This is a genomic window from Streptomyces sp. NPDC053431 (genome assembly GCF_044544925.1).
Classification (GTDB): Bacteria; Actinomycetota; Actinomycetes; order Streptomycetales; family Streptomycetaceae; genus Streptomyces.
On sequence record NZ_JBITXX010000001.1, the window covers coordinates 1,028,933 to 1,084,420 of the forward strand.

At 74.0% G+C, this 55,488-nt stretch carries 50 protein-coding genes (1 of these 50 running past the window's edge); 24 read left to right on the forward strand and 26 right to left on the reverse strand.

The annotated features are described in order from the left end of the window. Window positions 1-171: 171 nt before the first annotated feature. The 7 genes from ACIGXE_RS04570 to ACIGXE_RS04600 are packed head-to-tail and all read right to left on the reverse strand — an operon-like array spanning window position 172 to window position 7,994. On the reverse strand, window positions 172-978 hold the full coding sequence (locus ACIGXE_RS04570) for an HpcH/HpaI aldolase/citrate lyase family protein (protein ID WP_399742904.1): 807 nt from the start codon (window positions 976-978) through the stop codon (window positions 172-174). Next, window positions 975-2,195 carry a CaiB/BaiF CoA transferase family protein gene (locus ACIGXE_RS04575; RefSeq protein ID WP_399742907.1) on the reverse strand — a complete coding sequence of 407 codons (1,221 nt, stop codon included), beginning with the start codon at window positions 2,193-2,195 and terminating at the stop codon, window positions 975-977. Before ACIGXE_RS04575 ends, ACIGXE_RS04570 begins: the two co-directional genes overlap by 4 nt. Continuing rightward, window positions 2,192-3,094 carry a ribokinase gene (rbsK, locus tag ACIGXE_RS04580; RefSeq protein WP_399742909.1) on the reverse strand — a complete coding sequence of 301 codons (903 nt, stop codon included), beginning with the start codon at window positions 3,092-3,094 and terminating at the stop codon, window positions 2,192-2,194. The genes ACIGXE_RS04575 and rbsK overlap by 4 nt, the downstream gene beginning before the upstream one ends. After that, entirely contained in the window at window positions 3,091-4,485 is a 1,395-nt protein-coding gene (locus ACIGXE_RS04585; RefSeq protein ID WP_399742912.1) for an ADP-ribosylglycohydrolase family protein, read from the reverse strand. Before ACIGXE_RS04585 ends, rbsK begins: the two co-directional genes overlap by 4 nt. Then, a complete protein-coding gene (locus ACIGXE_RS04590; protein ID WP_399742915.1) occupies window positions 4,482-5,633 on the reverse strand; it encodes an ADP-ribosylglycohydrolase family protein in 1,152 nt (383 codons plus the stop codon). The genes ACIGXE_RS04585 and ACIGXE_RS04590 overlap by 4 nt, the downstream gene beginning before the upstream one ends. Then, window positions 5,614-7,023, reverse strand: coding sequence for an ADP-ribosylglycohydrolase family protein (locus ACIGXE_RS04595; RefSeq protein WP_399742918.1), 1,410 nt, complete (start codon window positions 7,021-7,023; stop codon window positions 5,614-5,616). Before ACIGXE_RS04595 ends, ACIGXE_RS04590 begins: the two co-directional genes overlap by 20 nt. Continuing rightward, a complete protein-coding gene (locus ACIGXE_RS04600) occupies window positions 7,020-7,994 on the reverse strand; it encodes an ADP-ribosylglycohydrolase family protein (RefSeq protein WP_399743769.1) in 975 nt (324 codons plus the stop codon). The genes ACIGXE_RS04595 and ACIGXE_RS04600 overlap by 4 nt, the downstream gene beginning before the upstream one ends. Window positions 7,995-8,401: 407 nt before the next feature. Here ACIGXE_RS04600 and ACIGXE_RS04605 point away from each other — a divergent pair, with 407 nt between their 5' ends. The 3 genes from ACIGXE_RS04605 to ACIGXE_RS04615 all read left to right on the forward strand — a co-directional run bounded on the left by ACIGXE_RS04605 (window position 8,402) and on the right by ACIGXE_RS04615 (window position 15,809). Continuing rightward, a complete protein-coding gene (locus tag ACIGXE_RS04605) occupies window positions 8,402-9,130 on the forward strand; it encodes a VIT1/CCC1 transporter family protein (protein WP_399742920.1) in 729 nt (242 codons plus the stop codon). Between the two features lie 666 nt (window positions 9,131-9,796). Then, entirely contained in the window at window positions 9,797-14,356 is a 4,560-nt protein-coding gene (gene gltB / locus ACIGXE_RS04610; protein ID WP_399742922.1) for a glutamate synthase large subunit, read from the forward strand. After that, window positions 14,349-15,809 carry a glutamate synthase subunit beta gene (locus ACIGXE_RS04615; protein WP_399742924.1) on the forward strand — a complete coding sequence of 487 codons (1,461 nt, stop codon included), beginning with the start codon at window positions 14,349-14,351 and terminating at the stop codon, window positions 15,807-15,809. Before gltB ends, ACIGXE_RS04615 begins: the two co-directional genes overlap by 8 nt. Before the next feature lie 236 nt (window positions 15,810-16,045). Here the strand turns inward: ACIGXE_RS04615 and ACIGXE_RS04620 are convergent, their stop codons facing one another. From ACIGXE_RS04620 to ACIGXE_RS04630, 3 genes are read right to left on the reverse strand one after another with little or no spacing between them, the layout of a single operon-like run. Next, on the reverse strand, window positions 16,046-16,921 hold the full coding sequence (locus tag ACIGXE_RS04620) for an alpha/beta hydrolase (protein WP_399742927.1): 876 nt from the start codon (window positions 16,919-16,921) through the stop codon (window positions 16,046-16,048). Then, entirely contained in the window at window positions 16,918-17,640 is a 723-nt protein-coding gene (locus ACIGXE_RS04625; protein WP_399742930.1) for a glucose 1-dehydrogenase, read from the reverse strand. The genes ACIGXE_RS04620 and ACIGXE_RS04625 overlap by 4 nt, the downstream gene beginning before the upstream one ends. Continuing rightward, window positions 17,637-18,764 carry an LLM class flavin-dependent oxidoreductase gene (locus ACIGXE_RS04630; RefSeq protein WP_399742933.1) on the reverse strand — a complete coding sequence of 376 codons (1,128 nt, stop codon included), beginning with the start codon at window positions 18,762-18,764 and terminating at the stop codon, window positions 17,637-17,639. Before ACIGXE_RS04630 ends, ACIGXE_RS04625 begins: the two co-directional genes overlap by 4 nt. Before the next feature lie 89 nt (window positions 18,765-18,853). Between ACIGXE_RS04630 and ACIGXE_RS04635 the strand changes: the two genes are divergently transcribed. Beyond that, window positions 18,854-19,495, forward strand: a complete 642-nt coding sequence (locus tag ACIGXE_RS04635) for a PadR family transcriptional regulator (RefSeq protein ID WP_399742936.1) — start codon at window positions 18,854-18,856, stop codon at window positions 19,493-19,495. Here the strand turns inward: ACIGXE_RS04635 and ACIGXE_RS04640 are convergent. Next, the gene (locus ACIGXE_RS04640; RefSeq protein WP_399742938.1) at window positions 19,384-19,953 is read right to left on the reverse strand and encodes a flavin reductase family protein; all 570 of its coding nucleotides are present in this window, start codon (window positions 19,951-19,953) and stop codon (window positions 19,384-19,386) included. The two genes, ACIGXE_RS04635 and ACIGXE_RS04640, sit on opposite strands and share 112 nt — an antisense overlap. Window positions 19,954-20,055: 102 nt before the next feature. On the opposite strand from ACIGXE_RS04640, the gene ACIGXE_RS04645 reads away from it, so the two are divergent. From ACIGXE_RS04645 to ACIGXE_RS04665, 5 genes are all read left to right on the forward strand, one after another. Next, window positions 20,056-21,630, forward strand: coding sequence for a FadD3 family acyl-CoA ligase (locus tag ACIGXE_RS04645; RefSeq protein WP_399742940.1), 1,575 nt, complete (start codon window positions 20,056-20,058; stop codon window positions 21,628-21,630). Further along, window positions 21,627-22,808: an acyl-CoA dehydrogenase family protein gene (locus ACIGXE_RS04650; protein ID WP_399742943.1), complete on the forward strand. Its 1,182-nt coding sequence runs from the start codon at window positions 21,627-21,629 to the stop codon at window positions 22,806-22,808. The genes ACIGXE_RS04645 and ACIGXE_RS04650 overlap by 4 nt, the downstream gene beginning before the upstream one ends. A 16-nt stretch (window positions 22,809-22,824) precedes the next feature. Beyond that, window positions 22,825-23,544: a VWA domain-containing protein gene (locus ACIGXE_RS04655; protein ID WP_399742946.1), complete on the forward strand. Its 720-nt coding sequence runs from the start codon at window positions 22,825-22,827 to the stop codon at window positions 23,542-23,544. A gap of 79 nt (window positions 23,545-23,623) precedes the next feature. Continuing rightward, window positions 23,624-23,998 (forward strand): VOC family protein, encoded by a 375-nt coding sequence (locus ACIGXE_RS04660; protein WP_399742949.1) that lies wholly within the window; start codon window positions 23,624-23,626, stop codon window positions 23,996-23,998. Between the two features lie 41 nt (window positions 23,999-24,039). Next, window positions 24,040-24,549, forward strand: a complete 510-nt coding sequence (locus ACIGXE_RS04665) for a pyridoxamine 5'-phosphate oxidase family protein (protein ID WP_399742952.1) — start codon at window positions 24,040-24,042, stop codon at window positions 24,547-24,549. Window positions 24,550-24,555: 6 nt separating this feature from the next. On the opposite strand, the gene ACIGXE_RS04670 is transcribed toward ACIGXE_RS04665, so the two are convergent. From ACIGXE_RS04670 to ACIGXE_RS04680, 3 genes are read right to left on the reverse strand one after another with little or no spacing between them, the layout of a single operon-like run. Next, complete coding sequence (locus tag ACIGXE_RS04670) at window positions 24,556-25,542, reverse strand: acyl-CoA dehydrogenase family protein (RefSeq protein ID WP_399742955.1); 987 nt, start codon at window positions 25,540-25,542, stop codon at window positions 24,556-24,558. Continuing rightward, window positions 25,542-26,696, reverse strand: coding sequence for an acyl-CoA dehydrogenase family protein (locus ACIGXE_RS04675; RefSeq protein WP_399742958.1), 1,155 nt, complete (start codon window positions 26,694-26,696; stop codon window positions 25,542-25,544). The genes ACIGXE_RS04670 and ACIGXE_RS04675 overlap by 1 nt, the downstream gene beginning before the upstream one ends. After that, window positions 26,696-27,535: an enoyl-CoA hydratase gene (locus tag ACIGXE_RS04680; RefSeq protein WP_399742961.1), complete on the reverse strand. Its 840-nt coding sequence runs from the start codon at window positions 27,533-27,535 to the stop codon at window positions 26,696-26,698. Before ACIGXE_RS04680 ends, ACIGXE_RS04675 begins: the two co-directional genes overlap by 1 nt. Window positions 27,536-27,582: 47 nt before the next feature. Between ACIGXE_RS04680 and ACIGXE_RS04685 the strand changes: the two genes are divergently transcribed. From ACIGXE_RS04685 to ACIGXE_RS04700, 4 genes are read left to right on the forward strand one after another with little or no spacing between them, the layout of a single operon-like run. Further along, window positions 27,583-28,740: an acyl-CoA dehydrogenase family protein gene (locus tag ACIGXE_RS04685; RefSeq protein ID WP_399742964.1), complete on the forward strand. Its 1,158-nt coding sequence runs from the start codon at window positions 27,583-27,585 to the stop codon at window positions 28,738-28,740. Then, a complete protein-coding gene (locus ACIGXE_RS04690; RefSeq protein ID WP_399742967.1) occupies window positions 28,737-29,522 on the forward strand; it encodes an SDR family oxidoreductase in 786 nt (261 codons plus the stop codon). The genes ACIGXE_RS04685 and ACIGXE_RS04690 overlap by 4 nt, the downstream gene beginning before the upstream one ends. A gap of 15 nt (window positions 29,523-29,537) precedes the next feature. After that, on the forward strand, window positions 29,538-30,155 hold the full coding sequence (locus ACIGXE_RS04695; RefSeq protein ID WP_399742970.1) for a TetR/AcrR family transcriptional regulator: 618 nt from the start codon (window positions 29,538-29,540) through the stop codon (window positions 30,153-30,155). A 32-nt stretch (window positions 30,156-30,187) separates the two neighbouring features. Continuing rightward, window positions 30,188-31,345, forward strand: a complete 1,158-nt coding sequence (locus tag ACIGXE_RS04700) for an acetyl-CoA C-acetyltransferase (protein WP_399742973.1) — start codon at window positions 30,188-30,190, stop codon at window positions 31,343-31,345. Between the two features lie 42 nt (window positions 31,346-31,387). Here ACIGXE_RS04700 and ACIGXE_RS04705 read toward each other — a convergent pair whose 3' ends face one another. The 10 genes from ACIGXE_RS04705 to ACIGXE_RS04750 all read right to left on the reverse strand — a co-directional run bounded on the left by ACIGXE_RS04705 (window position 31,388) and on the right by ACIGXE_RS04750 (window position 40,884). Continuing rightward, on the reverse strand, window positions 31,388-32,179 hold the full coding sequence (locus ACIGXE_RS04705) for an inositol monophosphatase family protein (protein ID WP_399742976.1): 792 nt from the start codon (window positions 32,177-32,179) through the stop codon (window positions 31,388-31,390). Beyond that, entirely contained in the window at window positions 32,176-32,802 is a 627-nt protein-coding gene (locus ACIGXE_RS04710; RefSeq protein WP_399742979.1) for a 2'-5' RNA ligase family protein, read from the reverse strand. The genes ACIGXE_RS04705 and ACIGXE_RS04710 overlap by 4 nt, the downstream gene beginning before the upstream one ends. Continuing rightward, a complete protein-coding gene (locus tag ACIGXE_RS04715; RefSeq protein ID WP_399742982.1) occupies window positions 32,799-33,656 on the reverse strand; it encodes a carbohydrate kinase family protein in 858 nt (285 codons plus the stop codon). Before ACIGXE_RS04715 ends, ACIGXE_RS04710 begins: the two co-directional genes overlap by 4 nt. Further along, window positions 33,653-34,918 carry a DUF4145 domain-containing protein gene (locus ACIGXE_RS04720; RefSeq protein WP_399742985.1) on the reverse strand — a complete coding sequence of 422 codons (1,266 nt, stop codon included), beginning with the start codon at window positions 34,916-34,918 and terminating at the stop codon, window positions 33,653-33,655. The genes ACIGXE_RS04715 and ACIGXE_RS04720 overlap by 4 nt, the downstream gene beginning before the upstream one ends. Window positions 34,919-35,002: 84 nt before the next feature. After that, window positions 35,003-36,262: a hypothetical protein gene (locus ACIGXE_RS04725; protein WP_399742988.1), complete on the reverse strand. Its 1,260-nt coding sequence runs from the start codon at window positions 36,260-36,262 to the stop codon at window positions 35,003-35,005. 282 nt (window positions 36,263-36,544) lie between these two features. Next, entirely contained in the window at window positions 36,545-37,441 is an 897-nt protein-coding gene (locus tag ACIGXE_RS04730) for a tyrosine-protein phosphatase (RefSeq protein WP_399742991.1), read from the reverse strand. Between the two features lie 11 nt (window positions 37,442-37,452). Further along, a complete protein-coding gene (locus ACIGXE_RS04735; RefSeq protein WP_399743772.1) occupies window positions 37,453-38,499 on the reverse strand; it encodes an NAD(P)H-dependent flavin oxidoreductase in 1,047 nt (348 codons plus the stop codon). A gap of 29 nt (window positions 38,500-38,528) precedes the next feature. After that, window positions 38,529-39,251, reverse strand: coding sequence for a CoA-transferase subunit beta (locus tag ACIGXE_RS04740; protein WP_399742994.1), 723 nt, complete (start codon window positions 39,249-39,251; stop codon window positions 38,529-38,531). Then, complete coding sequence (locus ACIGXE_RS04745; RefSeq protein WP_399742997.1) at window positions 39,248-40,123, reverse strand: CoA transferase subunit A; 876 nt, start codon at window positions 40,121-40,123, stop codon at window positions 39,248-39,250. The genes ACIGXE_RS04740 and ACIGXE_RS04745 overlap by 4 nt, the downstream gene beginning before the upstream one ends. Then, entirely contained in the window at window positions 40,120-40,884 is a 765-nt protein-coding gene (locus ACIGXE_RS04750; protein WP_399742999.1) for an enoyl-CoA hydratase family protein, read from the reverse strand. The genes ACIGXE_RS04745 and ACIGXE_RS04750 overlap by 4 nt, the downstream gene beginning before the upstream one ends. A 64-nt stretch (window positions 40,885-40,948) precedes the next feature. Here ACIGXE_RS04750 and ACIGXE_RS04755 point away from each other — a divergent pair, with 64 nt between their 5' ends. Beyond that, entirely contained in the window at window positions 40,949-41,872 is a 924-nt protein-coding gene (locus tag ACIGXE_RS04755; protein WP_399743001.1) for an SDR family oxidoreductase, read from the forward strand. An 11-nt stretch (window positions 41,873-41,883) separates the two neighbouring features. Next, window positions 41,884-42,759, forward strand: a complete 876-nt coding sequence (locus ACIGXE_RS04760) for an SDR family oxidoreductase (protein WP_399743004.1) — start codon at window positions 41,884-41,886, stop codon at window positions 42,757-42,759. A 29-nt stretch (window positions 42,760-42,788) separates the two neighbouring features. On the opposite strand, the gene ACIGXE_RS04765 is transcribed toward ACIGXE_RS04760, so the two are convergent. Continuing rightward, window positions 42,789-46,076: a trypsin-like peptidase domain-containing protein gene (locus ACIGXE_RS04765; protein WP_399743007.1), complete on the reverse strand. Its 3,288-nt coding sequence runs from the start codon at window positions 46,074-46,076 to the stop codon at window positions 42,789-42,791. A 238-nt stretch (window positions 46,077-46,314) separates the two neighbouring features. Between ACIGXE_RS04765 and ACIGXE_RS04770 the strand changes: the two genes are divergently transcribed. The 6 genes from ACIGXE_RS04770 (at window position 46,315) to ACIGXE_RS04795 (ending at window position 51,494) form a co-directional block, all read left to right on the forward strand. Then, window positions 46,315-47,097 (forward strand): 2-keto-4-pentenoate hydratase, encoded by a 783-nt coding sequence (locus ACIGXE_RS04770; RefSeq protein ID WP_399743010.1) that lies wholly within the window; start codon window positions 46,315-46,317, stop codon window positions 47,095-47,097. A gap of 25 nt (window positions 47,098-47,122) precedes the next feature. Next, on the forward strand, window positions 47,123-48,016 hold the full coding sequence (locus ACIGXE_RS04775; RefSeq protein WP_399743013.1) for an acetaldehyde dehydrogenase (acetylating): 894 nt from the start codon (window positions 47,123-47,125) through the stop codon (window positions 48,014-48,016). A gap of 95 nt (window positions 48,017-48,111) precedes the next feature. After that, window positions 48,112-49,134, forward strand: coding sequence for a 4-hydroxy-2-oxovalerate aldolase (gene dmpG / locus ACIGXE_RS04780; protein WP_399743776.1), 1,023 nt, complete (start codon window positions 48,112-48,114; stop codon window positions 49,132-49,134). Next, the gene (locus ACIGXE_RS04785) at window positions 49,134-50,276 is read left to right on the forward strand and encodes a Rieske 2Fe-2S domain-containing protein (protein ID WP_399743015.1); all 1,143 of its coding nucleotides are present in this window, start codon (window positions 49,134-49,136) and stop codon (window positions 50,274-50,276) included. Before dmpG ends, ACIGXE_RS04785 begins: the two co-directional genes overlap by 1 nt. Beyond that, window positions 50,276-50,506, forward strand: a complete 231-nt coding sequence (locus ACIGXE_RS04790; RefSeq protein WP_399743018.1) for a hypothetical protein — start codon at window positions 50,276-50,278, stop codon at window positions 50,504-50,506. Before ACIGXE_RS04785 ends, ACIGXE_RS04790 begins: the two co-directional genes overlap by 1 nt. Then, on the forward strand, window positions 50,496-51,494 hold the full coding sequence (locus ACIGXE_RS04795; protein ID WP_399743021.1) for a 2Fe-2S iron-sulfur cluster-binding protein: 999 nt from the start codon (window positions 50,496-50,498) through the stop codon (window positions 51,492-51,494). Before ACIGXE_RS04790 ends, ACIGXE_RS04795 begins: the two co-directional genes overlap by 11 nt. A gap of 81 nt (window positions 51,495-51,575) precedes the next feature. Here the strand turns inward: ACIGXE_RS04795 and ACIGXE_RS04800 are convergent, their stop codons facing one another. Next, window positions 51,576-52,466: an IclR family transcriptional regulator gene (locus ACIGXE_RS04800; RefSeq protein ID WP_399743024.1), complete on the reverse strand. Its 891-nt coding sequence runs from the start codon at window positions 52,464-52,466 to the stop codon at window positions 51,576-51,578. A 230-nt stretch (window positions 52,467-52,696) separates the two neighbouring features. Here ACIGXE_RS04800 and hsaA point away from each other — a divergent pair, with 230 nt between their 5' ends. The 3 genes in view from hsaA to ACIGXE_RS04815 are tightly spaced (at most 10 nt apart) and all read left to right on the forward strand, a layout consistent with a single transcriptional unit that may run on beyond the window. Then, on the forward strand, window positions 52,697-53,872 hold the full coding sequence (hsaA, locus tag ACIGXE_RS04805) for a 3-hydroxy-9,10-secoandrosta-1,3,5(10)-triene-9,17-dione monooxygenase oxygenase subunit (protein WP_399743027.1): 1,176 nt from the start codon (window positions 52,697-52,699) through the stop codon (window positions 53,870-53,872). Continuing rightward, window positions 53,869-54,723, forward strand: a complete 855-nt coding sequence (gene hsaD, locus ACIGXE_RS04810; RefSeq protein ID WP_399743030.1) for a 4,5:9,10-diseco-3-hydroxy-5,9,17-trioxoandrosta-1(10),2-diene-4-oate hydrolase — start codon at window positions 53,869-53,871, stop codon at window positions 54,721-54,723. The genes hsaA and hsaD overlap by 4 nt, the downstream gene beginning before the upstream one ends. Window positions 54,724-54,733: 10 nt before the next feature. After that, window positions 54,734-55,488, forward strand: the 5' portion of a protein-coding gene (locus tag ACIGXE_RS04815) for a VOC family protein (RefSeq protein ID WP_399743032.1). The gene runs 142 nt beyond the window's last position; the window shows 755 of its 897 coding nt (coding positions 1-755); it begins with the start codon at window positions 54,734-54,736; the stop codon falls past the right edge of the window.

The following is a 55,488-nucleotide window of genomic DNA, read 5'->3' on the forward strand; positions in this document are numbered from 1 at the left end:
ACGGCCCCGGCGGCCCCCGGCGCGGGCGGGGGGGGGGGCTTAGCCGGTCGCCCACCGGGGGGGGGCCGCGGGGCCAGTAGGGGCCCGGGGGCCCCTCCGCCGTTCCCGCGCGCGAGGGCTCCCTGGCGCGGGTCCGGGCAGTCCCGCCCGGCTCGCGGCGTCCGGCGCGCACTAGGCCCGGCGCGCGGCGAGGGCCAGGACGCGGCGGGCGCCCGTGACGACGGCCGCGTCCACGAAGCGCCCGTCGGGCAGGGCGAGCGCGCCCTCCTGGGTCTCGGCCGCCTTGACCACCTCCTCCGCTGCGGCGATCTCCTCGGCGGTGGGGAGATAGGCCCGCTCGATGACCGGGAGCTGACGGGGATGGATGGCGGTCCGGCCGAGGAAGCCCATCGCCCGGCCGCGGGCGCAGCCCGCGGCGAGCGCGTCGAGGTCGCCGACGTCCGGGTGGACGGACTGGACCGGCGGCGGCAGGGCGGCCGCGCGGGCGGCGACCACGACTCGGCTGCGCGGCCAGTCCAGCCCGCTGTCCTCCCGTACGCCCAGGTCGGCGCGGAGGTCCGCCTCGCCGAGCGCGATGCCGTGGACCGAGGGGTGGGCGGTGGCGATGGCGTACGCGTGCTCCACCGCCATCGCGTTCTCCAGCAGCGGGTAGAGCGGAAGGCCCCGCGAGAGCTCGACGATCCGGGCGATGTCAGTGGCGTGTGTCACCTTGGGAACACGGAGAGCGACGAGTCCGGGGAGGGAAGCGAGACATGGGATGTCGCGGGGCGCGTGGATGCGGACGTGGACCGGTACGGGCTGGGGGTCGGCGAGCAGTTCGGCGGTGGCGGCCAGGGCGTAGGCCCGGCGGTCCGGGGCCACCGCGTCCTCCAGGTCGACGATGACGACATCCGCGCCCGAGGCGAGTGCCTTCTGGACGACGGAGGGGCGGTCGCCGGGGGCGTAGAGCCAGGTGAGGGGAGGGGCGGCGGTGCTCATACGGCTCCTTCGGCGCGCAGGGCGGCGATCTCGGCGGCGGTGAGGCCGAGTTCGGTGAGGAGGTCGGCGGTGTCGGCGCCGTGCGGGCGGCCGGCCCAGCGGATCGCGCCGGGCGTCTCGGAGAGCCGGAAGAGCACGTTCTGCATCCGGATCGGGCCGAGTTCGGGGTCCGGGACCTCGGTGACGGTGCCGAGGGCCTGGAACTGCGGGTCTTCGAGGACGTCGCGGACGTCGTAGACCGGGGCGATGGCCGCCTCCGCCTTCTCGAACGCCGCCATCGCCTCGTCGCGGGTGTGGCGGGCGATCCAGGAGCCGACCGCCTCGTCGAGCACGTCCGCGTGCGCGGCCCGGCCGGTGCCGTCGGCGAACCAGGGTTCGTCGACGAGCTCCGGACGGCCGACCAGCCGCAGCACGCGTTCGGCGATCGACTGGGCGGAGGTGGAGACGGCGACCCAGGAGCCGTCGGAGGTCCGGTACGTGTTGCGCGGGGCGTTGTTGCGGGAGCGGTTGCCGGTGCGGGGCTGGACGTAGCCGAGCTGGTCGTACCAGAGGGGGTGGGGTCCGATGACGGAGAGCATCGGTTCGATGATGGCCATGTCGACGACCTGGCCGTGGCCGGTGGTGTTCCTCGCGGTGAGCGCGGTCATCACGGCGTACGCGGTGGCCAGGGCGGCGATGGAGTCGGCGAGGCCGAAGGGCGGGAGGGTCGGCGGGCCGTCCGGCTCGCCGGTGATGGCGGCGAAGCCGCTCATCGCCTCGGCCAGGGTGCCGAAGCCGGGGCGGTGGGCGTACGGGCCGAACTGGCCGAAGCCGGTGACGCGGGCGAGCACCAGACGCGGGTTGACGGTGGAGAGCTCCTCCCAGCCGAGCCCCCAGCGCTCCAGGGTGCCGGGCCGGAAGTTCTCCACGACCACGTCGGCGTCGGCGGCGAGCCGCAGCAGGGTGTCACGCCCGCCGGGCGTGGACAGATCCAGCGTCATCGTGCGCTTGTTGCGCCCGAGGACCTTCCACCACAGTCCGACCCCGTCCTTGGCGGGGCCGTGCCCGCGGGACGGGTCGGGCTTGCGGGGGTGCTCGACCTTGACGACGTCGGCGCCGAAGTCGCCGAGCAGGGTCGCGGCGAGCGGACCGGCGAAGAGGGTGGCGAGATCCAGGACGCGCAGTCCGCGCAGCGGAGCGGTGGCGCCCGGGGCGGCGGAGGCGGTGGTGGCGGTCATGCGAGGGCCGCCTCGATCGCGACGCGGTACGGCATCGAGGTGGAGGCGCCCTCGTGCTGGACGGAGAGCGCGGCCGCCGCCGAGGCCCAGGACAGCGCCTCCGGCATGGGCCGGCCCTCGGTGAGGGCGACGGTCAGGACGCCGACGAAGGTGTCGCCCGCGGCCGTGGTGTCGACGGCGCGGATGCGGGGCGCGGGCACGGTGAGCGCTTCGGCGCTGTCGCGCGTGACGTACAGGGAGCCGGCGGCGCCGAGGGTGACGACCACCTCGGGCACGAGGTCGAGCAGCGCCCGGGCGGCCTCGTGCGGGTCGGTGAGACCGGTGAGGGCGGTGGCCTCGTGCTCGTTGGGTACCAACAGGTCCGTCGAGCCGAGGAGTTCCGGCGGGAGGGCGCGCGCGGGAGCGGGGGTGAGGACGGTGCGGACGCCGCGCTCGCGGGCGGCGCCGGCGCCCTCTACGACCACGGAGAGCGGGAGTTCGAGCTGGAGGAGCAGGGCGTCGGCGGTGTCGATCAGGGCCTCGTCGCCGTGGGTGAGGGAGGTGACGGTGCCGTTGGCGCCGGGGACGACGACGATCGCGTTGCCGCCCTCGTCGTCGACGACGATGTGCGCGGTGCCGGAGGGGCCCTCGACGGTGCGCAGCAGATCGGTGTCGACGCCGCTGTGGTCGAGCGCGGCGCGCAGCCGCAGGCCGAAGTCGTCGGCGCCGACCGCGCCGATCATCGCGACCTCGGCGCCGGCCCGGGCGGCGGCGACGGCCTGGTTGGCGCCCTTGCCGCCGGGCACGGTGCGGAACTCGCGGCCGGTGACGGTCTCGCCGCGGGCGGGGGCCTTGGCCACGTAGGCCACGAGGTCCATGTTCGTGCTGCCGAGCACGACGATGCTGGTCGGGCTGGTCATGGGCGTACTGCCTCCGAGTGCGTCAGGGCGGCCAGGGTGTCGAAGCCGGTGCCGTCGAAGGACGCCACCGAGGTCGAGAGCCGGTTCTTGAGGGGGGAGGTCCACCGGTCGGGCAGCCGGTCGGGATGCCCGGCGAGCAGCCCGGCGACCGAACCGGCCGTGGCGCCGTTGGAGTCGGTGTCCCAGCCGCCGGACACGGCCGCGCAGACGGACCGCGTGAAGTCGCCGTCGGCGTGGGTGAGCGCGGCGGCGAGGAGGGCGGCGTTGGGGACGGCATGGACCCAGTGATACCCGCCGAGCTCGGCGTGGAGCCGGTCCACGACGCCGTCGAAGTCGCTGTCCGCGCGGGCGGCGGCGATCCCGAGGCGCACGCCCGCGGCCAGCCGCGACCGGGGCGGCACGACGGAGAGCCCGGCCGCCAGCGCCTGGTGGACGTCGGCGCCGCCGCTCGCGGCGGCGGCGAGGGTGGCGGCGACGAACAGGGCGCCGTACACCCCGTTCCCGGTGTGCGTGAGCACCGCGTCCCGGTACGCCTGCCGGGCGGCGCCGGCCGGGTCCCCCGGGTGGGTCCAGCCGTGCACGTCGGCGCGGATCTGGGCGCCGATCCACTCGCGGAAGGGGTTGCGGCGGACGGCGGTGAGCGGGGGCTCCACCCCGTCGAGCAGATTGCGGTAGGCGATCCGCTCGGCGGTGAACGTCCGTCCGGCGGGGAGCTCGTCGAGCCACAGCCGGGCGACGTCGGCGGTGGTGAAGGCGCGCCCGTGGCGTTGGAGCAGGAGCAGATTGAGGAGGGGGTAGTTGAGGTCGTCGTCCTCGGGCATCCCGTCGATGTTCTCGGCGAGGGAGGTGGCGGCGGACCGCCGGTTCCACGGGTAGGCGGCGAGCAGCGCCGCCGGGACGCCGCGGGCGGTGAACCAGTCGTTCAGCGGCCAGTTGCCGGTGGCGCGGGCGAGGGCGCGGATGCCCTCCAGCGGCAGCTTCTCGACGGGCTTGCCGAGCAGACAGCCGACGGCCCGCCCGAGCCAGGCGGCGTGCAGCCGCTCCCGCAGGCCGTCGCCGTCCGCTGCCGCGGCCGGCGCGCCCGTGACCGCGCCCGGCCAGTCGGGGCAGGCGGCGGTGAGCGCGTCCAGGGCCGTGGGCTCGTGGGCGGCCAGGGGGGAGGGGAGGTCGGCGAGGGCGTCCAGGAGGCGTTCGGCCAGGGGCCGCAGCGCGGGGCGGGGGGTGGCGGAGGCGCCCGCGGCCGGCGGGGCCGGCGGGCCGCCGGCGGCGTGCCACCGGGCGGCGGGTCCGGCGGCGTCGCGGCCGTCCTCCGCGGCCTGGCGGAGCTCGTGTCCCACCAGGTCCTCGGGTTGCACCCAGGTGAGCCGCAAGGGCTCGGCGGCGGGGGTCATCGGGAGGTGCCCGTCAGGGTCGCGTAGGCCGATTCGTGGGAGCGGCGGCGGGCCTTGTCGCGGGTGAAGATCTCGTGGGTCACGGCGGTCAGGGCCGCCGCCGGGACGTGCAGGTCCAGACGGCTGGCCTCCGAGACCTGCTTGGACCACTCGGCGGGGACGGCCGACTCGCCGTGGAGGGCGCCGGCCAGCGCGCCCGCCATCGTGGCGATCGAGTCGCAGTCCCGGCCGTAGTTGACCGCCCCCAGGACGGTGCGCCGGTAGTCGCCCTCGCCGACGAGGAACATGCCGAGCGCGATCGGGAGTTCCTCGATCGCGTGGATCCGGGAGGGGCGGCGGGCGTCCAGGGAAGGGGCGCGGTAGTCAGGACCGACCGAGTCGAAGGGGGCGACGGCCGCGCGCAGCGGGGCCAGGGCCGTCTCGAAGTCCCGGTGGGCCTCGGCGACTTCGACGACCGCCTCGATCGCGGCACGGGTGCCGTCCTTGGCCAGGGAGAGGGCCGTTTCGACGATCGAGCGCGGGGTCGCGCCGGGCGCGCAGGCGGCCGCCACGGCCGCCGCGAAGACGCCCGCCGCCTCGCGGCCGTACGAGGACTGGTGGGCGCCCGCGATGTCGAGGGCCTCGGCGTAGGCGGCCGTCGGGTGGGCCGCGTTGACCAGGCCGACGGGGGCCATGTACATGGCCGCACCGCAGTTGACGATGTTTCCGGTGCCGGCCTCCCGCGGGTCGGCGTGTCCGTAGTGGAGTCGCGTGACGATCCACTTCTCGGCCAGGAAGACGCGCTGGAGCGGCAGTGCCTCCGCCTCCAGTTCCGGGATCCAGACCGTACGGGCCATCAGTTCGGGGACCAGGTGCTCGGCCACCGCGTAGGCGTCGAGGTGGTCGCGGACCTTCTCGTACACCCTGACGAGGGCGTGCGTCATCAAGGTGTCGTCGGTGACGTGCCCGTCGCCCTTGTGGTACGGGGCGATGGGGCGCGCGGTGCGCCAGGCGTCGCCGTTCCAGGGACCGACGACGCCGGTGACGCGGCCGCCGTGGCGCTCCAGGATCTGCTCGGGGGTGTAGCCCTCGACGGGGCCGCCGAGGGCGTCGCCCACGGCCGCCCCGACGAGACTGCCGGTGATGCGGTCATCCAGATTGGGGGTCATGTCGGAATTGTCCACCCGGCGTGGTCAGTTCCGTGGCTGCGAGCAACTCGGCGAGTTCGACCAGGTCCGTGCCGGCGAGGCGGGGCAACGCGCAGCCCGCGAGCGTGCGGCACGCCTCGCGCCAGGTCGCCGGCACCGACCCCCCGCCGCCCAGCGCTCCGGTGAGCGCGCCGGCGAGTGCGGGGGCCGAGTCCGCGACCCGGGACAGGCAGGCCGCGGCCGGTACCGCCGCGGCCACCTGGCCCTGGGACGCGAGGGTCAGCGCGAGCGCGACCGGGACGGTCTCGGCGGCGGCGATGCCGTAGCTGTAGACGTGGTCCACGATCTGGTGCTCCAGGAGCGGGACCAGTTCGAAGGAGGAGCCGGCGGTGCCGGCCAGTTTCACGGCGTAGCGGGCGTTCCGGCCGATCTCCGTCGCGGGCGGGAGCTGGCCGAGCGCCGCCTCCACGGCCTCGTCCGCCGCCGCCCCGCCCAGCGCCGCGGCGGTCGCCGCCGCCACCGCGCGGGCGCCGTGGACGCCGTCGCCGTCCTGCGTGTACCGCGCGTCGAACTCGGCGAGTTCGGCCGCCGCGGCCGGATCACCGGGGTGGACGAGGGCGAGGACGGCGGCGCGGACGCAGGCGGCGTCGTCGAAGTAGTGGGGGTTGTCGTGGCCGGTGGCGGGCGGACGCAGACCGGTGGCGAGGTTGCCGAGCCCGGCCCGTACGGAGATCCGGGCGCGGAGCGGGAGGACCGCGGACTCGACCTCGGGGGCGCGGTCCGCCGCGGCGGCGACCTGGCCGGCGAGGGCGTTCCAGGCGAGGTCGACGGCCGCGCGGAGGCGGCGCTCGGGGGCGAGGGTGCGGAAGAGGGGACCGGCGGAGGAGAGCAGGGCCTCGGCGGTGAACACCGCCCACTCGGCGTCGTCGGAGGGGCCGAGGCGCAGGGGCTCCGGGGGCTGGTTGAGGGCGATGGGGACGGGGAGGGTGGTCGTCGCGTTCTGCTCGGCGAAGGTGTCGAGTTCGCGGGTGAGGCGGCGGGTCCATTCGGGCATGCGGGCGGCGCGGTGGCGGGCCGCGGGCCAGCCGGCGGCGTCGCCGGCGGCGAGGCCGAGGAGGAGGCCCTCGGTCTTGTCGCGGGGAGTGGCGGCGGGTGCGGGGGGCTTGACCGCACCGGCGCGGGCGGTGGTGCCCAGGACCGGGGCGCGGCGGGTGGTGGCGGCCCGCACGGGATGGTCGTGGGCGCGGTCCCGTGGGGCGGTGCCCGCCGTCGTGGGCGGTGCCCACTCTCCCGTGGCCTCCGTCTGGGGCGACCCCCATCGCCCCGCGGAACGATCGCCCACGGCCGGTGCGGACGGGGCGCCCCCGGCGAGGGGCGGTGGGGTGGTCGTCGTGCCGATGTCCGCGCTCATGGGGTTTCCTCCTCCGGGGTCAGCAGGTCCGCGATGTCCAGGACGTGGTAGCCGCGCATCGAGGGGAGGCAGCTGCCGGCGACCGGGGGGACGGCCGAGGACCAGGCCTCGGGGATCGCGGTGGTGCCGCCGAGCGCGCCGGCCAGGGCGCCGGCGACGGCCGCCGTCGTGTCGGCGTCGCGGCCCATGTTGACGGCGGTCAGGACCGAGGTGCGGAAGTCGCCGCGGGCCGCGGCGAAGGCGCCGAAGGCGAGGCCGACGGCCTCCGGGGCCAGGTCCGTCCAGGGGTAGCCGCCGATGACCACCGCCGAGCGGACCGCGCGTTCGCGTTCCAGGGGGTCGGGCTCGGCCCGTTGCGCGGCCACCACCGCGCGGCGCAGCGAGCGGGCGGTCCAGGAGTCCATCGGGATCACCGACAGGGCCGCCGCGATGACGGACGTGACCGACGCGCCGGCCATGGCCGCCGCCACGCCCGCCGCCACCGCCTGGCCGCCGTAGATGCCCTCGCCCTCGTGGCTGACGCTGCCGTCGATCGCGACCAGCCGCGCCGCCTCGGCCGGGCGGCCCGCCGCGAAGACGCCGAAGGGGGCGGCCCGCATGGCGAGGCCGTCGCTCCAGGCGTGCCGGTGCTGGGCGGAGATGGGCGCGGCCAGGCCCCGGCGCAGGTTCTCCAGGGTGCCGCGCTCGGAGAAGCCGGCGCCCCGGAACGGGCCCTCGTCCAGGTCGGCGATCCAGTGGTGCCAGGCCCGTTCGACGTGGGCCACGGTGAGGGCCGAGCCGTGCCGGGCCAGGAGGAGGCCGGAGAAGATGGCGTACTCGGTGTCGTCCGTCCCCGCCGGACGGTCCGTCACGAAACCCTCGATCCTGCCCCACCGGGCCCGGATCTCCGAGGGCCGCAGGTTCTCGGCCGGCGCGCCCAGCGCGTCGCCCACCGCCAGGCCGAGAAGTGCACCCCTCGCGCGGTCCTTCACCTTCCCCGCGTCCCGCGCCGCCCCGGCGTCCCCTACGTCCGCCGCATCCGCGGCGACCCCTGCGTCGGCGGCGACCCCCGCAGTCCCCACGGCCCCCGCACTCCCCACGTCCCCCGCATTCCCCGCGTCCGCTCCCTCCCCTGCGTCCCTCACCTCGGCTTGCTTCGTGCCGGCCATCTCTTCTCCCCTTTCGCGCTCTGCAGATGCCTGCCACGCGACCGGGCCCAAACCCTCACAGAAACGTTTCTGTCACCCGGGTGACAGCACGTCAGACAGGGTCACCTCAGTAAAGCGAGCCTTACTAAGTACGGCCTACCTTGCTGGCGCGCCCCTTACATCGGGCGTATTTTCGATGTGTCGAGGGGAGGGCGGGCGCGCCGAACCCGCAGGGAAGACAGGGGAGAAGCATGTCCATCATCGAAGCCGTCGCACCGCTCCACGAGGCCCATCGCGACAACCACACGCACCGCGACGTCAACGGCGGCTGGCTGCGCCCCGCCGTGTTCGGCGCGATGGACGGACTCGTCTCCAACCTCGCCCTCATGACCGGCGTGGCGGGCGGCGCGGTCTCCACGCAGACCGTCGTCATCACCGGTCTCGCCGGTCTCGCGGCCGGCGCCTTCTCGATGGCCGCCGGCGAATACACCTCCGTCGCCTCGCAGCGCGAGCTCGTCCAGGCCGAACTGGACGTGGAGCGGATCCAGTTGCGCAAGCACCCGGTCGACGAGATGGAGGAGCTCGCCGCGCTCTACGTCTCCCGCGGCGTCGAGCCCGCGCTCGCCCGCGAGGTCGCCATGCAGCTGTCCCGCGACCCCGAGCAGGCGCTGGAGATCCACGCCCGCGAGGAGCTGGGCATCGACCCCGACGACCTGCCGTCGCCGATGGTCGCCGCCGTGTCGTCCTTCGGCTCCTTCGCGCTCGGCGCCCTGCTGCCCGTGCTGCCGTACCTGCTCGGCGCGACCGCGCTGTGGCCCGCCGTGCTGCTCGCGCTCTTCGGGCTCTTCGCCTGCGGCGCGCTCGTGGCCCGCGTGACCGCCCGCAGCTGGTGGTTCAGCGGACTCCGTCAGCTCGTCCTCGGCGGTGCCGCCGCGGCCGTCACGTACGGGCTCGGCATGCTCTTCGGAGCCGCGCTGTAGCGGCCGCCGGGAGCTGCTGTTCCTGCCGGCCATCCGTATCCGGCGATCCCCCTGCCGGGTATCCGTACCCCCGGGCTCCCTGCCGGGTATCCGTACCCCACGCCCCGGCCGGTCTCCGTACCGGGCCCCGCGCCCGGCGCGCTCCCGCGAGGCCCCGGTTCTCCCGACGCGATCCGTCACGCCCCTGGTCACCCCGGCCGGGGGCTTTCGCGTGCCGGCGGGCGCCGCCGCACCGGGGCGACCCAGTGCCCGCGTCGTGCGCGCGGCACAGGCCCCCGGGCGCTGTCTCTGTGACGTATATCCCTGAGCGGATCCGCCGTAGCGGTGCGACACTATGCGCAGCGCCACATATCTAGCCGGTTACCGGCCGGTTTCGAATCCTCGCCCACCGGGCATGAGGCACAAGCGCCGCGGGCAATGAGGCCCGCTCTGCGACGGGTCGCCGGAGACCCCGGAATCCCTGATCCGTCCCCCCACGGGAACGCCGCAGTTCCCGTGTCTCACAGCAGAACGACCCGCCACCGCCCGTATCGGCGGTGTCCGCATGTTGGAATGAGCTATCCACTTCGCGAGAAGCCAGCCATCATGTAGCCTGCACGAACTTTCGCGGAGGGCCAACGTCGTCCCTCGGCTGCTGCATATGCCACGACGACGACGGGAGAGCCGATGCGTTCCGACGCCTGGTCGCCCATGGACGGTCGCCCCGCCCCGCAGGGGCTGTACGACCCCCGTAACGAACACGACGCCTGTGGTGTCGGGTTCGTGGCCACCCTGACCGGTGTTGCCAGCCACGCGCTGGTCGAGCAGGCGCTGACCGTACTGCGCAATCTCGAGCACCGCGGCGCCACCGGCTCCGAGCCCGACTCCGGTGACGGCGCCGGCATCCTGCTCCAGGTGCCCGACGCCTTCCTGCGCGAGGTCACCGACTTCGCCCTTCCCGCGGCCGGCTCCTACGCCGTCGGCATCGCCTTCCTTCCCGCCGACGGCTCCGCACAGGCCGTCTCGCGGATCGAGACGATCGCCGCCGAAGAGGGCCTGGACGTGCTCGGCTGGCGCGAGGTCCCCGTCGCCCCCGAGCTGCTCGGCGCCTCCGCCCGGGCCACCATGCCGGTCTTCCGCCAGCTCTTCGTCGCCGACGGCGAGAACAGCGGCATCGCGCTCGACCGCAAGGCCTTCGTCCTGCGCAAGCGCGCCGAGCGGGAGGCCGGGACCTACTTCCCGTCGCTCTCCGCCCGCACCATCGTCTACAAGGGCATGCTGACCACCGGCCAGCTCGAGCCCTTCTTCCCGGACCTGTCGGACCGCCGCTGCGCCACCGCCGTGGCCCTGGTCCACTCCCGGTTCTCCACGAACACCTTCCCGAGCTGGCCGCTCGCCCACCCGTACCGCTTCGTCGCCCACAACGGCGAGATCAACACGGTCAAGGGCAACCGCAACTGGATGACCGCCCGTGAGGCCCAGCTCGAGTCCACCGTCTTCGGTGAGGGCTCCCTGGAGCGGATCTTCCCGGTCTGCACCCCGGACGCCTCCGACTCCGCCTCCTTCGACGAGGTCCTGGAGCTGCTCCACCTCGGCGGCCGGTCGCTGCCGCACGCGGTCCTGATGATGGTCCCCGAGGCGTGGGAGAACCACGACTCCATGGACCCGGCCCGCCGTGCCTTCTACCAGTACCACTCCACCCTGATGGAGCCCTGGGACGGCCCCGCCTGCGTCACCTTCACCGACGGCGTCCAGGTCGGCGCGGTCCTCGACCGCAACGGTCTGCGCCCCGGCCGCTACTGGGTCACCGACGAGGGCCTCGTCGTGCTCTCCTCCGAGGTCGGCGTCCTCGACATCGACCCGGCCAAGGTCGTCCGCAAGGGCCGCCTGCAGCCCGGCAAGATGTTCCTCGTCGACACCGCCGAGCACCGCATCATCGAGGACGACGAGATCAAGGCCGCCCTCGCCGCCGAGAACCCGTACGCGGAGTGGCTCGAGACCGGCGAGATCGAGCTCTCCGACCTCCCCGAGCGCGAGCACATCGTGCACACCCACGCCTCGGTCACCCGCCGCCAGCAGACCTTCGGCTACACCGAGGAAGAGCTCCGCGTCATCCTCGCCCCGATGGCCCGCACCGGCGCCGAGCCGATCGGCTCCATGGGCACGGACTCGCCGATCGCGGCCCTGTCCGAGCGCCCCCGGCTGCTCTTCGACTACTTCACCCAGCTGTTCGCGCAGGTCACCAACCCGCCGCTGGACGCCATCCGCGAGGAGCTCGTGACGAGCCTCCGCTCCTCGCTCGGCCCCGGCAGCAACCTGCTCGACCCGACCGCCGCGTCGTGCCGCAGCGTCACGCTGCCCTTCCCGGTGATCGACAACGACGAGCTGGCCAAGCTCATCCACATCAACGCCGACGGCGACATGCCCGGCATGAAGGCCGTGACCCTGTCCGGCCTGTACCGGGTCTCCGGCGCCGGCGACGCGCTCGCCGCCCGCATCGAGGAGATCTGCGCCGAGGCCGACGCGGCGATCGAGGGCGGCGCCCGCCTGATCGTCCTGTCCGACCGGCACTCCGACGCCGAGCACGCGCCGATCCCGTCGCTGCTGCTCACCGCGGCCGTCCACCACCACCTCATCCGCACCAAGCAGCGCACCAAGGTGGGTCTGCTGGTCGAGGCCGGTGACGTCCGCGAGGTCCACCACGTCGCGCTGCTCATCGGCTACGGCGCCGCCGCGGTCAACCCGTACCTGGCCATGGAGACCGTCGAGGACCTGGTCCGGGCCGGCACCTTCATCACGGACATCGAGCCCGAGCAGGCCATCCGCAACCTGATCTACGCCCTCGGCAAGGGCGTCCTCAAGGTCATGTCGAAGATGGGCATCTCCACCGTCGCCTCCTACCGCGGCGCCCAGGTCTTCGAGGCCGTCGGTCTCGACACCGCCTTCGTCGAGAAGTACTTCAACGGCACCGCCACCAAGATCGGCGGCGCCGGCCTCGACGTCATCGCCAAGGAGGTCGCCGCCCGGCACGCCAAGGCGTACCCCGCCACCGGCGTCCCCTCGGCGCACCGCGCCCTGGACATCGGCGGCGAGTACCAGTGGCGCCGCGAGGGCGAGCCGCACCTCTTCGACCCGGAGACCGTCTTCCGCCTGCAGCACGCCACGCGCTCCAAGCGGTACGACATCTTCAAGAAGTACACGGAGCGGGTGAACGAGCAGTCCGAGCGCCTCATGACGCTCCGCGGCCTGTTCGGCTTCACCTCCGACCGCCCGTCGATCTCCGTCGACGAGGTCGAGCCGGTCTCCGAGATCGTCAAGCGCTTCTCCACCGGCGCCATGTCGTACGGCTCCATCTCGCGCGAGGCCCACGAGACCCTCGCCATCGCCATGAACCAGCTGGGCGGCAAGTCCAACACCGGTGAGGGCGGCGAGGACCCGGACCGTCTCTACGACCCGGCGCGCCGCTCCGCGATCAAGCAGGTCGCCTCCGGCCGCTTCGGCGTCACCAGCGAGTACCTGGTCAACGCGGACGACATCCAGATCAAGATGGCCCAGGGCGCCAAGCCCGGCGAGGGCGGCCAGCTGCCCGGCCACAAGGTCTACCCGTGGGTCGCCAAGACGCGTCACTCGACGCCGGGCGTGGGCCTGATCTCCCCGCCGCCGCACCACGACATCTACTCCATCGAGGACCTGGCTCAGCTGATCCACGACCTCAAGAACGCCAACCCGGCCGCGCGCATCCACGTGAAGCTGGTGTCCGAGGTCGGTGTCGGCACGGTCGCCGCGGGTGTCTCCAAGGCCCACGCGGACGTCGTCCTGATCTCCGGCCACGACGGCGGCACGGGCGCCTCCCCGCTCACCTCGCTGAAGCACGCGGGCGGCCCCTGGGAGCTCGGCCTCGCCGAGACCCAGCAGACCCTGCTGCTCAACGGCCTGCGCGACCGGATCGTCGTCCAGACCGACGGTCAGCTCAAGACCGGCCGTGACGTCGTCATCGCCGCGCTGCTCGGCGCCGAGGAGTTCGGTTTCGCGACCGCGCCGCTCGTCGTCTCCGGCTGCGTCATGATGCGCGTCTGCCACCTGGACACCTGCCCGGTCGGCATCGCCACCCAGAACCCGGTCCTGCGCGACCGCTTCTCCGGCAAGGCCGAGTACGTCGTCAACTTCTTCGAGTTCATCGCTCAGGAGGTGCGCGAGCTCCTCGCCGAGCTGGGCTTCCGCTCCATCGAGGAGGCCGTCGGTCACGCCGAGCTCCTCGACACCAGCCGTGCCGTCACCCACTGGAAGGCGCAGGGCCTCGACCTGGAGCCGCTGTTCCACGTGCCGGCGCTGCCCGAGGGCGCGGTCCGCCACGCCCTGATCGAGCAGGACCACGGCCTCGAGAAGGCCCTCGACAACGAGCTGATCCAGCTCGCCGCCGAGGCGCTGGGCGCCGACTCCGCCGAGACCGCCCAGCCGGTCCGCGCGCAGGTCGCCATCCGCAACATCAACCGCACCGTCGGCACCATGCTCGGCCACCAGGTGACGAAGAAGTTCGGTGGCGCGGGCCTGCCCGCCGACACCATCGACATCACGTTCACCGGTTCCGCGGGCCAGTCCTTCGGCGCCTTCCTGCCGGCCGGTGTCACCCTCCGCCTGGAGGGCGACGCCAACGACTACGTCGGCAAGGGCCTGTCCGGCGGCCGGGTGATCGTCCGTCCCGACCGGGGCGCCGACCACCTGGCCGAGTACTCCACCATCGCGGGCAACACCATCGCCTACGGCGCGACCGGCGGCGAGCTGTTCCTGCGCGGCCGCACCGGCGAGCGCTTCTGCGTCCGCAACTCCGGCGCGCTGGTCGTCTCCGAGGGCGTGGGCGACCACGGCTGCGAGTACATGACCGGCGGCACGGCGGTCGTCCTCGGCGAGACGGGCCGCAACTTCGCGGCCGGCATGTCCGGCGGCGTGGCCTACGTGATCGACCTCGACCGGGACAACGTCAACTCCGGCAACCTGGAGGCGATCGAGGCCCTGTCGGACACCGACGCGGCGTGGCTGCACGATGTCGTGCGCCGCCACCAGGAGGAGACCGGCTCGACGGTCGCCGAGAAGCTGCTCGCCGACTGGGACGCCGCCGCGGCCCGGTTCAGCAAGATCATCCCCACCACGTACAAGGCAGTGCTCGCCGCCAAGGACGCCGCTGAGCTCGCCGGTCTCTCCGAGGCCGAGACCACCGAGAAGATGATGGAGGCGGCGACCCATGGCTGACCCGAAGGGCTTCCTGACCACCGGGCGTGAGGTCGCCAAGACCCGGCCCGTGGGCGAGCGCGTCAAGGACTGGAACGAGGTCTACGTCCCCGGCTCCCTGCTGCCGATCATCAGCAAGCAGGCCGGCCGCTGCATGGACTGCGGCATCCCGTTCTGCCACAACGGCTGTCCGCTGGGGAACCTCATCCCCGAGTGGAACGACTACGCCTACCGCGAGGACTGGTCGGCCGCGTCCGAGCGCCTCCACGCCACGAACAACTTCCCGGAGTTCACCGGCCGCCTGTGCCCGGCTCCGTGCGAGGCGGCGTGCGTGCTCGGCATCAACCAGCCGGCCGTCACCATCAAGAACGTCGAGGTCTCGATCATCGACAAGGCGTGGGACGCCAACGACGTCAGGCCGCAGGCGCCCGAGCGCCTGTCCGGCAAGACCGTCGCGGTGATCGGCTCGGGCCCGGCGGGTCTCGCCGCCGCCCAGCAGCTGACCCGGGCCGGCCACACCGTGGTCGTGTACGAGCGCGCCGACCGCATCGGCGGCCTGCTGCGCTACGGCATCCCCGAGTTCAAGATGGAGAAGCGGCACATCAACCGCCGCATCGAGCAGATGCGCGCGGAGGGCACCAAGTTCCGCACCGGCATCGAGATCGGCCGCGACCTCACCTCGACGGACCTGCGCAAGCGGTTCGACGCGGTCGTCGTCGCCGCCGGTGCCACCACCGCCCGCGACCTGCCCGTCCCGGGCCGGGAGCTCAAGGGCATCCACCAGGCGATGGAGTACCTGCCGCTCGCCAACAAGGTCGTCGAGGGCGACTTCGTGGCCTCGCCGATCACCGCCGAGGGCAAGCACGTCGTGGTCATCGGCGGCGGCGACACCGGCGCGGACTGCGTCGGTACGGCGCACCGCCAGGGCGCGGCCTCGGTCACGCAGCTGGAGATCATGCCCCGCCCGGGCGAGGAGCGGAACGCCGGCCAGCCCTGGCCGACCTTCCCGATGCTGTACAAGGTCACCTCGGCGCACGAGGAGGGCGGCGAGCGGGTCTACTCCGTCTCCACCACCCACTTCGAGGGCGACGAGGACGGCAACGTCCAGTTCCTGCACCTGGTCGAGGTCGAGTTCGTCGACGGCAAGCTGACCCAGAAGCCGGGCACCGAGCGCCGGATCCCCGCCCAGCTGGTCACGCTCGCCATGGGCTTCACCGGCACGGACGTGGAGAACGGCCTGGTCGCCCAGTTCGGTCTGGACCTCGACGAGCGGGGTAACATCGCGCGTGACGCGGACTTCGCCACCAACGTCGACGGCGTCTTCGTCGCCGGTGACGCCGGCCGCGGTCAGTCGCTGATCGTGTGGGCCATCGCGGAAGGCCGCTCGGCCGCCCGCGGCGTGGACCGCTACCTCACGGGTGCCAGCTCCCTGCCGGCCCCGATCCGCCCGACGGACCGTGCCCTGACGGTCTGATCCGACGGATCACCCCTCATCCGTCCCGTACAACGACGTGCGGAACTGAGCGCGGCGCTTGCCCCCCTGTCCCCGACCGGACGACTGGGCGAGCGCCGCGGCGCGTCATGCGGATGTCCGCGAACCTCCGTGCTGGGCCGGGGCGGTGGCCGCTGACCCGCGTACGGTCTCCGTCGCGATCCGGTGCGGCACGGTGGGGCCGGTGGCTGTCGGAGGTGCGGGAGGCGTCCAGGTCCTCAGCCGGTCAGCCCGCTCAGCCAGGCCGCCGCGCCGGCCAGCGCGTCGTCCGCCTCCGGCAGCAGGCCGAGGCCGCCCAGGAAGCCGTGGAAGACGCCCGGGTGGAGCTGGACGCGGGCCACGACCCCGGACGCCGAGAGGCGGCGGGCGTAGGCGAGGCCCTCGTCGCGGAGGGGGTCGCAGTCGGCGAGGACGACCAGGGCCGGCGGGAGGCCGGAGACGTCGTCCGCCAGGCCGGGGGAGGCCGCGACCGGATCGCCGTCCGGGCCCAGGTACTGCTCCCAGTACCAGCGCATGTGGGCGGTGGTGTGGAAGAAGCCCTCCGCGTACGCCTCCGCCGAGACCCCGTCCAGGCGGTGGTCGAGGACCGGGTAGAGGAGGAGCTGGCCCGCCAGGGGAGGGCCGCCGTGGTCGCGGGCGCGCAGCGCGGTCGCCGCGGCGAGGTTGCCGCCGGCGGAGTCGCCGGCCACGACCAGCGGGCGCCCGGGATACTTCGCCGCCGCCCACTCCAGCGCCGTGTACACGTCGTCCCCGGCCGCCGGGAAGCGGTGCTCGGGGGCGCGCCGGTAGTCGACCGAGACGACCGTCGCGCCGGTGGCGGCGCCCAGCGCTCGGCACAGGCGGTCGTGGGTGTCGAGGTCGCACAGGACCCAGCCGCCGCCGTGCGCGAGGACGAGGACCAGCTCGCCCTCCCCTTCGTACACGCGGACCGGGACACCGTTCGCCTCCGTGTCCGCGGAGCCCGGCGGCAGCTCGCCCAGATGCGCCCGCGCCGCCACCCGCAGCGCCGCGGCGCCGTCCTCGGGGCGCGGGAATCCCGCGGACATCGCGTCGCACAGGGCGCGCGCGGCCGGGCTCAGGGGGTCCGTCGTCATGCGGTGAGCCCTCCGTCCACGGTGAACTCGGCGCCCGTCACGTAGGAGGCCGCGTCCGAGAGCAGGAACGCGACGAGTTCGCCGACCTCCCGCGGCCGGCCCATCCGGCCGAGCGGCACGTGCGACCAGTCCTTGTCCGCGACCGCCGCGGTCATCGGGGTGTCGACGGCGCCCGGATGGACCGTGTTCACGCGGACGCCGTACGGGGCGAGGTCGCGCGCCGCCGAGCGGCTGAGCCCGCGCAGCCCGAACTTGCCCGCCCCGTAGGCCGCGTGCCCCGGGATGCCGACCAGCCCGGCCGTCGACGACACGTTCACGACCGAGCCCCCGCCCGCCTCGCGGAGCGCCGGCAGCACCGCCCGCATTCCGAGGAAGGGGCCCAGCAGGTTGACCCGGAGGAGGAGCTCGAAGTTCGCGTACGTCTCCGACTCCACCGGCGCGGTCCGCCACAGGGCCGCGTTGTTGACCAGGCCGTCCAGCCGGCCGTACGCGCTCAGCGCCGCGTCCACGACGGCGTCCCAGTCCTCCGGGGACGTCACGTCATGGCGTACGAACACCCCTGCCGGCCCCAGCCCGGCCGCGACCGCCCGGCCCTCCTCCTCCCGCACGTCGGTCAGGACCACCCGCGCCCCGGCGTCCGCCAGGAGCCGCGCCTCCGCGGCCCCCTGACCCCGGGCCGCGCCCGTCACGATCACGACCTTGTCCAGGAGCGCGCTCACGCGGACGCCTCCGACGCGCGGAAGTGCGGGATGACCCTCTCGCCCCACTGGCGGATGGTCTCCAGACAGACGTCCTGCGGCACCGTGCCCATCTGGATCAGGCACATCACCTCGTCGACGCCGATCTCGCGCAGCCGCTCGACATAGGCGATGGCGGTGTCCGCGTCCCCGTAGGCGTGGTCGGTGTTGTACGTGCCGGTGTCGACGGGCCGGGCCGGGATGTTCGCCTCGTGCAGCCGGGCCACCAGCTCGTCGCGCTCGCGGGCGAGCGCGCCGACGTGGTCCTCGTCCTCGGCGTAGCCGGTGGGCGCGGGCGCGTTGCCGTACCAGTGGGCGATGGACTCGGCGAAGAAGCGCTGGCCGCGGGTGCCGAGCCGCAGGGCGCGGGCCCGGTCGTCCAGGACGATCGTCGGGCAGAGCGCCGAGAAGTGGTCGTTGACCTCGGTGGAGACGAGCCGCGAGCCGTCCCGTACGGCGATGGCCTCGTCGTACACCTTGCGCATCGCGCGCACGTCGTCGGCGCCCGCGAAGCCCATCACCAGCGCGCCGATGCCGAGTTCGGCGGCGAGCTTGAGGGTATCGTGCTTGGAGCAGGCCATGAAGAGCGGCGGGTGCGGGTCCTGCACGGGGCGGGGGAGGACCGCGCCGGGGCCGATGTCGAGCGAGCCGTGCCACTCGAACTCCGGCTCGCGCCACGCCGCGGCGAAGATCCGCAGGGCCTCCTCCATCTGCGGGTACGTGTCCTCGGGCCGCACCCCGAACATCCGCATCTCCTGCTTCGTCGCGCCGCGTCCGGCGCCGATGTCGACCCGGCCGCCGGACAGCACGTCGAGCATGGCGGCGCGTTCGGCGACCCGGACCGGGTGCTGGTAGCCGAAGGGCATGGTGACGACGCCGTGTCCGATGCGGATGGTCCTCGTGCGGGCGGCGACCCAGGTCAGGAAGATCTCGGAGGCGCTCATGTGGGCGTACTGGGTGAGGGAGTGGTGCTCGACCGCCCAGATCCGGTCGAAGCCCATCTCCTCGGCGAACACGGCCTGTTCGACGCAGTCGTGGATGACCTGGCGCTCGCGCTCGGGGGTGGGGTCGACCAGTTGGGCCTCGAAGATCATCGAGAACTTCATGCTCAGCTCTCCTTCGTTCCACTATTTCGAATAGGAATACTTCTAGCAGGCATAGGTGGGGTCGGGAAGGGGGTCGTAGACTTCGGTCCGTGGCGGACGACAAGGACGACAAGACCCGGGAACCGGCGGAGCTGCCCGGGCTGCCCGCGACCAGCTGGGCGGTGCTCGGACTGCTCTCCTTCGGGCGGGAGCTGTCCGGTTACGACCTGAAGAAGTGGTCGGACTGGTCGCTGCGCTTCTTCTACTGGAGCCCGTCGTTCAGTCAGATCTACAGCGAGCTCAAGCGCCTGGAGAAGGCCGGCTACGCGACCTCGCGGCTGGTGGCGCCGGAGGTCGGCACGCGCGACAAGCGGGTCTACCGCATCACCGACGAGGGCATGGCTGCCGTCCGGACCTGGGCCCGCACCGCGCCCCTCGACCCGCCCGTCCTCAAGCACGGGCCGATGCTGCGGCTCTGGCTCGGCCACCTGCTCGAACCCCGGCAGATGCGGGAGATCCTGGCCGGTCACCGGGAGCACGCCGAGGGCATGCGGCTGCGCGCCGAGGCGGACATCGAGGGCGCCAAGGCGGACGAGGCCTGGGCCTATCCCTCGCTCACCCTCAAGTGGGCCGAGCGGTACTACGCCTCCGAGCGCGACCTCGCCGACGCCATGCTGGCCGACATCGAGGAGCTGGAGGCGGAGCGGGAGCGGCGGCGGGGCGACGAGGGCCTCGGCGACAAGCGGCCGTAGCCGCGGCGGAAGTAGAGCAGCGGGCCGGCCTCGGGCCGGTGCGCGGTCAGGGCGGTGACCCGGCCGAGGGCGATGGCGTGGTCGCCGCCGTCCAGGACGTCGGTCAGCGCGCACTCCACGGTGGCGAGCGCGCCCTCGATCAGCGGGGCGCCGTCGGTGCCCGGGCGCCAGGCGGTGCCGGCGAACTTGTCGCCGCCCGTCACCGCGAAGCGCCGGCACAGGTCCTCCTGGTCGGCGGCGAGGACGTTGACGGCGAAGGCGCCGGCCGCCCGGACGCGCGGCCAGGTCGTCGAGGTGTGCGCCGGGCAGAAGCAGACCAGTGGCGGGTCGAGCGAGACGGTCGAGAACGACTGCACCGCCATGCCCACCGGCCGGCCGTCCGCCGGATCGAGCGCGGTGACGACGGCGACGCCCGTGCAGTAGCGGGCGAGCGCGTCCTTCAGGGTGCTGGGGTCCATCGGAAGACCTCCCGAGAATATTCCTACTAGGTATATGCCTAACCGAAACACGTGTGATTGGATACCGGCCACGCTCGTACGTCAAGTAGGGAGGCAGCTTCCTTGCAAGGCCGTACATCACATCAACTCCCCACCACCCTCGCCGAGTTGGCCGAGCGGGCGGCCACCGCCCACCCCGGCCGCGAGGCCCTCGCCGACGGCGAGGTCCGGTGGACCTTTCCCCGGCTCCGCGACGAGATCCACACCGCCGCGCGCGCCGCGATCGCGCACGGCGTCCGCCCCGGCGACCGGGTCGCGATCTGGGCCCCCAACAGCCGCCACTGGATCGCCGCCGCCCTCGGCGCCGTCACCGTCGGCGCCGTCCTCGTCCCCGTCAACACCCGCTACAAGCCCGCCGAGGCCGCCGACATCCTGCGCCGCAGCGGGGCCCGGCTCCTCTTCACCGAACACGACTTCCTCGGCACCGACTACGCCGCCGCCCTGCGCGCCAGCGGTGAGGACCTCGGCGCCCTGCGCGCGACCGTCGCCCTGCACGGACCCGGCTGGGACGCCTACCTCGCCGCCGCGGCCCGCGTCCCCGAGGCCGAACGGGCCGACCGCGCCGCCGCCGTACGCCCCGACGACCTCGCCGACGTCCTCTACACGTCGGGGACCACCGGCCGCTCCAAGGGCGTCATGACCACCCACGCCCAGACCCTCAGCCTGTACTCCACGTGGTCCCGGCTCGTCGGACTGCGGCCCGGCGACCGCTATCTGCTCGTCAACCCGTTCTTCCACACCTTCGGCTACAAGGCCGGCGTCCTCGCCTGCCTCCTCAACGGCGTCACCATGCTCCCCGAACCGGTCTACGACCCCGACCGGATCCTCGCCAGGATGGCCGCCGAGCGCGTCACCTGCCTCATGGGGCCGCCCACCGTCTTCCACGGGCTGCTCCACCATCCGCGGCGCGCCGCGCACGACCTGTCCGCGCTGCGGCTCGCCGGCACGGGCGCCGCCGCCGTGCCCACCGCGCTCGTCGAGGAGATCCGCGGGACCCTCGGGGCGCCCCACGTCTTCACCGCGTACGGGCTCACCGAGTCGGGCGGCGTGGTCTCCGTCTGCCCGCCCGACGCCGACGCCGACACGGTCGCGCACACGGTCGGACCGGCGCTGCCCGGCACCGAGATACGCGTCGTCGCCCCGGACGGGCGGGTCCTCGAGGCCGGCGAGCCCGGCGAGATCCAGGTACGCGGTCCCCATGTCATGCGCGGATACCTGGACGACCCCGCCGCCACGGCGGAGGCCGTCGTCGACGGCGGCTGGCTGCGCACCGGTGACATCGGCGCGCTCGACGGGCGCGGCTACCTCACCGTCACCGACCGGCTCAAGGACATGTACGTCGTCGGCGGCTTCAACGCGTACCCGGCCGAGATCGAGAACGTGCTCCTGCGTCACGAGGCCGTCCTCGACGCGGCCGTCGTGGGCGCGCCCGACGAACGGCTCGGCGAGGTCGGCGTCGCCTTCCTCGTCACCCGCGGGCCCGTCGACGAGGCCGAACTCACCGCCTGGGCACGGGAACGACTCGCCAACTTCAAGGTCCCACGGCGCTATGTCACCGTGCCCGAGCTGCCCCGCAACGCCGGCGGGAAGCTCCTCAAGGGCGAACTGCGGCGCCGGGTGAGGGGAGAGGGCGCGTGAACGCGTTCGCCGACGGGCCGGCGGAACACGGGCGGGAGCGGGGCCGGGAGCACGGTGGGGAGCGGGGCCGGGAGCACGAGCGGGAGCTCGCGGAACTGCGCGCCGCGGTACGGGCGGTCCTCGCCCGTCATGAGGGCGCGCAGGCCTGGGACGCGCTGACCGGGCAGGTGGGCGCGGCGGGGCTCCTGGTGCCCGAGCGGTACGGGGGGCTGGGGTGCGGGCCGGCCGAAGTCGCGGTGGTCGGCGCCGAGCTGGGCCGGTCGCTGAGTCCGCTGCCGTACCTCGGATCGGCCGTGCTGGCCGTCACCGCGCTGATCGCCTCGGGGGACGAGGAGGGCCGCGACCGGCTGCTCCCGGCGCTCGCGGACGGGTCCGCCGTCGGCGCGCTCGCCTGGGCGGAGGAGCGGGACGACGGGGGCGACCCCTGGTCGCCGGGGGCGATCCGCACCGTCGCCGAGCCCGGGGACGCGGCCGGCTCCGCCGGGCCGTGGCTGCTCACCGGGCGCAAGGAGTACGTCCTGGTCGGGGACGGACGCCCCGACGTCCTGCTCGCCTTCGCCCGCGAGCGCGGCGACGGCCGGCTCGGCGTCTACGAACTCACGGGAGCGGAAGCCGGGTTCGGCATCGTGCCCACCCTCGACCGGACCCGGCCGCTGGGACGGGTCGTGCTGAGGCGGGCGCCCGCCCGGCGGCTCGGCGACGTGGACGGGGAGACCGTGCTCGGGCGGGTACGGGACGCCGGGGCCGTCGCCCTCGCCGCCGAGCAGGTGGGCGGGGCCGAGCAGGCGCTCGCCGAGACCGTCGCCCACGTCCGGCAACGGGTGCAGTTCGGCCGGGTCATCGGGTCCTTCCAGGCGGTCCGGCACCGGCTCGCCGACCTGTACGCGGCGGTGGCCTCCGCCCGCGCGCTGACCTCGGAGGCCGCCCGCGCCGAACCGCACGAGCTGTCCCTGCTCGCCGCCGCCGCCCGGTCGGCCGCCTCCGAGGCGTACCAGGAGGTCGCGGCCGAGACGGTCCAGCTGCACGGCGGGATCGGCATCACCTGGGAGCACGTGGCCCACGACCACCTCAAGCGGGCGCATGGCGCCGCGTGGCTGCTGGGGGCGCCGGCCGGGTACCGCGGCCGTATCGCGGCCGGGCTCGGCCTTCCCGTACCCTCGGCAGCCGGTACGCGATGAGGGAGGGGAGCTGTCCGTGGCCCTGAGTCTGCGCAAGGTCGAGGAGTCCGCGCCCGGGCTGGTCAACCTCTTCAAGACCGCCGGGGATTCGCTCCGCCGACAGGGGATCGACGGGCAGCGGGTCGCCGTGTACCTCGTCGTCGACTACTCGGGCTCGATGAAGCCGTACTACGCGAACGGCACCGTCCAGGCCCTGGCCGACCGGGTGCTCGGGCTCTCCGCGCAGCTCGACGACGACGGCCGGGTGCCGGTCGTCTTCTTCTCCACGGACGTGGACGCCGAGACGGACATCGTGCTCGGCGAGCACGAGGGACGGATCGACCGGATCGTCGCCGGGCTGGGCCACATGGGGAAGACCAGCTACCACCTGGCCATGGACGCGGTCATCGACCACTACCTCGACAGCGGAACGGACGCGCCCGCCCTCGTCGTCTTCCAGACCGACGGCGGGCCGATCAACAAGCTCGCCGCCGAGCGGTACGTGTGCAAGGCGGCCCGGCTGCCGCTCTTCTGGCAGTTCGTCGGCTTCGGCGACCCGGGCAGCCGGCAGTTCGAGTTCCTGCGCCGGCTGGACGAGCTGGCGGTGCCGGCGAGGCGGCCGGTCGACAACTCCGGCTTCTTCCACGCCGGGCAGGACCCGCGGCGGGTGCCGGACGCGGAGCTGTACGACCGGCTCGTGGCCGACTTCCCCGCCTGGCTCGCCGCCGCCCGGGCCCAGGGCATCGTCCGCACCTGACCGCCCGGGCCGGCGCGGCGGCCCGAGAGCCGTGGGAAACCGGTGGTGACGGGTGTGCGATGCGGGCGATAGTGACGGCATGACTTCTCTTGTGCGCCACGTCACCATCGACTGCTCCGACGCCTACCGCCTCGCCACCTTCTGGGCCCAGGTCCTGGACTCCCGGGTCTCCGACGACGACAAGCCCGGTGACCCGGAGGCGCTGGTCGAGTCGGCGGGCGCGTGCCTGCTCTTCATCCAGGTCCCGGAGAAGAAGTCGGTGAAGAACCGCGTCCACCTCGACCTCCAGCCGCAGGACCGCACGCGCGACGAGGAGGTCGAGCGGATCCTCGCGCTCGGCGCCTCCCTCTTCGACGACCAGCGCCGGCCGGACGGCACGGGCTGGGTGACGCTCGCCGACCCCGAGGGCAACGAGTTCTGCGTCGAGCGCAGCAAGGCCGAGCGCGCGGAGTAATCCGGACGGAGGTTGTCGGGTATCCGGTGTCTCCTGGAACCATGGCAGACACCGGAACCACCCCCTGGGCCGCCTTCGAGGCCGCCGAGCCCGATTTCGCCGCCACCGTGCGCGAACGCTTCGGGCAGTACACCCACCACGCCCTCGCCACCCTCCGCAAGGACGGCTCGCCGCGGCTCAGCGGCATCGAGGCGGACTTCCGGTCCGGCGAACTGTGGCTCGGCATGATGCCGAACTCGCTCAAGGCCCGGGACGTCCGCCGCGACCCCCGCTTCGCGCTGCTCGCCAACCCCGGCGAGGGCACCGGCATGGGCGGCGGCGACGTCCGGGTCTCCGGGCACGCGGTCGAGATCACCGATCCGGAGACCCTCTCCTGGTACGCGGGGGAGGCCGGCGAGCCCCAGCCCTTCCATCTCTTCCGGGTCGAACTGACCGAGGTGGTGCGGACCGCGGTGGAGGGCGAGGAGCTCGTCCTGCGGACCTGGGTCCCCGGCCGGCCGGTGCGGACCCTCCGGCGCGGCAACGACGAGGCGCCGCCCCGGGAGTCCTGACCGGGCTCACCCCGTCGGGTCGAGCACCCGCGCCCGGCACCAGGACGGGCTGCCCCAGGCGTCGCGCAGCGGGCGGGCCTTGCGGAGCCAGAGCGAGAGGTCCAGTTCCTCGGTGTAGCCGACGGCACCGTGGATCTGCAGGGCGGTGGCCGCCGCCGCGTGGGCCGCCTCGCCGGCGGTGACCTTGGCGGCCGCGAGATCGCCGCTCTCGAGGGTGAGCGCCGCTCCGAAGAGCAGGGGCCGGGCGAACTCCAGGCCGATCAGCGTGTCCGCGAGGCGGTGCTTGACCGCCTGGAAGGAGCCGATCGGCGCGCCGAACTGCGTGCGCTGCCTGGCGTACGCCACCGTCCGGTCGAGGAGCGCGCGCCCCACGCCGAGCGCCTGCGCGGCGGTCGCGAGGAGGGCCCAGTGCCGGGCCACCCGTGCGGCGGCGGTCACGGCCGGGCCGGCCGCCAGGAGCTCCCCGCCCAGGGCCGGGCGGGCCAGCCGGCGAGCCGGGTCGGCGGACCCGCGCACCTCCCCGTGCCCGGGGGCCAGGCGCAGCTCCTCGCCCTCGACGGCGAACACGAGGTCGGCGGTGTCGGCGTCCAGGGCGTACGGGGAGACCTCGGCCAGCGCCAGGGTCGCCGGCGTCACGCCCGCGACCATGCCCGGCAGGAAGCGTTCGGCCGGCGCGGTCTCGCCGCGGGCGGCCAGCTCGGAGAGCAGGGCCGTCGCCGCCACCGTCTCCACCAGGGGGCCGGGGACGGCATGGCGGCCCGACTCGACGAAGGCGTGGGCGAGTTCGACGGGCAGCGGGCCCACCCCCTGGTACGCCTCGGGGGCCGCGAGCGCGAACACCCCGGCCTCCCCGAGCCGGGTCCACAGGGCGCGCCCGGGGCCGGGGTCGCCCGCGGCCCACGCCCGTGCCGCCGCCGGGGTGCCGGCGGCGGTCAGCATGGCGTCCAGGGAGCGCGCGAAGGCGCGTTGCTCGTCGGTGGGCAGGAAACGCATCAGCGGCGGCCCTTCGGGAGGCCGAGCAGACGCTCGGCGATGATGTCGCGCTGGATCTCGTTGGTGCCCGCGTAGATCGGCCCGGCGAGCGAGAAGACATGGCCCTCGGCCCATTCGGTGTCGGCCAGCTCGCCGTCGGCGCCGAGCAGGTCGAGCGCCGTCTCGTGCAGCGCGATGTCGTACGTCGACCAGAACACCTTGTTGAGGCTGGACTCGGCCCCCACGGTCTCCCCGGCCGCGAAGCGGGCGGCCCCGGCGGCCGTGAACAGCTGGTAGGCGCGCGCCCCGGTCACCGCGTCGGCCACCCGGTCGCGCAGCGCCGTGTCCGACGGGTCCGCGTGCTCCCGCCACTGCCGTACGAGGCGGTCGGCGGCGGCCAGGAAGCGGCCGGGGGAGCGGAGGGTGAGCCCCCGCTCGTTGCCGGTGGTGGACATGGCGATCCGCCAGCCCTGCCCGGGCTCGCCGATGACGTCCTCGTCCGGCACGAAGACCTCGTCGAGGAACAGCTCGGCGAAGGCCGGCTTCCCGTCCAGCCGCCCGACGGGCCGGACGGTCACGCCGGGTGCGCGGAGGTCGAACATCAGGTACGTCAGGCCCCGGTGCGGCCGCCCCTCCGCCGCCGGGGCCGGGTCGGTGCGGAAGATGCCGAAGGCCCGGTCGGCGAAGGCCGCCCGCGAGGACCAGGTCTTCTGCCCGGACAGCAGCCAGCCGCCCTCGGTGCGCACGGCCCGCGAGGTGAGCGAGGCGAGGTCGGAGCCGGCCTCCGGCTCGGACCAGGCCTGCGCCCAGATCGTCTCGCCGGTCGCCATCGACGGCAGGACGCGGGCCCGCTGCTCCTCGGTGGCGTGGTCGAAGAGGGTGGGGGCCAGCAGGTTGATGCCGTTCTGCGAGACCCGGCCGGGCGCCCCGGCCGCGTAGTACTCCTCCTCGAAGACCAGCCAGCGGAAGATGTCGACGCCCCGGCCGCCGTACGGCTCGGGCCAGGACACCACCGACCAGCGGTCGGCGGCGAGTTCGGCCTCCCAGGCGCGGTGGGCGGCGAAGCCCTTCTCGGTCTCCAGGGAGGGCAGCGGCTCGGCCGGCACGTGGGCGCGCAGCCAGGCGCGGGCCTCGGCCCGGAACTCCTCCTCCGCCGCGGAAGGGGTCAGATCCATCAGCGCACCGCCTCCTTCATCGACGTGACGTCCATCCCGCCGAGCGGGTCCGCCGCCGTCTCGGCGTTGTGCGCGTGGGCGAGGTGGTGCAGGCCGAAGACGGAGTCCAGGCCGGAGTGCAGGCCCTGGAGGTCCTCGGCCTGGTTCACCGCCCGCTTGGTCAGGGCGAGTCCGAACTGCGGCATCTCGGCGATGCGCAGGGCCAGCCGGTCCGTCTCCCGCGCCAGTTCGTGCCGGGGCACGAGCCGGTTGACCATGCCCAGCTCGTACGCGCGGGCGGCCGGCATCCGGTCGCCCGTGTAGAGGAACTCCTTGGCGATCCGCGGGGGCAGCACCCACGGGTGCGCGAAGTACTCGACGCCCGGGATGCCCATCCGGACCACCGGGTCCGCGAAGAAGGCGTCCTCGCTCGCCACGATCAGGTCGCAGACCCAGGCGAGCATCAACCCGCCGGCCACGCAGGCCCCCTGGACCGAGGCGAGCACCGGCTTCGGGAGTTCGCGCCAGCGCCGGCACATGCCCAGGTAGACCTCCGACTCGCGGGCGAAGCGCGACTCGGCGCCCCGCCGCTCCGAGTGGTCCCACCACAGGCCGGCCCGGCGTTCGAAGGGCAGGTGCGCATCGCGTTCGGGGGTGCCGATGTCGTGCCCCGCGGAGAAGTGCTCGCCCGCCCCGGCGAGCACCACGACCCTCACCTCCGGGTCCTCGGCGGCCCGGTAGAAGGCGGCGTCCAGGGCGTACGTCATCCCCGAGTTCTGGGCGTTGCGGTAGCGGGGGCGGTTCATCGTCACGTACGCGACCGGACCGCGCCGCTCGTACAGGACGGGATCGTCGGACAATGTCTCATCCTTCCCTAACAAGTGTTTGGTAGGTTACCGTGCAGCCCATGAGCAGCGCCATGAGCAGCGTCGAGGAGTTCCGCACCGAGATACGCGACTGGCTCACGGTCCGCCTGGACGGGGAGTTCGCCGGGCTGAAGGGCCTGGGCGGACCGGGCCGCGAGCACGAGGCCTTCGCCGAACGGCTCGCCTGGGAACGGCACATGGCCGCCCACGGTTGGACCTGCGTCGGCTGGCCCGAGGAGTACGGCGGGCGCGGCGCGAGCATCGAGGAGCGGATCGCCTTCCACGAGGAGTACGCCCTCGCCGACGCCCCCGCCCGGGTCAACCACATCGGGGAACAGCTCCTCGGTCCCACCCTCATCGACCACGGCACCGAGGAGCAGAAGGCCCGCTTCCTGCCCGCCATCCGGGCCGTCGACGAGCTCTGGTGCCAGGGCTACAGCGAGCCCGAGGCCGGGTCCGACCTGGCCGCCGTCCGCACCCGCGCCGTCCGCGAGGGCGACGAGTGGGTCGTGCACGGCCAGAAGATCTGGACCTCACTCGCCCACGAGTCCCAGTGGTGCTTCGTCATCGCCCGCACCGAGCCCCGGGCGCCCGGCGCCCGTCCGCACGCCGGACTCTCCTACCTGCTCGTCCCGCTCGACCAGCCCGGCGTCGAGATCCGGCCCATCGTGCAGCTCACCGGCACCAGCGAGTTCAACGAGGTCTTCTTCGACGGCGCCCGCACCCCGGCGAGCCATGTCGTCGGCGCCCCCGGCGACGGCTGGCGCGTCGCCATGGCCACCCTCGGCTACGAGCGCGGTGTCTCCACCCTCGGCCAGCAGGTCGGCTTCCGCCGCGAGCTGGAAGCCCTCGTCGCCCTCGCCCGGGCCAACGGCGCCGCCGCCGACCCGCTCATCCGCGACCGGCTCGTCCGCGCCTGGATCGGCCTGCGCACCCTGCGCGCCAACGCCCTGGCCGGCGCCGAACCCTCCATGGCCAAGCTCTACTGGTCCCACTGGCACCGCGACCTCGGCGAGCTCGCCATGGACATCCGCGGCGCCGCCGGCACCCTCGCCGCCGGCGAGCCGTACGAACTCGACGACTGGCAGCGCCTGTTCCTCTTCTCCCGCGCCGACACCATCTACGCCGGGTCCAGCGAGATCCAGCGGAACATCATCGCCGAGCGGGTGCTCGGCCTCCCGAAGGAGCCCCGCGCATGAGCACCGCACCGCCGTACGTGCCCGGGCACGGCCTGCTCGCCGGCCGCACCGCCGTCGTCACCGCCGCCGCCGGCGCCGGCATCGGCGGCGCCACCGCCCGCCGGCTCCTGGAGGAGGGGGCCAGGGTCCTCGTCAGCGACGCCCACGCCCGCCGCCTCAAGGAGACCGAGGAGGCGCTCGCCGCCGAGTTCGGCGCCGACAAGGTCGCCGCCCAGCCCTGCGACGTCACCGACGAGGGCCAGGTCCGGGCCCTCCACGACACCGCGATCCGGCTCCACGGCGGCCTCGACGTCCTCGTCCACAACGCCGGGCTCGGCGGCACCGCCGAGCTCGCCGACATGACCGACGAGCAGTGGAACCGCGTCCTCGACGTCACCCTCAACGGCACCTTCCGCTGCACCCGCGCCGCCCTCCGTCACTTCCGGGACAGCGGGACCACCGGCGTCGTCGTCAACAACGCCTCCGTCGTCGGCTGGCGCGCCCAGGCCGGACAGGCCCACTACGCCGCCGCCAAGGCCGGAGTGATGGCCCTGACCCGCTGCGCCGCGATCGAGGCCGCCGCCTACGGCGTCCGCGTGAACGCCGTCGCCCCCTCCCTCGCCATGCACCCCCACCTGGTCAAGGTCACCTCCGCCGAGCTCCTGGAGGAGCTGACCGCGCGCGAGGCCTTCGGGCGGTACGCCGAGCCGTGGGAGGTCGCCAACGTCATCGTCTTCCTGGCCAGCGGCTACTCCTCGTACATGACCGGGGAGACGGTCTCGGTCAGCAGCCAGCATCCCTAGGACCAGAATGGAAGCGTGCCAACGACCAAGAAGAAGACGCAGGTGACCGCCTCTCCCGAGAGGCGCAGGGAACTCCTCGACACGGCGGCCGAGGTCTTCGCCGCGCAGGGCTACAACGCCACCACCGTCCGCAAGATCGCGGACGAGGCGGGCATGCTCGCCGGCAGCCTCTACTACCACTTCGATTCCAAGGAATCGATGCTCGACGAGATCCTCTCCACCTTCCTGAACGAGCTGTGGGACGGCTACGACGCCGTGCTCGCCGCCGGGCTCGGCCCCAGGGAGACCATCGAGGCCCTCGTCACCGAGTCCTTCCGGGAGATCGACCGGCACCGCGCCGCCGTCGCGATCTACCAGAAGGAGGCCCGTCACCTCGCCGACCAGCCCCGCTTCCACTACCTCGCCGACTCCCAGGTCAAGTTCGAGAAGGCCTGGCTCGGCACCCTGGAGCGCGGAGTGGGGTCCGGCGCCTTCCGCGCCGACCTCGACATCCGGCTCACCTACCGGTTCGTGCGCGACACCGTCTGGGTCGCCGCGTCCTGGTACCGCCCCGGCGGACAGCACAGCCCCGAGGAGATCGCCCGTCAGTACCTGTCGATGGTGCTCGACGGGATCGCCGTACGCGTTCCCTAGCCAGCTCGCACCGACACACAGGAGGAGTCGTCATGGCCGAGGCCTACATCGTCGAAGCGGTCCGCACCCCGGTGGGCCGCCGCAAGGGCGGACTCGGCGCCGTCCATCCGGCGGACCTCGGCGCCCATGTCCTGAAGGCGCTCGTCGAGCGGACCGGCGTCGACCCCGCGGCGGTCGAGGACGTCGTCTTCGGCTGCCTCGACACCGTCGGGCCGCAGGCCGGCGACATCGCCCGTACCTGCTGGCTCGCGGCCGGACTGCCCGAGGAGGTCCCCGGCGTCACCGTCGACCGCCAGTGCGGCTCCTCCCAGCAGGCGGTCCACTTCGCCGCCCAGGGCGTGCTCTCCGGCACCCAGGACCTGGTCGTCGCCGGCGGCACCCAGAACATGACCATGATCCCCATCGCCTTCGCCTCCCGGCAGGCCGCCGAACCGCTCGGCCTCACCCAGGGCCCGTACGCCGGATCCGAGGGCTGGCGGGCCCGGTACGGGGACGCGCCGGTCAACCAGTTCCACGGCGCCGAGCTCATCGCCGCCAAATGGGGCATCACCCGGCGCGACCAGGAGGAGTTCGCGCTCCGCTCGCACCGGCGGGCCCTCCGCGCCATCGACGAGGGCCGCTTCACGCGCGAGACCGTCCCCTACGGCGACGTCGCCGTCGACGAGGGCCCGCGCCGCGACACCAGCCTGGAGAAGATGGCCGGCCTCCAGCCCGTCGTCGAGGGCGGCACCATCACCGCCGCCTGCTCCTCCCAGGTCTCGGACGGCGCCGCCGCGATGCTGATCGCCAGCGAGCGCGCGGTGCGCGAGCACGGGCTCACCCCCCGGGCCCGCGTCCACCACCTGTCGGTGCGCGGCGAGGACCCGATCCGGATGCTGTCCGCGCCGATACCGGCGACCGCGCACGCCCTGAAGAAGACCGGGATGACCATCGACGACATCGACCTCGTCGAGATCAACGAGGCCTTCGCCCCGGTCGTCCTCGCCTGGCTCAAGGAGACCGGCGCCGACCCGGACCGCGTCAACGTCAACGGCGGCGCCATCGCCCTCGGCCACCCCCTCGGCGCGACCGGCGTGAAGCTGATGACGACCCTGCTGCACGAACTGGAGCGCACCGGCGGCCGCTACGGGCTGCAGACGATGTGCGAGGGCGGCGGGCAGGCGAACGTGACGATCATCGAACGGCTGTGACCGGCGACGACCGCGACCGGAGACCGTCCGCGGCGGGGCCGGTCAGCGAACGGCGGTGAGGCCCCGGCCGGCCTCGTCCCATCGGGCGAGCAGCTCCCGTGCCACGGCATGGCTCCCCGCGGCGAGCACCGGGGAGCCGAAGCCGTAGTCCGCCCCGTCCCCGCCGAGGACCGCCAGACCGCGGTCCCGGACCAGCGGGACCCCCGCCGCCACGTCCCAGGGCTTGGGACCGATGCACAGGCACGCGTCGATCCAGCCCTCGGCGACACCGACCAGGTCCAGGCTCATCGAGCCCTGCAGCCGCAGCCGGTAGGCCTCGTCGTACAGCAGCGCCAGCAGGGCCCGAGCCCGCGGATCGCCCGCGCCCGTGCCGGTCAGCCCGACGACCGCGCGGGAAAGCTCCCGTACGGCCTCGGGCGCCTCGGCGGCCCGGCCGTCCGCGGACCCGCCACCGGCGGTCCAGCGGCGGCCCAGCGCCGGGGCGTCGACCACCCCGAGCCGCGGTACCCCGTCCTCCGCGTACGCCAGCGAGATGCCGTACAGCGGCGCGCCGCGGGTGAAGTTCATCGTCCCGTCGACGGGGTCGAGCAGCCAGCACCGGTCCGGCAACGGGCCGCCGGCGAAGCCCTCCTCGCCGACGACCGGGACGCCCGGGGTCCGGCGGCGCAGGAACTCCGCGATCCGGCGCTCGATCTCCACGTCGGCGTCGGTGACCTCCTCGCCCGAGGGCTTGTGCCGGGTGCGGGCCCAGGCCGCGTCCGCCCCGGCCAGCCACCGCGCCCCCAGATCGACGGCCTCGCCCGCCACGGCGAGGAGTTCGCGGTCCGGCGTCACCGCGGGCTCAGCGTCCTCTCCTCCACGATCTCCGCATGGGCTCCGTTCTCGCCCATCACGTAGCAGCTGAAGCGGTCGAAGACCCAGGTCCCCGGCACGTCCACCCGCTCGGGCGCCGACCGGACCAGCTCCTGGGCCACCGCCTCCTCCGCGCGCCCCAGGGTGATGTGGGGCGCGTACGCGGGGCCGGTGTAGCGGTACCCGTACCGCTCGAAGCTCTCCCGCTCGTCCTCCGTGAAGCGAGAGACGTCCTTGGACGGGTCGAACGCCGACCGGTCCAGATGCGGCGCCAGCGCCGCCAGCGTCGACTGCTGGATCTTCTCCAGCAGCGGGGGCCGCTCCAGCGCGAGGAACACCCAGCCGGTGGGCTGGTACACGACGCCCCGCGAGGCCAGGGCGATCCGCTCCGGCGCGTCCGCGCCGGCGACGATCCGGTCGAGCTCCGCCGCCGGGTCGAGGGAGTCGAGGAACGGCCCCTGGAACACCGTGACATGGGGCAGATTGCCGTCCGGGCTCAGCGGCGGGCGCAACTCGTGGTCGCCGCCCACCTCCCGCTGGAGGCGAATCGCGGCGGTGCGGTGTTCCGCGCTGGGCAGCAGGGCGATGCCGAGCCATCTCGTCACGGCTGAGCTCCAATCTTCGTGATCACGTGCAGTGCGGCGTCGAGGCCACGGCGCAGGCAGGACGCCGGGGCCTCCCCGCTCAACCAGGCCGCGAGGAAACCCGCGTCGAACGCGTCGCCGCCCCCGGTCCGGTCCACCGGATCGACCGCCACGGTGGGTTCGGTGACGACCGTGCCGTCCGGCGACGCCCACAGCGCGCCCTTCGGCCCCAGGGTCAGGATCACATGACCGGCCAGCGAAGCGGCGTACCGGCGGGCCGTGCCCTCGGGGTCGCCGGGCACCGCGTCCGGCAGCCGGGCGGCCTCGTCCGCGTTCATGAGGTTCAGCGCCCCCCGCCCGAGGGAGGCCCCCATGTCCCGGCCGTTCCACTCCACGGAGACGGAGCGGCCCGCCTCCCGCGCGAGCGACACCAGCCGGGCCAGGGACGGCCGGGGCTCCCCGACGACGTGGACGTGGTCCACCTCGCGGACGTCGTCCGCGGTGACCGCGGCGATCGCCGCGTCACGGTCGGCCCCGCGGAAGGTCATCATCCGCTTGCCCCCGTCGGCGGCGAGGACGATCGCCATGCCCGTCCGCGCGCCGGGCTGGACGCGGATCAGCCCGGTGCCGACCCCGCCCGCCCGCAGGTCGTCGAGGCACACCCGGCCCAGCAGGTCGTCGCCCACGGCCGACACCAGCCGCACCTCGCAGCCCTGCCGGGCCAGCCCGAGCGCCGTGTTGGCGGCGGAGCCGCCCGGCTGGGCGCTGTACTCGCCGCCGCGCAGCTTCTCGTGCTCCTCGGGCAGCCGCCCGGCCCGCACGATGATGTCGAAGTTGGTGCCCCCGGCCACGAGGACACGACGGGGCCGGGTCACGGGCGCCCCAGCCGGTAGCTCTCGAACAGGACGTGCCGTACCAGCCGTTCCCTGCTCTCCGCGGTGCTCTGCAGCGGGAACGAGGCGTGCGTGACCAGGTCGCGGACCAGTTCCTCGAACCGCGCCTCGTCCGAACTCAGGTCGTGGAAGGACCGCATGAACTCCTGGTGCAGGCGCTCGGGGGACACCTTGAGCTCCTCCAGCCAGGCGCGGTTGGCGAACAGCACGTTCGAGGCCGCGGAGCGCAGCTGCGCCTGGGCGTCCGCGGGCAGCATCTCGGAGTTCAGCAGCTCGAAGTACGCGTCGTCCTCCCGGGCGTGCATCCGCAGGTTCTGCCCCCCGACCGCCAGCACGTCCCCGTTGAGGTGGAACAGCTCCAGGCCCAGGTGGTGCGGCACGTCGAGGATGCGCACCCCCCGCTCGGCCAGCCCTTCCTCGTCCGTCGAGAACGCCCGCAGGATGTTGTCGAACATGTCGCTGTGCTTCGGCACCGCGATCGTCGCCCCGGCGGGGTCCCGCAGGAACTCCTCGGCCGTGGTGCGCCCCCAGCGCCCGTCCCGGGCGGCCAGGAGGTAGAAGTTGCGGCCGCCCATGGAGTAGCCGACGTTGCCGATGGTGACGACCTGGGAGGCGACCTCCTCGTCCGTCTCCCTCATGCGCAGCAGCCGCTGCTCGTTGTAGACGGCGAGGTCCAGCAGGCCCCGTGCGACGTCGGTGATCAGGCTGTCCGACCAGGGCATCTGCACCTGCACGACGCGGTGGCGGCGCCGGCCGAGGAGTTCGTCGAAGCCACAGCCCAGCAGCACCGCCTTCACCACGATCAGCGTGGAGTCGGCGAGGCGGGTCGTCCCCGTCCGGTGCTGGAGCGCGGACAGCTCGTGCTGGGCCTCGTCCTCCGCCAGCGACGCGGTGGTCCTGCCGTACCAGACCGCCAGCTGGGTCAGCGCGTTGAGGCACGGCTGGATGTCCTCGGCGGAGATCTCCTCGCCCGCGGTGTCCTGCGCGTGGCTGCCGAAGTTGCCGTAGTTCTGGATGGTCCGCACGGCGAGCACGACCTTCGGCGGGACCAGGCCCTTCGCCGTGAGGGTCGTCAATAAGGACTCCAGGGTCGGCTTGGAGCCGACGGCTTGCTGCATGGCGATATCCAACAGGATCGACTCCGCCGCCCTTCGTGCAGTGCTGAGGAAGACCTCCGGGTCCGCCTCGGCGTAACGCAAAGCCTTCCGGTACAACCGGATCGGCTCCCCCTCGTTCAACGTCACGTCGTCCGTGTCCTCTTCACTGTTTTTCGCGGAAGCTACCAGGGCCGGCGGGCGCCCCGCCAGGCACTTCTCCGCCTCGTCCGGCTACCGCCGGTCCCCGCTCAGCGAGGCCAGGACGATGCGGCCGTAGCGGGTGGCGAAGGCGCCGACGGTGGCCACCAGGGCCGCGCCGAGACCGATCAGCAGGTGCGCCGGGCTGTCGTCGCCGAGGACCTGCAGCACGCCCAGGGCCGTGCTGAGCGGCAGGCCGAGGATCGTCAGCACGCCCAGCGCGCCCGCGATCTGCTGGTTGTCCTGCGTCTGCACGAGCCGGCTGTAGTCGGCGGCCTCGGCGAGGATCTCCGCGAACCGGTCGGAGAGCCGGTACTGCGCCTGGAAGGCGAGGAGCAGCTCGTTCGCGGGGCCGTGCGCGGTCAGGTGCTGCCGCCAGTACGTGCTGCGGAAGGCGGCGATGTGGCGTTCCAGGGCGGTGACCCGGCGGGCCAGCCGCCGGCCCTCGAAGACGTTCGACAGACCCTCGGTGAGCTCGTCGATGTGGTCGCGCTGGATGGTGCCGAGCAGGATCGCGTCCAGGTACACGGTCCGGCAGTGGAGCGCCGCGAACTCGTAGAAGTCCCCGTCGCCCGTGTCGGGACGATGACCCAGGAACGCCGCGCCGTGCCGCAGCACCAGCGCGCTCCAGTCCGCCGAGACGCGCACCGTGTCGGCGGTCTGCACGGGGAACTGCTCCGGCGCGGACGGGAAGTCCGCGTCGGCGGAGCGGGACGCGAGCGACCACAGCCAGCCGTCGGCGGAGGCCGGCAGACGCCCGTCGACCCGCACCGCGCTCGTGTGCTCGGGGCGCGGGGTGAAGAAGGCGACGGTGTAAGGGCGCGCTATCGCGAAGGGGCCCGCGGCGGTCATCGGGACCGCGATGCCGGCGAGCAGCACGGCCGGGTCGAGCGGGCCGTCGAGCGGATCGGGACCGGCCGTGGGCCGGTGCCCGATGGCCCGCAGGGTCGTCAGCAGCGACGGGCCCTTCACCTCGAAGTGCAGGACGGCCAGGGCGTGCTGCGGATGCTGCGCGGTGGCGGTGTGCAGGATCTCCATCGCCTGCAGCGTGAGATCGCCGTGCGCGACCGAGGCGAACGTGTGCCAGCGGCAGGGACGCTCGGGAGTGCCGTACAGCGCGCGGGCGGCCGCGGGGGTGAAGTACGTCTGCCGCGTCGCCGCGTCGGTCGTGCGGGCGCCGAGCCGGAGCGGCAGCGGGCCGGTCTCCCACGGGGGCGCGGCCGGCAGCCGTACGGGGAAGACGACCGTGACGGACTGCCGGACTCCGGTTGCGGTGCTGAGATCGGTACTCAACGGCGGCGACTCTCCAGAGGCTCATGGACGAGGGCTTCGGGGGGCGCAGAAAGAGTAACCACAGTTCGGGGGCGATGCGTTGGGATGCGGGGACAGGGCCGCAGGAGAGGGTGGGCGGCCCGGACGCGGTCCCGCGACGGTCCCGGCGGCGGCTCGTACGGCGTGCCCGGACGGCGGTCCGACGGCGGTCCGACGGCGGCCCGTACGGCGGTCCCGGCGGCGGCCTCGACGGCGGGCCGGGACGGCGGCCCGGGACGGCGGGCCGCCGGCGCTCGGGCGCGGTCAGCCGACGAGCCGCTCCCGGAGTCCCGCCAGGGTCCGCAGGTCCAGGCCGAGGCCGTCGGTGACGTAGCGGTAGAGGCTGCCGTAGCCGGTGCGGACCTCGGCGAGGGCCGCGTCCAGGTACTCCTGGCGCACCTCCTGGAGCGGGATGATCAGGTCCGGGTTCTGCATCAGCCCGGCCTGCTTCAGGCCCTCCCGCACCCGGGCGTCGTACGCGGCCCGGAAGGTGTTGGACGCCAGGTAGTCCCCGGTGGCCGAGCCTTCCGGCACGCCGACGAGGGTGAGCAGCAGCCAGCTCGCCCAGCCCGTACGGTCCTTGCCCGAGGTGCAGTGGAAGAGCGTGGGACCCGTGCCCGGCGTGGCGAGTTCGCGCAGGGTGGTGCCGAACTGCTGCCGGTTGGCCGCGTCCGTGACGAAGGTGCGGTACACCTCGGTCATGAAGGCCGCCGCCCGGCCGCCGCCCAGCATCTGCTCCTGCCTGACCGGGTCGCGCGAGCCGATCGCGGCGAGCAGCGTCCCGTACAGGCCGTTGTCGGTGACCGTCCGGGAGACCGGCAGGACCCCGGCCGGCAGCCGGTCCGCGCCGTCGGACCGCACCTCCAGCGGGATCCGGAAGTCGATCGCGCGGGCGAGGCCGAGCCCGCCGAGCGTCGTCAGGTCGGCGTCCGTCAGCTTGGCCAGGTGGTCGCCGCGGTAGGCCAGGCCGTGGCGGACCCGGGCTCCGTCGTACGTGAGGTACCCGCCCAGGTCACGGACGTTGACCGCGCCCTGCAGCGGGATCTGCCGGAGGGCTTCCGCGGTGCGGACGCGTGGCCCGGCCAGGACGGGTGGGGCGGCGACCGCCAGCAGAGCGGTGGCGCCGGCGGTGCTCAGCAGTGCGCGTCTCGACAGAGACATGGGCTGACTCCCTACGTGGATGGAAGGGTACGGAGCACGTGCGCGGCCTCGGACATGATCCGGGCGACGAGTTCCTCGCAGCTGGGCAGGTCCTCGATCACCCCCGCGACCTGTCCGGAGGCCATGACGCCGAGGTCGGTGCGGCCCTCGACCATGGAAGCCTTCAGGAGCATCGGGGTGTTGGCGGCGAGCAGGACCTGGCTCCAGGACAGGTCCTTGCCGTGGCGCATCGCGAGACCGTCGCGGACCATCGCCGCCCAGGACAGGCCGGAGAGCCTCCGGAAGCCGGCGGCCCGGCGCACGGCCTGCGCCAGCCCGCTGACCCGGCCGGCCCTCTCCAGCGCGGCGACCATCTCGGTGCGCAGCATCCGGTGCGGCAGCCCGTCGACGGCGGTCGTGACGGTGACGTCCCTGACCGTCGCCGCCAGGTACTTCGCCTTGACGGCGTCGGGGACGGTCGAGTCGGAGGTGAGCAGGAAGCGGGTGCCCATCGCGACGCCCGCCGCCCCGTAGGCCAGCGCGGCGACCAGACCGCGCCCGTCGTGGAAGCCGCCGGCCGCGATCACCGGGATGTCGACGGCGTCGACCACCTGCGGCAGCAGGACGGTCGTCGCCACCTCGCCGGTGTGCCCGCCGCCCTCGCCGCCCTGCACGACCACCGCGTCGGCGCCCCAGGCGGCGACCTTCTCGGCGTGCCGGCGCGCCCCGACGGAGGGGATGACGACGACGCCGGCGTCCTTCAGCTCGGCGATCAGCTCGCGGGAGGGCGCGAGGGCGAAGGAGGCGACTCGGACGCCCTCGTCGACGATGATCCTCACCCGCTCGCGGGCGTCGCCCGCGTCGGCCCGCAGGTTCACGCCGAAGGGGCGGTCGGTGCGGGACCGCACCTCCCGGACGGCGGAGCGCAGCTGGTCCACGGTCATGGTGGCGGAGGCGAGGACGCCGAGGGCGCCCGCGTTCGCGGTGGCCGAGACGAGCCGGGGCCCGGCCACCCAGCCCATGCCGGTCTGCACGATCGGGTGCGCGACGCCGACGAGCTTCGTGAGCGCGGTCTCCATGGCGGGGATCCGCGGCACCGGGGCCCCCGTCATGCCCTGACCTCGCGGTCGCGGAGCCCCCGGGGGTCGACGACCTCGCGGATGAGCCGCAGTTCCTCGGCGGTGGGCCGCCGGGTGGTGGGCACCTCGCCGTCGATCACGAGCTCGAAGCCGGTGGCGGCCCGTACGTCGTCGACGGTGACGCCCGGGTGCACGGAGGCGAGGCGCATCGCGTGGTCGGGAGTCGCGAAGTCGAGGACGGCGAGGTCGGTCACGACCCGGGGGAGGCGGTGGTACGGGCCGACGGCGTGGTCGTAGCCGACCCCGCTGATCATGTCGACCCGCTCCACGAAGACCCGGGGCGAGTGCTTGGGCACCCAGTAACTCACCGGGTTGTTGAGCGTGTTGACCGGCGCGCCGCGCACTCCCAGGAGCTGGCGGGCGGGCCGCCGCCAGTCGCCGATGCAGGAGATGTTCTGGTTGCCGTACCGGTCGATCTGGCTGGCGCCCATCATGACGTGCCGCTTGCCGCCGGTGACCATGGTCAGGTGCCTTCGGTACGGCAGCCATCCCTCGGGCCGCCCGTCGAGGCCGACGAGCAGCGCCTCGCCGTCGGTGAGCAGCAGGTCGGGGGAGAAGGTGCGCTTGGCCAGGCGGGCGCCGAAGCCGGGGATCAGGCCCATGGGGCTGGCCAGGACCTCGCCGTTGTCGCGCCAGGCCTCGGCGCAGGCCACCACGCAGTACTCGGCCCGGGTGATCCCGTCGGTGGTCACTTCCGCTCCTCCGTCCGCTCGTCGTGCCAGGCCCGCACGGCGTCCTGGTAGTCGTCCTCGCTCTTGCCGGACAGGAAGCGCGCGGCGAACTCGGGCCAGGGGGTGGTCGCGTAGAGCTTCTGGAAGGGCTCGTCGCGGTCGTGGTCGGGGACGCAGGAGGTGAAGTGCGCCCCGTTCGGGGTCTCGACGACGCCGGTGACGCTGTGCCGGGAGACGAGGAGGGTCTGCGGGACGGTGTCCGGGCCGAAGCCGTCGCCGCCGTCGGTGCCGTCGACGAGTCGTTCGCAGGAGACGTAAGCGGCGTCGGCGGCCTCGCAGAAGAGGTCGTCGAAGTACGGGTCGGGGCCGAGGTACTGCCCGTTGCCGAGCCGGTCGGCGCGGTTGAGGTGGACGAGGGCGGCGTCCATGCGCAGGGCGGGCACGGCGACGAACTCCTCGCCGTCCTCGTACGGGGAGGTGACCGTGCGCAGCTCCGGATTGACCCGCATGACGTCGGAGCCGAGGCCGGCCCGGACGGGCAGGAACGGCAGCCGGTTGGCGGCGGCGTGCAGGCCCCACATGAACATCGCCTCGTCGAGCTCGGTGAGGGCGAAGGCGCCGCGCTCGCGGGCCGCCCGGAAGTGCGGTTCGAGGGGGATGGAGTCCAGGGTGGCGAAGGGTGCGACGAGCCGGCGGATCCGGCCGGCGGCGGCCAGCAGGCCGACGTCGGGGCCGCCGTAGGAGATCACCGTGAGATCGGTGATCTCGGACCGGAGCAGCGCCCTGACCAGCGCCATCGGCTTGCGCCGGGAGCCCCAGCCGCCGATCCCGATCGTCATGCCGGAGCGCAGTCGGCCCACCACGTCCTCGGGGGTCATGGTCTTGTCGGTCATGCCCGCCGCTCCTTCCCGGCGGCCTCGGCGCCGAAGGTGTCGCGGACCCGGTCGGCGACGCCGCCGAGACCGGCCTCGAAGGTGAAGCCCTGCTCGAAGCGGTAGCTGCGGCGCACGTCGACCGGGTCGATGCCGTTGATGGCCGCCTTGGCGAGCCGGATGAGGGTGCCGTCCTTGGCCGCGATCTCGCCCGCGAGCTCCAGTGCGGCGGCGCGGAGCTCCTCGCGCGCGACCACCTTCCACACCGAGCCGTGGGCGTGCAGTTCGTGGGCGGTGGCGGTGCGCGAGGTGAAGTAGAGGGCGCGCATGAGGTGCTGGGGGACGAGCCGGGCGAGGTGGGTCGCGGCGCCGAGCGCGCCCCGGTCGAGCTCGGGCAGGCCGAAGACGGCGTCCTCGGCGGCCACGATCGCGTCCGCGTTGCCGACGAGCCCGATGCCCCCGCCCAGGCAGAAGCCGCCGACCGCCGCGACCACCGGCACCTCGCAGTCGTACACCGCCGCGAAGGCCTCCGCGCAGCCGTGGTTGACGCCGATGAGCGAGCCGTGGCCGGGGTCGCGCTGGAGTTCCTTGATGTCGACGCCCGCGTTGAAGCCGCGGCCCTCGGCGGCGAGGACGACACAGCGGACCTCGGGGTCGCGGCCGGCCGTGCGCACGGCGTCGGCCAGCTCGTACCAGCCCCGCACAGGAAGGGCGTTGACGGGTGGGAAGTCGACGGTGACCAGTGCGACGCCCTTGTCGGGGCGGGAGGTGGAGACACCCATGAGCGGATCAGCTACCTTTCCACCAAACGTTTGTTAGGTGACGCTGGGAGGAAGGTAGCAGCCGATGGAGCTGGACGGGAGGGTCGCCGTCGTCACCGGTGGAACCCGCGGAGTCGGCGCGGGCATCGCCCGGGCCTTCCTGCGGGCCGGGGCCGAGGTCGTGGTCTGCGCCCGCAGACCCCCCGACGAACCGGTCGCCGAGGGGGGCAGCGAGGCCGTGTTCGAGGCGGTCGACCTGCGGAGATCCGAGGACGTGAGCGCGTTCTTCGCCCGGGTCGCCGAGCGCTACGGGCGGCTCGACACGCTCGTCAACAACGCGGGCGGCACGCCGTACCGGCTGCTGGGCGAGGGCGACGGAGGGGCCGGAGGGGCCGGAGGAGCCGGAGGGGGCGGAGGGGCCGGAGGGGGCGGCGAGGACGGACGGGGCGAAGGGGACGGACGGGGCGGAGGGGCCGGAGGGGCCGGAGGTGACGCCGAGGGTGCCGGGCGGTGGGCCGGACGTGCCGCGAGAGCGGCCGAACGGCACGCCCGCGTGGTCGAGTTGAACCTCACCGCCCCGCTGATCGCCTCCCTCGCCGCGTACGAGTGGCTGCGTGCCGCCCGCGGCTCGATCGTCATGATCGGCAGCGTCAGCGGCACCCGCCCCTCCCCGGGCACCGCCGCCTACGGCGCCGCGAAGGCCGGCCTGGAGAACCTGGCCCGCTCCATGGCCGTCGAGTGGGCGCCCGAGGTCCGGGTCAACACCCTGGTCCTCGGCATGGTCAGGACCGAGCTGTCCCACCTGCACTACGGCGACGCCGAGGGCGTCGCCGCCGTCGGCCGCACGGTGCCGCTCGGCCGGCTCGCCGAACCGTCCGACGTCGGCGAGGCCGCGGTCTTCCTCGCCTCCGACCGGGCCGGCTACGTCTCCGGAGCCTCGCTCCTGGTCCACGGCGGCGGGGAACGCCCCGCCTTCCTGGACGCCGCAACCGTCAACAAGGAAAGCTGAGGAGAGCTGACATGGGACTGTGCGACGAACGAGTGGTCGTCGTGACGGGCGCCGGCCGCGGCCTCGGCCGCGCCCACGCGCTGGCCTTCGCCGCCGAGGGCGCCGAGGTCGTCGTCAACGACCTCGGCGTCGGCCTCGACGGCCGCCCCGGCCCCGACAGCCCGGCGGCCCAGGTCGTCGAGGAGATCCGGGCGGCCGGCGGCGCCGCCGTCGCCCACGGCGGGGACATCGCCACCGAGGAGGGCGCCGCCTCCCTCGTACGGACCGCCCTCGACACCTTCGGCCGGCTCGACACCCTGGTCAACAACGCGGGCTTCCTGCGCGACCGGATGCTCGTCAACCTCGGCGAGGAGGACTTCGACGCCGTCATGCGGGTCCATGTGAAGGGCCACTTCCTGCCGCTCCGGCACGCCGCCGCGCACTGGCGCGCCGAGGCCAAGGCGGGCCGCCCGGTGACCGCCCGCGTCGTCAACACCACCTCCGGCGCGGGCCTCCTCGGCAGCGTCGGCCAGGGCAACTACGCGGCGGCCAAGGCCGGGATCGTCGGGCTGACCCTCGTCGCGGCGGCCGAGATGGGGCGCTACGGCGTGCAGGTCAACGCCATCGCCCCGGCCGCGCGGACCCGGATGACCGAGCAGACCTTCGCGGGGCTCGCCGCGCTCCCCGAGGACGTCTCCCCGCTGGTGGTCTGGCTGGGCTCGGCCGCCTCCGCCGGGGTGACCGGGCGGGTCTTCGAGGCCGAGGGCGGCCGGCTCACCGTCATGGAGGGCTGGCGCCCCGGCCCGACGGCGGACAAGGGCGCCCGCTGGACGCCGGCCGAGGCGGGGGAGGCGGCCCTGAAGCTCCTCGCGGACTCGGAGCCGCCCCAGCCGGTGTACGGCGCGTAGCCCGGCCGGGGCGTCGCCCGCCCCCCGCTTCAGTCCGTGCGCCCGCCGCAGCAGCCTCCCCCTCCCTCGCCCCCGAGCAGGCCGCCACCCTCGGAGCGGTCCGTGCGGTCCGTGCGGTCCGTGCGGTCCGTGCGGTCAGGGTGCTCCGTACGGTCCGGGTGCTCCGGGTGGTGGGAGCCCGAGCCATGCGGGTGATCCGGGTGATCCGGGTGATCCGGGTGGCCCGGGTCCTGCGGGCCCGAGCCATGCGGGTGGTCCGGGCGGTCCTGGTGGTCCGGGTGGCCCGGGCCCTGGCGTCCCGGGTCGTGCGGGTGGTCCGGGTGGTCGGGGTGGTGCGGGCCGCACGGGCCCGGTGCGTCGGGCCGGTGGGGGCCGCACGGGCCGCAGGGGCCGTGCGGTGGGTGGCTCAGGCAACGGCACAGGATCCGGAGCAGGCCCGCGAGGCTCCGCTCGCCGCACGGGTCGCACGGGTCGCACGGGCCGCATGGGTCGCACGGTTCACCCCCCGGCGGCACGGGCGCGCCGGGCACGACCACCGGCGGGCGGCCGGGCTGCGAGACGACGATGCCGGGGGCGCCCGGAGCGCCCGGAACCCACGTGACCGGCACGGTGTAGCTGCCGTCGCCGTTGTCCTTCACCGGGCCGGTGACCGTGGTCCCGGCCGCGCCGCCGACCGGGAGCAGGTCGGACCGGCCGGGGCCGACGTGGTTGCCGTACCGGTCGCGCGGCACGAACGTGAGCGTGCCGCCGTCCGGTCCGCCGGCGACGGTGACGGACGTCCGGCCGGGGTCCACGGAGACGTCGACGTGCACCGTCCACTGCGTCTCGCGGCTGGAGTAGCAGCCCTCCCCGTACACGGCCCGGGCGTGGAAGGTGTGGTTGCCCTCCACCGTCAGCGCGTCCGTCAGCGGGTTGCCGAACAGGCCGCCGGGCTCGAACGCGCCCTCCGTGTGCGCCGGGTCGTTGAAGAGCGGGAAGGTCTCGTCCGTGTAGCCGAACAGGGGCCTGCCGGCTGCCTTCTCCAACGCCCGCAACGTCGCCTGCCGGGCCGGGATCGTGTCGCCGCCGACCGTGACGGGGGCGCCGAGGCCCGCCTGGGTGAGCAGGTTGCCCGCGCCGGCGGCCGGCCGGGTGAGCGTCAGGTCGACGCGGGGGCCGTGCGGGCTGCCGCCCTGCGCGTAGTGGAGCAGCACCAGGGGGTTGACCACGTCGCCCGTGTAGACGCGGGAGGGGCCCGGCATCCGGTCGAGCCGCGGCCCGCCGGAGGCCACCACCTGGACGAAGTACCGCAGGTCCACCCCGGGCGGCGGGATCTCGCCGCCGCCCGGCCGGAACACCTGCACCCGCCATTGGCCGTCCCGGCTCTCGCCCTGCGGCAGCGGCACGCGCAGGAAGGTCCAGGTGCCGCCGCTCTCGGAGACGACCCCCGCGGCGGAGGTGGAGACGGAGGCGCCGCTCGGGGTCACCAGCGAGATCCTCAGCGTCCCGTCCGGGTTGTCCCAGCCGACCACGACGGTCAGGGACTCCTCCCCGCACACGTGGAACGGGAGCGGGTCGCCGCGCCGGACGGCCGCCGGCATGTCGAACTCGGGGTCGAGCAGCGCTCCCGACTCGAAGATGTTCCCGAAGGCGAGGCCGAAGAACTTCTTCAGCGCGAGCCCGTTCCCGGCCCGGGTGTACAGCCCGTTGTGGTCCTGGGTGAGCCGGGTGAGCAGCGCTCCGTCGAGGCTGGTCTCGGTGCCGAAGCCCACCGCGTTGACGTCGATGCCGGCGAGGGAGGCCTCGACGTCCGCCACCATCGGCGGCGTGTTCTGCAGGCCGTCGGTGAGCAGCAGGATCGCGCGCGGGTTGGCGCCGGGCGCCGGGAACTGGCCGCGGGCGGCGCCGAGTCCGCCGCCGAGCGTCGTCATGCCGCCGGGCACGAGGCCGCCGACGACTCCGCCGGCGAACGGCGGCGGGCCGACCAGGGTCGTCTTGGCGGCGTCGGTCACCGGTGCCAGGGCGAAGTCCACGGGCGAGCTCGCCGAGGTGGAGAAGGACACCAGACCGAGCCTGTTGCCGCCGCCCGCGCGCACCAGGCGCACGAACAGCGAGGCCGCGTCCCGGGCCTCCTCGATCTTGGTGCGGTCACGGCCGGTGCCCGCCTTGTCCTGCATGCTGCCGGAGCGGTCGAGAACGATCATGACGTCCTTGCCGACCGCGGGCCCCGGCACGTCGGCGAGGTCGCGGAGCATGCTCGCCGTCGGGTAGTAGTGCAGCCGGCACCGGCTGCCGTTGGACAGCACCCCGACGACCCGGCCCGAGGTGTCGAAGAGCCCGGAGCCGGAACTGCCGCCCGACACGTCGAAGTCGGTGTCGAGGGCGGTCGTCGAGCTGGACAGCAGGCTGCCGAACGAGGCGTGCGGAGGCGACAGCTTCTTCACCGCCCCGTTGGGATGGTGGATCCCGAACACGGCCTCGCCGGCCGCGGGCAGGTCCGGCCTGATCGGGACCGGGGTGATGCCGAGCCCCGCGGCGGGCACCTCCAGCTGCAGCAGGCAGTAGTCCCCGCCCGCGTCGTACCGGTGCCGGAGCACCTTGACGACCTTGTGGAAGCGGGCCGCGTACCCGGCGGGACGGGCGCCCGAGCAGTCCGTCGCGTAGTCGAAGGTGACCGAGGCCGAGGCGGCCTCGCCCGCGACGTCCTCCAGGCAGTGTCCGGCGGTCAGCACCACGTTCGGCTCGACGAGGGTCACCGAGCAGGTCGAGAAGGAGTCGCCGTGGGCCGCCACGATCATGCCGACGCTCTTCGCGACCCGGGCGCGCACGTCCGAGGCGGGCGTCGCGCACGCCGCGTTCTCCCAGTTCGGCGGTGTGCGGCAGAACCAGAACGGGTCGTACTTCGGCTCCGTGTAGACCGCCTCGCCCAGGAACGGGTCGCTGTTGGAGAAGGCCGTCGGGTCCTGCTCGCCCGCGTGCCGCTCCCCGCGCGCGTACCTGTCGAGCGTCGCGCCGCCGGTGGGCGCCCCGCTCGTGACGTAACGGATCGGCACCCGCCCGCCCGGGAAGGCGTACACGTTGACCGGCCGTGTCCAGAACACGGGCCCGTCGGCGGCCGTGAACACGTCCTTCCCGTAGCCGAGGTCGACCTCCAGGCGGTTGTTGCCCGGCAGGGCCACGTCGCGGAAGTGCAGGACGACCAGCTTGGTGCCGGACGGCGCGGGGACCCACGGGAAGTCGAAGGCCCAGGTGCCGGGCGAGGTCGGCGGCGCACCCGACGCCGGCCCCACGGTGACCGGGGGCGACAGCGTCTGCACCGTGCCGGTGATGTGCGACATGGCCTCTCCTGAGGGGTTGTCGGTCTGTCCCGCAGCCGTCGAGTCGCGGGCACGGCGAGACGTACCCAACCAACTACTCTACGTAATCGTGGCTGGTGGGGGCGTGAAGGAGTGCGCAGGGCACCAGGAGAGTGCACGCGGCGGCGCTCTTTCCCGGTCAGTGGGAACGGGCGCTCCCCGGCGGCCGCGCGCCCGGCCTACGGTCGGCGCACTCGTCACCGCCCCGGAAGGAGCTCGCATGCTCACCGACCGGCTCCTGCGGCAGGCCGCCGACCGGCTGCGCTCCGCCGAACACGCCCGAACCCCCGTCGCGCCCCTCACCGAGACCTTTCCGGACCTCGGTGCCGCCGACGCCTACCGCGTCCAGCTCCTCAACGTCCGGGCCCGCACCGCCGCCGGCGCCACTGTGGTCGGGCACAAGGTCGGCCTCTCGTCGCCGGTGATGCAGCGCATGATGGGCGTCGACGAACCCGACTACGGCCACCTCCTCGACGACATGCGCCTGGACCCCGGCACCCCCGTCGACACCGCCGCCTACTGCGCGCCCCGCATCGAGGTCGAGGTCGGCTTCGTCCTCGGCGCGGATCTCCCCGGCGCCGGCTGCACCACCGCCGACGTCCTCGACGCCACCGAACTCGTCGTCCCCGCCGTCGAGCTGATCGACAGCAGGATCGCCGACTGGCGCATCGGCATCGCCGACACGATCGCCGACAACGCCTCCTCCGCCGGCTTCGCCACCGGCCCCGGCACCGACCCCCGCGGCCTCGACCTGACGGCGATCGACGCCCGGCTCCGCGAGGACGGGACGGTCGTCGCGGAGGGCCGCAGCGACGCCGTGCTCGGCGACCCGGCCGCCGCCGTCGCCTGGCTCGCCAGGACCGTCGACCGGTTCGGGGTCCGGCTGCGGCGCGGGCACCTCGTCCTGCCGGGCTCCTGCACCCGGGCCGTGGACGTGGCCCCCGGCCGTACCTACACCGCCGACTTCGCCGGCCTCGGCTCCGTGTCCCTGTCCTTCCGCTGACCCCAGCCGCCACCCCGAGGGAACGATGACCACGCTCACCGCCGCCATCGTCGGCTCCGGCAACATCGGCACCGACCTGCTGTACAAACTCCTCCGCTCCCCGCACATCGAGCCCCGCTGGATGATCGGCGTCGACCCGGACAGCGAAGGACTCGCCCGGGCCCGCCGCCTCGGCCTGGAGACCGGTCACGAGGGCGTGAACCCGCTCCTGGCCCGCGCCGAGCTGCCCGACCTCGTCTTCGAGGCGACCTCCGCCGCCGTCCACCGCGCCAACGCCCCCCGCTACGCCGAGCTCGGCATCCGCGCGATCGACCTCACCCCCGCCGCCGTCGGCCCGGCCGTCGTCCCGCCGGTGAACCTGACCGAGCACCACGACGCGCCGAACGTCAACCTGATCACCTGCGGCGGTCAGGCCACCATCCCGATGGTGCACGCCGTCTCCCGCGTCGTCCCCGTCCCGTACGCCGAGATCGTGGCCTCCGTGGCCTCGCTCTCCGCCGGACCCGGGACCCGCGCCAACATCGACGAGTTCACCCGGACCACCGCCCGCGGCATCGAGACCATCGGCGGCGCCGCCCGCGGCAAGGCGATCATCATCCTCAACCCCGCCGAGCCGCCGGTCATCATGCGCGACACCGTCTTCTGCGCGATCCCCGAGGACGCCGACCGCGAGGCGGTCGCCGCGTCCGTCAAGCAGACGGCGGAGGACGTACGGGCGTACGTGCCCGGCTACCGGCTGCGCGCGGAGCCGCAGTTCGACGACCCGTCCGACGTCAACGGCGGCATGGCCCGGGTCGCGATCTTCCTGGAGGTCGAGGGCGCCGGGGACTACCTCCCGCCGTACGCCGGAAACCTCGACATCATGACCGCCGCCGCCACCAAGGTCGGCGAGGAGTTCGCCAAGGAGCGCGCGAAGTGACCGACACCCAGGCGAGCGAGACCCACGCGCACGACCCCCGGGAGACCGGCGACCGGTCGGCCCCCGCGCGGACCGCGGCCGCCCCGCCCACCGCCATCCGCATCACCGACACCTCCCTCCGCGACGGCTCCCACGCCAAGCGCCACCGGTTCACACCCGAGGACGTCCGGGCGGTCGTCGGCGCCCTGGACGAGGCCGGCGTGCCCGTGATCGAGGTTGCGCACGGCGACGGGCTCGGCGGGTCCTCCTTCACCTACGGCTTCTCCCGGACGCCCGAGCAGGAGCTGATCAAGACCGCCGTCGCCACCGCCCGGCGCGCCAGGATCGCCTTCCTCATGCTGCCCGGCCTCGGGGTCAAGGACGATATCCGGGCCGCCCACGCCAACGGCGCCCGGATCTGCCGCATCGCCACCCACTGCACCGAGGCCGACATCTCCGTCCAGCACTTCGGCCTCGCCCGCGAGATGGGCCTGGAGACCGTCGGCTTCCTGATGATGGCCCACTCCACCAGCCCCGAGAACCTCGCCCGCCAGGGCCGGATCATGGCCGACGCCGGCTGCCAGTGCGTCTACGTCGTCGACTCCGCCGGCGCCCTCGTCATGGACGAGACCGCCGACCGGGTCGCCGCCCTCGTCGCCGAACTCGGCGACGACGCCCAGGTCGGCTTCCACGGCCACGAGAACCTCGCCCTCGGCACCGGCAACTCCATCGCCGCCGTCAGGGCCGGCGCCCGCCAGATCGACGGCTCCACCCGGCGCCTCGGCGCGGGCGCCGGCAACACCGCCGTCGAGGCCCTCGTCGCCGTCTGCCACAAGATGGGCATCCGCACCGGCATCGACGTCCTGAAGATCGTCGACGCGGCCGAGGACGTCGTCCGGCCGATCATGGACGAGGAGTGCCGCCTCGACCGGCTCGCCCTGCTCATGGGCCACGCCGGCGTCTACTCCAGCTTCCTCAAGCACGCCTACCGGCAGGCCGAGCGCTACGGGGTGTCCGGCGCGGAGATCCTGCTGCGCGCCGGACAGCGGCGCCTGGTCGGCGGCCAGGAGGACCAGCTCATCGACATCGCCGTCGAACTCGCCGCCCAGTCCGCCACCGCACGCACCCAGGAGGTGTGATGACCATCGACAGCGCTCCCGGCGACGGTCCCCGCGTCATCGAGGCCGCCGCGCTCCCCGCCCGCTACGCCCGCGGCTGGCACTGCCTCGGCCTCGCCGCCGACTTCAGGGACGGCCGGCCCCACGAGATCGCCGCCTTCGGCACCAAGCTCGTGGTCTTCCAGGGCGAACAGGACGGCGAACTGCACGTCCTCAACGCCTACTGCCCCCACATGGGCGGCAACCTCGCCCACGGCACCGTCAAGGGCGACGCCGTCGCCTGCCCCTTCCACGACTGGCGCTGGTCCGGCGACGGCCGCTGCGCCGGCATCCCGTACGCCCGCCGCGTCCCGCCCCGGGCCCGCACCCGCGCCTGGCTCACCCTGGAGCGCAACCGCCAGCTCTTCGTCTGGCACGACCCGGAGGGCAACCCGCCGCCGCCCGGGGTCACCATCCCGGAGATCGAGGGCCTGGACAGCGGCGAGTGGTCCGACTGGTCCTGGAAGACCGCCTTCGTCGACGGCTCCCACTGCCGCGAGATCGTCGACAACATCGTGGACATGGCGCACTTCTACTACGTGCACTACGCCTTCCCCACCCACTTCAGGAACGTCTTCGACGGGCACATCGCCACCCAGTACCTGGAGTCCACCCCGCGCCAGGACAGGGACCTCGGCAACCTCAGCGCCCCGCTGCGCTCCGACGCCTCCTACTACGGCCCCTCCTACATGATCGACCGCGTCTGGTCCGACATCGGCGGCGGCGTCGAGATGGAGAGCGTCCTCATCAACTGCCACTACCCGGTCGACGCCGACAGCTTCGTCCTCCTCTACGGCACGACCGTGCGCAAGCTCCCCGGCATGACCGACCAGCAGGCCGACGAGGCCGCGCGGCTGTTCACCACCGGGCTCGCCGTCGGCTTCGAGCAGGACATCGAGGTGTGGCGCAACAAGACCCGCATCGACAACCCGCTGCTCAGCGAGGAGGACGGGCCGGTCTACCAGCTCCGGCGCTGGTACGAGCAGTTCTACGTCGACGCCGCCGACGTCAAGGACGAGATGACGCGCCGCTTCGAGTTCGAGATCGACACGACCCGGGCCAACGAGGCCTGGCACGCCGAGGTCGCCGCCAACATCGCCGCCCGACAGGGCAGCGGGTCCTGATGCGCGCCGTGGAGTGCGGCGCCTGCGGCAACCAGGTGCTGTGCGTGAAGTTCAGCCCGGCGCACACCGCGGTGCAGTGGACCGAGGAGGCCGCCGCCGTCTGCCCGGCCATCGCCGCCCGGGTCGCGGCCGGCGAGCCGTCCGCCCGGGTACGGGCCTGCGCCGCGCTCCGCGACAGCATCGACGCCGCCGTCGCGGCGGGGGAGCTGGAGGTGACCGGTGCCTGGTAGCCGGACGGTCCGGGTGGTCGAGGCGGTCCGCGAGACCGCCGACGCCGTCTCGCTGGTCCTCGACCCCGGCGCGGACGGACTCGCCTACCGTCCGGGGCAGTTCCTCACGGTACGGATCCCCGGCGGCGGCGCCCGCTGCTATTCGCTGGCCAGCTCCCCGCACACCGGGGAGCCGCCGCGGATCACCGTGAAGCGGGTGCCGGGCGGAACCGGTTCGGGCTGGATCTGCGACCGGGTGGCGGTCGGCGACACGCTGGAGGTGCTGCCGCCGGCCGGCACCTTCGGCCCCACCGGCCTCGACCGCGACCTGCTGCTCGTGGCCGGCGGCAGCGGCATCACCCCGGTGGTGTCGGTCGCCAAGTCGGCGCTGGCCGCGGGACGGGCGCGGGTGGCGCTGCTGTACGCGAACCGGGACCAGGCCTCGGTCATCTTCCGCGACGAACTGCGCGAGCTCGCCGAGGACTTCCCGGGCCGCTTCACCCTGACGCACTGGCTGGAGTCCCTGCAGGGTCTGCCCACCCCCGAACTCCTCGCCCCGCTCCTGGCCCCGCACGCCGACCGGGACGCGTACCTGTGCGGCCCGGTCCCGCTGATGGACGCGGCGGAGACCGCGCTACGGGCGGCGGGCGGGCGCACGGTCCACCGCGAGCGGTACTTCTCGCTGAGCTCGGACGTGTTCGCCGGGCCGGACCCGGTGTCCGCCGCACCGGATGACGCCTGGACCGCGCAGGTGCGCCTCGACGGCGCCGCCCACACCGTCACCGGCGGCCCCACCACCCCGCTCCTCGACGCCCTGCTCGCCGCCGGCGTGGACGCCCCGTACTCCTGCCGCGAGGGCGCGTGCGCGGCCTGCGCCTGCCGGGTCACGGCGGGCGGGGCGAAGATGGCCCGCAACGAGGTCCTGGACGCGACGGACCTGGCGGAGGGCTACGTACTGGCCTGTCAGGCGGTGCCGGTGGGCGACCTGATCGAGGTCACGTACGACTGAGACGGCGCCGCACGGCGCGCAAGGGGGCTCGGTGAAGGCACCGGGCCCCCTTCCGCGTCCCGCCTGCGGAGCCGCGCCGGCCTACATCCAGTCGCTGAACCGCAGCCACCCCATCATCGACTCCATCTCCCGTTCCGAGACCCGCCCGCGCGCCGCCGGCCCGCGGTCCGCCGTCGCGCGCGGTTCCGTCCGCCGGCCGGGGCCGTGCAGGTCGTGCCAGATCGCCCGCGCGCGGGCGGCGACCGTCGGGACGAGCCGGTCGAGGTCGCGGTGGAGGCCGTGGCCGGAGACGGAGAGGGCGGCGATCGCGCGGCCCGCGCCGCGCAGCGGGACGGCGACGCAGGAGACGCCGCGGTAGGTCTCCTCGCGGTCGAAGGCGGCGCCGCGCGCGGCGGCCGCGGCGAGTTCGGAGCGCAGGGCGACGGGGCCGACCAGGGTGCGCGGGGTGAGCGGGCGCAGGCGGCGGGCGAGGACCCGGCCGAGGGCGGCGGGGTCGCCGAAGGCGAGCAGGGCCTTGCCGGAGGCGGTGGAGTGGGCGGGCAGCCGGCCGCCGGCCCGGGAGGGCACGGCGGAGTCCTCGGAGCCGCCGATGCGTTCGAGGCAGAGAACGCCGTCGACGCCGTCGACGCCGCCGTCCAGGACGGACAGGTGGACGAGGTGGCCGGTGGACTCGTGCAGGGCGTGCAGGTGCGGGAGGGCGGCACGGCGCAGCCGGTTGTGGTGGGCGGCGAGCGCGCCGAGCTCCAGCATCCGTACGCCCATGCGGTAGTCGCGGCCCTCGCGGTCGAGCCAGCGCAGCCGGACCAGCTGGTCGAGGATGCGGTGGGCGGAGGAGCGGGGGACGCCGGAGCGCCGGATGACCTCGGTGAGGGAGAGGCGGGGCTCGGCGCCCTCGAAGGCGGCGAGCACCCGGGCCGCCTTGTCGAGGAGGGACGGCGTGGCCGGTGCGGGGCCGACGAGCTCGGCGGTCATGAGGCCTCCCCAGGTGGGACGGGGTCCGTGTGGTTGGCGCAGACCCTGCCACGGCCCGGCGGCGCGGCGGAAGACGGCTGCACGAACTATTTCGAATAGGTATAAGCGGTCGGTGTGGCGGCGGCTCGGCGGACGGCTTCCCGCTCAGCGGGAACCCCCGGTACCGGCCCCGCCGCGGCACCGCGTACGGTCCAGCCCACCCCACCCCGAGGGAGTCCCAGGGAGGACACATGAGCGACGCCACCGAAGCCGTCGTGGAGGCGGTCCGCGCCCTCGCCCCGGCCCTGCGCGAGCGGGCCGCCGCCGCGGAGGCCGCGCGACGCGTGCCCGCCGAGTCCGTCGCCGAGCTCGCCGAAACCGGCTTCTTCCGACTGCTCCAGCCCCGCGCCCACGGCGGATTCGCCGCCGACCCCGTCGTCTTCTACACCGCCGTCAAGGAGATCGCGAAGGCCTGCGGCTCCACCGGCTGGGTCGCCTCCGTCGTCGGCGTGCACCCCTGGCACGTCGCGCTCTACGACCCCAAGGCCCAGGACGAGGTCTGGGGCGCCGACCCCGACACCCGGATCTGCTCCTCGTACGCCCCCACCGGCACGGTCACCCCGGTCGAGGGCGGCTTCACCCTCAGCGGCCGCTGGCACTTCTCCTCCGGCTGCGAACACACCGACTGGGCCCTGCTCGGCGGCCTCGTCACCGACGCCGACGGACGCCCCGTCGACATGCGCACCTTCCTCGTGCCGCGCACCGACTACACCATCGACCCCGTCTGGGACACCGTCGGCCTGCGCGGCACCGGCTCCCACGACATCGTCTGCGACGGCGTGTTCGTGCCCGAGCACCGCGCCCTGAGCTTCGGCCCGGTCACCGCGCTCGACACCCCCGGCCAGCGGCTCAACCCCGAACCGCTCTACCGCCTCCCGTACGCCGCCGTCTTCACCACCACCATCTCCACCCCGGTCGTCGGCATCGCCGAGGGCGCCTGGGAGGGACACGTCGCCGCCACCCGGGAGCGCTTCCGGGTCAGTTACGGGCAGCAGGTCGCCGAGGACCCCTTCGCCCAGGTACGGATCGCCCGCGCCGCCTCCGACATCGACGCCGCCTGGCTCCAGCTCACCCGCAACATGACCGAGCTGTACCGGCGCGCCCGCGAGGGCGCCGAACTGCCCACCGAACTGCGCGCCCGCGCCCGCCGCGACCAGGTCGCCGCCACCGAACGCGCCGTGGCCGCCGTCGACCTGCTCATGGAGAACGCCGGCGGCGGCGCCATGCGCACCGGCGACAACCCCGTCCAGCGGGCCTGGCGCGACGTCCACACCGGCCGCGGCCACGCCGCCAACGACCCCGAGCGGGCCCTCGTCCTCTACGGCCAGGCCGCCCTCGGCCTCGACATCCAGGACACCATGCTGTGAGCGCGCCCAGCTACGACGACACGTCCAGGACCGCCGAGGCCGGCGGCCTCACCCTCCACTACCACGAGGCCGGACCCGCCGACGCGCCCGCCGTGATCATGCTGCACGGCGGCGGCCCCGGCGCCTCCGCCTGGTCCAACTTCGGCGGCAACCTGCCCGTCTTCGCCGCCCGCTTCCGCACCCTCCTCGTCGACCAGCCCTGCTTCGGGCGCTCCGACAAGACCGCGCCGGACCGCGACTACTTCTCCTACAGCGCCGCCGCGGTCGCCGCCCTCTTGGACGAACTCGGCATCCCGACGGCCCACTTCGTCGGCAACTCGCTCGGCGGCGGCACCGCCGCCCGGCTCGCCGTCGCCCACCCGGACAAGGTGGACCGGCTGCTCCTCATGGGCCCGGGCGGAGTCTCCGTCAACCTCTTCTCGCCCGACCCCACCGAAGGCATCAAGCGCCTCTTCGCCTTCAACTCCTCGCCCGAGCCCACCCGCGAGCAGATGCGCGACTTCCTCCTCACCATGGCGTACGACCCGGCGATCGTCACCGACGCCTTCGTCGAGGAGCGCTACACCCAGGCCGTCGACCCCGAGGCCCGGCTCGGCGCCGCCCGCATGGGCGCCGCCTTCGCCCGCTGGCCCGAGGAGAGCCAGGTCTGGCGCGAGGCCCACCGCATCACCCGGCCCACCCTGCTCACCTGGGGCCGCGAGGACCGCACCAACCCCCTCGACGGCGCCCTGCTCGCGCTGCGCACCATCCCCGACGCCCGGCTGCACGTCTTCCCGCACTGCGGGCACTGGGCGCAGACCGAGGCCGCCGCGGAGTTCAACCGCCTCGCCCTCGACTTCTTCACGAACTGAGGACCACACCATGGACATCCGCTCGCTCGGCTACCTCCGCATCGAGACCGCCGATCTCCCCGCATGGCGCCGCTACGCCCTCGACCTCCTCGGCTTCGTCGAAGGCCAGGACTCCACCGACACCACCCTGCACGCCCGCGTCGACGACCGCATCCGCCGCTTCTCCTTCGTCGCCGGCCCGGCCGACCGCCTCCTCGCGGCCGGCTTCGAACTGCCCGACGCCCGCGCCCTCGCCGAGGCCGCCGAGGAACTGGAGTCGCACGGCTTCCCGGTGAAGCAGGCCGACGAGGCCACCCTCGCCGAGCGCCGCGTCCAGGGCCTGATCCACGTCGACGACCCGGCCGGCAACCCGCTGGAGCTCTACTGGGGCCAGGCCCAGGACCACACCCCGCTCGGCACCCCGTACGGCAACCGCTTCGTCACCGGCGACCACCTCGGCCTCGGCCACGTCGTGCTGCCCGCACCCGACATGGACGCCGCCGTCGCCTTCTACCAGCACCTCCTCGGCTTCCAGCTGCGCGACCGGATGAAGCTGCCGCCCGTCGCCGTGCCCACCGGCGAACCCGGCCGCGACTTCCACTGGATGAACTTCCTCAGCCCCAACGCCCGCCACCACAGCCTCGGCCTCTACCCCGGCGCCCTGCCGCCCGGCATCGTCCACTTCATGGTCGAGACCGACTCGCTCGACGCCGTCGGCTACTGCCTGGACCGGATGAACGCCGCCGGCGTCCCCATCGCCTCCAGCCTCGGCCGGCACTCCAACGA

What these genes read in the sequence shown, in the direction of transcription:
- ACIGXE_RS04570 (WP_399742904.1), bottom strand. Translation starts at nt 978, where the DNA reads ATGAGCACCGCCGCCCCTCCCCTCACCTGGCTCTACGCCCCCGGCGAC.
- ACIGXE_RS04575 (WP_399742907.1), bottom strand. Translation starts at nt 2,195, where the DNA reads ATGACCGCCACCACCGCCTCCGCCGCCCCGGGCGCCACCGCTCCGCTG.
- rbsK (WP_399742909.1), bottom strand. Translation starts at nt 3,094, where the DNA reads ATGACCAGCCCGACCAGCATCGTCGTGCTCGGCAGCACGAACATGGAC.
- ACIGXE_RS04585 (WP_399742912.1), bottom strand. Translation starts at nt 4,485, where the DNA reads ATGACCCCCGCCGCCGAGCCCTTGCGGCTCACCTGGGTGCAACCCGAG.
- ACIGXE_RS04590 (WP_399742915.1), bottom strand. Translation starts at nt 5,633, where the DNA reads ATGACCCCCAATCTGGATGACCGCATCACCGGCAGTCTCGTCGGGGCG.
- ACIGXE_RS04595 (WP_399742918.1), bottom strand. Translation starts at nt 7,023, where the DNA reads ATGAGCGCGGACATCGGCACGACGACCACCCCACCGCCCCTCGCCGGG.
- ACIGXE_RS04605 (WP_399742920.1), top strand. Translation starts at nt 8,402, where the DNA reads ATGTCCATCATCGAAGCCGTCGCACCGCTCCACGAGGCCCATCGCGAC.
- gltB (WP_399742922.1), top strand. Translation starts at nt 9,797, where the DNA reads ATGCGTTCCGACGCCTGGTCGCCCATGGACGGTCGCCCCGCCCCGCAG.
- ACIGXE_RS04615 (WP_399742924.1), top strand. Translation starts at nt 14,349, where the DNA reads ATGGCTGACCCGAAGGGCTTCCTGACCACCGGGCGTGAGGTCGCCAAG.
- ACIGXE_RS04620 (WP_399742927.1), bottom strand. Translation starts at nt 16,921, where the DNA reads ATGACGACGGACCCCCTGAGCCCGGCCGCGCGCGCCCTGTGCGACGCG.
- ACIGXE_RS04630 (WP_399742933.1), bottom strand. Translation starts at nt 18,764, where the DNA reads ATGAAGTTCTCGATGATCTTCGAGGCCCAACTGGTCGACCCCACCCCC.
- ACIGXE_RS04640 (WP_399742938.1), bottom strand. Translation starts at nt 19,953, where the DNA reads ATGGACCCCAGCACCCTGAAGGACGCGCTCGCCCGCTACTGCACGGGC.
- ACIGXE_RS04660 (WP_399742949.1), top strand. Translation starts at nt 23,624, where the DNA reads ATGACTTCTCTTGTGCGCCACGTCACCATCGACTGCTCCGACGCCTAC.
- ACIGXE_RS04665 (WP_399742952.1), top strand. Translation starts at nt 24,040, where the DNA reads ATGGCAGACACCGGAACCACCCCCTGGGCCGCCTTCGAGGCCGCCGAG.
- ACIGXE_RS04670 (WP_399742955.1), bottom strand. Translation starts at nt 25,542, where the DNA reads ATGCGTTTCCTGCCCACCGACGAGCAACGCGCCTTCGCGCGCTCCCTG.
- ACIGXE_RS04675 (WP_399742958.1), bottom strand. Translation starts at nt 26,696, where the DNA reads ATGGATCTGACCCCTTCCGCGGCGGAGGAGGAGTTCCGGGCCGAGGCC.
- ACIGXE_RS04685 (WP_399742964.1), top strand. Translation starts at nt 27,583, where the DNA reads ATGAGCAGCGCCATGAGCAGCGTCGAGGAGTTCCGCACCGAGATACGC.
- ACIGXE_RS04690 (WP_399742967.1), top strand. Translation starts at nt 28,737, where the DNA reads ATGAGCACCGCACCGCCGTACGTGCCCGGGCACGGCCTGCTCGCCGGC.
- ACIGXE_RS04700 (WP_399742973.1), top strand. Translation starts at nt 30,188, where the DNA reads ATGGCCGAGGCCTACATCGTCGAAGCGGTCCGCACCCCGGTGGGCCGC.
- ACIGXE_RS04730 (WP_399742991.1), bottom strand. Translation starts at nt 37,441, where the DNA reads ATGTCTCTGTCGAGACGCGCACTGCTGAGCACCGCCGGCGCCACCGCT.
- ACIGXE_RS04735 (WP_399743772.1), bottom strand. Translation starts at nt 38,499, where the DNA reads ATGGAGACCGCGCTCACGAAGCTCGTCGGCGTCGCGCACCCGATCGTG.
- ACIGXE_RS04745 (WP_399742997.1), bottom strand. Translation starts at nt 40,123, where the DNA reads ATGACCGACAAGACCATGACCCCCGAGGACGTGGTGGGCCGACTGCGC.
- ACIGXE_RS04750 (WP_399742999.1), bottom strand. Translation starts at nt 40,884, where the DNA reads ATGGGTGTCTCCACCTCCCGCCCCGACAAGGGCGTCGCACTGGTCACC.
- ACIGXE_RS04755 (WP_399743001.1), top strand. Translation starts at nt 40,949, where the DNA reads ATGGAGCTGGACGGGAGGGTCGCCGTCGTCACCGGTGGAACCCGCGGA.
- ACIGXE_RS04760 (WP_399743004.1), top strand. Translation starts at nt 41,884, where the DNA reads ATGGGACTGTGCGACGAACGAGTGGTCGTCGTGACGGGCGCCGGCCGC.
- ACIGXE_RS04765 (WP_399743007.1), bottom strand. Translation starts at nt 46,076, where the DNA reads ATGTCGCACATCACCGGCACGGTGCAGACGCTGTCGCCCCCGGTCACC.
- ACIGXE_RS04770 (WP_399743010.1), top strand. Translation starts at nt 46,315, where the DNA reads ATGCTCACCGACCGGCTCCTGCGGCAGGCCGCCGACCGGCTGCGCTCC.
- ACIGXE_RS04775 (WP_399743013.1), top strand. Translation starts at nt 47,123, where the DNA reads ATGACCACGCTCACCGCCGCCATCGTCGGCTCCGGCAACATCGGCACC.
- ACIGXE_RS04785 (WP_399743015.1), top strand. Translation starts at nt 49,134, where the DNA reads ATGACCATCGACAGCGCTCCCGGCGACGGTCCCCGCGTCATCGAGGCC.
- ACIGXE_RS04790 (WP_399743018.1), top strand. Translation starts at nt 50,276, where the DNA reads ATGCGCGCCGTGGAGTGCGGCGCCTGCGGCAACCAGGTGCTGTGCGTG.
- ACIGXE_RS04800 (WP_399743024.1), bottom strand. Translation starts at nt 52,466, where the DNA reads ATGACCGCCGAGCTCGTCGGCCCCGCACCGGCCACGCCGTCCCTCCTC.
- hsaA (WP_399743027.1), top strand. Translation starts at nt 52,697, where the DNA reads ATGAGCGACGCCACCGAAGCCGTCGTGGAGGCGGTCCGCGCCCTCGCC.